At 43.4% G+C, this 57,671-nt stretch carries 26 protein-coding genes and 6 pseudogenes (1 of these 32 running past the window's edge); 10 read left to right on the top strand and 22 right to left on the bottom strand.

Features of this window, described 5'->3' with window-relative positions; translation table 11 throughout:
* The 11 genes and pseudogenes from F6K64_RS21890 to F6K64_RS21840 all read right to left on the bottom strand — a co-directional run.
* Positions 1–950 carry the beginning of a type I polyketide synthase gene (locus F6K64_RS21890; protein ID WP_008191797.1) on the bottom strand. The gene continues 4,021 nt to the left of window position 1, outside the view, so the window shows 950 of its 4,971 coding nt (coding positions 1–950); its start codon is at positions 948–950; its stop codon lies beyond the left edge, outside the window.
* The gene (locus F6K64_RS21885; protein WP_008191799.1) at positions 950–7,549 is read right to left on the bottom strand and encodes a type I polyketide synthase; all 6,600 of its coding nucleotides are present in this window, start codon (positions 7,547–7,549) and stop codon (positions 950–952) included. The genes F6K64_RS21890 and F6K64_RS21885 overlap by 1 nt, the downstream gene beginning before the upstream one ends.
* Before the next feature lie 8 nt (positions 7,550–7,557).
* Complete coding sequence (locus tag F6K64_RS21880; RefSeq protein WP_008191801.1) at positions 7,558–12,309, bottom strand: type I polyketide synthase; 4,752 nt, start codon at positions 12,307–12,309, stop codon at positions 7,558–7,560.
* A gap of 87 nt (positions 12,310–12,396) precedes the next feature.
* Positions 12,397–21,984, bottom strand: coding sequence for a hybrid non-ribosomal peptide synthetase/type I polyketide synthase (locus tag F6K64_RS21875; protein WP_008191804.1), 9,588 nt, complete (start codon positions 21,982–21,984; stop codon positions 12,397–12,399).
* On the bottom strand, positions 21,972–22,736 hold the full coding sequence (locus tag F6K64_RS21870) for an enoyl-CoA hydratase/isomerase (protein WP_008191806.1): 765 nt from the start codon (positions 22,734–22,736) through the stop codon (positions 21,972–21,974). The genes F6K64_RS21875 and F6K64_RS21870 overlap by 13 nt, the downstream gene beginning before the upstream one ends.
* 256 nt (positions 22,737–22,992) lie before the next feature.
* A complete protein-coding gene (locus F6K64_RS21865) occupies positions 22,993–24,252 on the bottom strand; it encodes a hydroxymethylglutaryl-CoA synthase family protein (RefSeq protein WP_008191809.1) in 1,260 nt (419 codons plus the stop codon).
* A 4-nt stretch (positions 24,253–24,256) separates the two neighbouring features.
* The gene (locus tag F6K64_RS21860; RefSeq protein WP_008191812.1) at positions 24,257–25,483 is read right to left on the bottom strand and encodes a beta-ketoacyl synthase N-terminal-like domain-containing protein; all 1,227 of its coding nucleotides are present in this window, start codon (positions 25,481–25,483) and stop codon (positions 24,257–24,259) included.
* 51 nt (positions 25,484–25,534) lie between these two features.
* Entirely contained in the window at positions 25,535–25,774 is a 240-nt protein-coding gene (locus F6K64_RS21855; protein ID WP_008191815.1) for an acyl carrier protein, read from the bottom strand.
* Positions 25,775–25,792: 18 nt separating this feature from the next.
* Complete coding sequence (locus F6K64_RS21850) at positions 25,793–32,728, bottom strand: type I polyketide synthase (protein ID WP_008191817.1); 6,936 nt, start codon at positions 32,726–32,728, stop codon at positions 25,793–25,795.
* A 557-nt stretch (positions 32,729–33,285) separates the two neighbouring features.
* Positions 33,286–33,450, bottom strand: a pseudogene (locus F6K64_RS21845) (AMP-binding protein); the annotation flags it as partial.
* Positions 33,451–34,876: 1,426 nt separating this feature from the next.
* Positions 34,877–35,951, bottom strand: a pseudogene (locus tag F6K64_RS21840) (IS630 family transposase).
* A 292-nt stretch (positions 35,952–36,243) separates the two neighbouring features.
* Here F6K64_RS21840 and F6K64_RS21835 point away from each other — a divergent pair.
* From F6K64_RS21835 to F6K64_RS21820, 4 genes and pseudogenes are all read left to right on the top strand, one after another.
* Positions 36,244–36,396 carry a hypothetical protein gene (locus F6K64_RS21835; RefSeq protein ID WP_353814701.1) on the top strand — a complete coding sequence of 51 codons (153 nt, stop codon included), beginning with the start codon at positions 36,244–36,246 and terminating at the stop codon, positions 36,394–36,396.
* A 555-nt stretch (positions 36,397–36,951) separates the two neighbouring features.
* Positions 36,952–38,497, top strand: a pseudogene (gene ltrA / locus F6K64_RS21830) (group II intron reverse transcriptase/maturase); the annotation flags it as partial.
* Between the two features lie 105 nt (positions 38,498–38,602).
* Positions 38,603–38,785: pseudogene (locus F6K64_RS21825) on the top strand (HNH endonuclease); the annotation flags it as partial.
* Positions 38,786–38,892: 107 nt separating this feature from the next.
* A pseudogene (locus F6K64_RS21820) lies at positions 38,893–39,351 on the top strand (RNA-guided endonuclease TnpB family protein); the annotation flags it as partial.
* Positions 39,352–39,421: 70 nt separating this feature from the next.
* Here F6K64_RS21820 and tnpA read toward each other — a convergent pair.
* Positions 39,422–39,823 carry an IS200/IS605 family transposase gene (gene tnpA, locus F6K64_RS21815; RefSeq protein WP_008191833.1) on the bottom strand — a complete coding sequence of 134 codons (402 nt, stop codon included), beginning with the start codon at positions 39,821–39,823 and terminating at the stop codon, positions 39,422–39,424.
* Positions 39,824–39,975: 152 nt separating this feature from the next.
* On the opposite strand from tnpA, the gene F6K64_RS21810 reads away from it, so the two are divergent.
* Together F6K64_RS21810 and F6K64_RS21805 are read left to right on the top strand one after the other, a co-directional pair.
* Entirely contained in the window at positions 39,976–40,518 is a 543-nt protein-coding gene (locus tag F6K64_RS21810) for a hypothetical protein (RefSeq protein WP_229414783.1), read from the top strand.
* A 9-nt stretch (positions 40,519–40,527) separates the two neighbouring features.
* A complete protein-coding gene (locus tag F6K64_RS21805) occupies positions 40,528–41,184 on the top strand; it encodes an IS200/IS605 family accessory protein TnpB-related protein (RefSeq protein ID WP_081431932.1) in 657 nt (218 codons plus the stop codon).
* Positions 41,185–41,228: 44 nt separating this feature from the next.
* Here F6K64_RS21805 and F6K64_RS21800 read toward each other — a convergent pair whose 3' ends face one another.
* The 3 genes from F6K64_RS21800 to F6K64_RS21790 form a co-directional block, all read right to left on the bottom strand.
* Positions 41,229–43,652 (bottom strand): sucrose synthase, encoded by a 2,424-nt coding sequence (locus F6K64_RS21800; protein WP_008191839.1) that lies wholly within the window; start codon positions 43,650–43,652, stop codon positions 41,229–41,231.
* Between the two features lie 161 nt (positions 43,653–43,813).
* The gene (locus tag F6K64_RS21795; protein ID WP_008191841.1) at positions 43,814–45,337 is read right to left on the bottom strand and encodes a carboxypeptidase M32; all 1,524 of its coding nucleotides are present in this window, start codon (positions 45,335–45,337) and stop codon (positions 43,814–43,816) included.
* A gap of 813 nt (positions 45,338–46,150) precedes the next feature.
* Positions 46,151–47,074, bottom strand: a complete 924-nt coding sequence (locus F6K64_RS21790) for a hypothetical protein (protein ID WP_008191843.1) — start codon at positions 47,072–47,074, stop codon at positions 46,151–46,153.
* Between the two features lie 131 nt (positions 47,075–47,205).
* On the opposite strand from F6K64_RS21790, the pseudogene F6K64_RS21780 reads away from it, so the two are divergent.
* A pseudogene (locus F6K64_RS21780) lies at positions 47,206–48,632 on the top strand (RNA-guided endonuclease InsQ/TnpB family protein).
* A gap of 34 nt (positions 48,633–48,666) precedes the next feature.
* Here the strand turns inward: F6K64_RS21780 and secG are convergent.
* Positions 48,667–48,897, bottom strand: a complete 231-nt coding sequence (secG, locus tag F6K64_RS21775) for a preprotein translocase subunit SecG (RefSeq protein WP_008191847.1) — start codon at positions 48,895–48,897, stop codon at positions 48,667–48,669.
* 77 nt (positions 48,898–48,974) lie between these two features.
* Complete coding sequence (gpmI, locus tag F6K64_RS21770; RefSeq protein WP_008191848.1) at positions 48,975–50,573, bottom strand: 2,3-bisphosphoglycerate-independent phosphoglycerate mutase; 1,599 nt, start codon at positions 50,571–50,573, stop codon at positions 48,975–48,977.
* A gap of 369 nt (positions 50,574–50,942) precedes the next feature.
* Here gpmI and purN point away from each other — a divergent pair, with 369 nt between their 5' ends.
* The gene (gene purN, locus F6K64_RS21765) at positions 50,943–51,599 is read left to right on the top strand and encodes a phosphoribosylglycinamide formyltransferase (RefSeq protein ID WP_008191850.1); all 657 of its coding nucleotides are present in this window, start codon (positions 50,943–50,945) and stop codon (positions 51,597–51,599) included.
* Between the two features lie 156 nt (positions 51,600–51,755).
* Here the strand turns inward: purN and F6K64_RS21760 are convergent, their stop codons facing one another.
* Positions 51,756–52,013, bottom strand: a complete 258-nt coding sequence (locus tag F6K64_RS21760; protein ID WP_008191853.1) for a hypothetical protein — start codon at positions 52,011–52,013, stop codon at positions 51,756–51,758.
* 72 nt (positions 52,014–52,085) lie between these two features.
* On the opposite strand from F6K64_RS21760, the gene F6K64_RS21755 reads away from it, so the two are divergent.
* Entirely contained in the window at positions 52,086–53,483 is a 1,398-nt protein-coding gene (locus F6K64_RS21755; RefSeq protein ID WP_287266300.1) for an RNA-guided endonuclease InsQ/TnpB family protein, read from the top strand.
* 203 nt (positions 53,484–53,686) lie between these two features.
* Here the strand turns inward: F6K64_RS21755 and F6K64_RS21750 are convergent, their stop codons facing one another.
* From F6K64_RS21750 to F6K64_RS21735, 4 genes are all read right to left on the bottom strand, one after another.
* Positions 53,687–54,280: a CPBP family intramembrane glutamic endopeptidase gene (locus tag F6K64_RS21750; protein ID WP_008191857.1), complete on the bottom strand. Its 594-nt coding sequence runs from the start codon at positions 54,278–54,280 to the stop codon at positions 53,687–53,689.
* A gap of 390 nt (positions 54,281–54,670) precedes the next feature.
* Positions 54,671–55,768 carry a DUF3326 domain-containing protein gene (locus F6K64_RS21745; RefSeq protein ID WP_008191858.1) on the bottom strand — a complete coding sequence of 366 codons (1,098 nt, stop codon included), beginning with the start codon at positions 55,766–55,768 and terminating at the stop codon, positions 54,671–54,673.
* The gene (locus F6K64_RS21740; protein WP_008191859.1) at positions 55,765–55,950 is read right to left on the bottom strand and encodes a DUF8621 family protein; all 186 of its coding nucleotides are present in this window, start codon (positions 55,948–55,950) and stop codon (positions 55,765–55,767) included. Before F6K64_RS21740 ends, F6K64_RS21745 begins: the two co-directional genes overlap by 4 nt.
* A gap of 411 nt (positions 55,951–56,361) precedes the next feature.
* A complete protein-coding gene (locus tag F6K64_RS21735; RefSeq protein ID WP_008191861.1) occupies positions 56,362–56,685 on the bottom strand; it encodes a 2Fe-2S iron-sulfur cluster-binding protein in 324 nt (107 codons plus the stop codon).
* Positions 56,686–56,970: 285 nt separating this feature from the next.
* Between F6K64_RS21735 and F6K64_RS21730 the strand changes: the two genes are divergently transcribed.
* Positions 56,971–57,159 (top strand): hypothetical protein, encoded by a 189-nt coding sequence (locus tag F6K64_RS21730; RefSeq protein ID WP_131827212.1) that lies wholly within the window; start codon positions 56,971–56,973, stop codon positions 57,157–57,159.
* Positions 57,160–57,671 lie beyond the last annotated feature (512 nt).

Genomic DNA, 57,671 nt, shown 5'->3' with positions numbered 1-57,671 from the left:
CCGTTAGGTACTGTTAAACCACCACTCGGTCCATCTTGATTGACTGCCGTGCCGCGAATTACTGCTAGAACATTATCTCCATTAGCTAGTGCGTCGGAAAGTCGTTTCAAAACAATCACTCCGCATCCTTCACCACGCACATAACCATTGGCAGAAGCATCAAAGGTCTTGCACCTACCATCGGGAGATAACATTTTGGCCTGAGAGAAAACAATACTAAACTTGGGAGATAGAATTAGATTCACACCTCCTGCTAGAGCTAGATTGCATTCTCGCTGTCGCAAACTCTGACAAGCCAGATGCACTGATACCAAAGAGGAAGAGCAAGCAGTATCTACTGCCAGATTCGGTCCAGTAAGTCCCAAGATGTATGATAAACGACCTGTAGCGGCACTCGGTACATTACCTGTACCCCAATAAGCTTCTGGTATTTCAGAGGTTGCCAGCTTATTTAAGTAGTCGTTACTACCGATGCCAATAAAAACTCCTGTGAGACTATTAAACAATTTGTCCGGGACAATGTTAGCCCTTTCGATAGCTTCCCAACTCACTTCGAGCAACAAGCGTTGTTGGGGGTCTAAGCTGTGAGCTTCTCGGGGAGAAATCCCGAAAAATGGGGCATCAAAGCGATCTATTTCGGAGAGAAAACCACCGTCGCGGGTAGCAATTTTGCCGGGAGCATCTGGGTCTGGGTCATAATACTCATCAATGTTCCATCTATTTTTAGGTACTTCGGCGATCGCATCTACTCCATCATTGAGTAACTGCCAAAAGGCTTCAGGAGAATCTACTCCACCAGGGAAGCGACAGCCCATGCCAATTATCGCTATGGGTTCTTTTTCTTGATTTTCAAAAGCTTCTAACTTAGACTGCAAAGTTTCTATCTGGAGAAAAGCATTTTCCATTAATGCTTTATAGTCTATGGTTCGGCTACTTTGACTTTTTTTCATTAGCTTTTTTTACCCTCCAGAGATTCTAATTTTCTAGCCAGTATATTGGCCATTTCATCTTCAGACATTTCCTGAAAACGAAATGTGTTATCTATTTCCTCTTGTTCTAAATTTTCTATTTCATCTAGGTTGGAAGAGAATTCTATTGGGATGACATCGTTTGCTAAATACTCTACCAAAGCCTCTACCGTAGGATAATCAAATAACAGTGTTGAACTTAAGTTAGTTTCTAAACTTGACTCCAAGCGATTTTTCAATTCCACTGCCATCAGAGAATCTAATCCTAAGTCAAACAAAGGTTGACGCATTCCTATTTTTTGTCCATCCCTCCAACCTAATGCTTTGGCGATCGCTGAGCGAATGTGATTTGTTAATAACTCTTGACGCTCTGAAACAGCTGCTGCTTCTAGTTGTTCTCTAAATGCTGACTTTTGGGTTAATGATGGCTCAGTAGAAATCAATGCCTCCAAGAATGGCATCTTTTGCCCACCTGGTAGTGTACTGACAAACTTTGACCAATTAATGGGCAAAACCCCAACTTGGCTGGGAGTCTGTGATAACAATGACCCCAATGCCTGCATTCCTTGCTGAGGTTCTATGGCACGGATACCAATGGTTTCCAGCCTTTGCTGATGCTGACCTGCTAAACTAGCTGCCATCCCTGATGATGCCCAGGCTCCCCAATTGATACTCAATCCTGGCAACCCCATACTGCGACGATAATGAGCTACTGCATCCATAAACTCATTAGCTGCGGCATAATTTCCTTGACCAAGATTTCCCAGCAGAGAAGACATGGAGGAAAAACAAACAAAGAAATCTAAGGGTAGATCTTTGGTCAGTTGATGCAAATGCCAAGTACCCTGTACTTTGGGAAGCATTACTTTTACGAACTGCTGCCAACTCATATTTTGCAGTACCCCGTCATCCAAAACCCCGGCGGCATGAATCACTCCTCGCAAGCTAGGCAACTCCCTTTCAATTCTCTCCATCATCTGAGATACTTGCTGGGAGCAAGAAACATCAGCAAGCTGAACGCTCACCTTTACCCCCATATCCTCCAACTGTGCGATCTTTATTTGTGCTTCAGCTGAAGGAGAACGGCGTCCCATCAATACCAAGTGACGAGCTCCCTTATCCACTAGCCACTTTGAGACCTCTAATCCCAAAGCGCCTAATCCTCCTGTCACTAAATAGCTACCCTGTGCTTGTATCTCTTTCTTTTGTTCTCTCAATGGGGGAATAGCAACCACAACCTTCCCTATATGCTTTGCTTGTTGAAGATATCGGAAAGCTTCGTGCACCTGTCCTAACTCAAACACTTGATGCGGCAGAGGTTGCAATTTCCCCGTCTTCAACTCTGTGCCTAGTTCGCTCCAGAGCTGCGCTACTAGCTCAGGCTGCTCTCGCACCATCTCCACCAGGTCAAAAACCTCATACTTGACATCCGGACGGTATTCTTGTGCTTTGCTCTGTGACCAAATATTAATTTTACCGATTTCAATAAATCGACCTCCATGAGCTAAGGCTTGAAAGCTCTGGGGAATGTACTCTTCATTGAAGCTGTTGAGCACCACATCCACTCCCATATCCTCAGTAGCTGCTTGTACTTGCTCAGCAAATTCCAGAGTCCGGGAATTCATGATTTGCTCTACTCCCTGCTGCTGCAAAAACTTCCATTTGGGAGGACTGGCTGTCGCAAAGACTTCGGCTCCCCTGTTTTGAACCAACTGAACCGCAGCCTGTCCAACTCCCCCTGCAGCGGAATGAATCAACACTCGTTCTCCCGGTTGTAGGTTGGCTAAATAGTTCAATCCGTAGTGAGCTGTGATAAAAGCTGTAGGCAAAGTGGCTGCTGCTTCAAAACTTAGGTGTTGGGGCTTAGGTAGTGCTAAATCAGCTGGAATTGTCATATAGTGGGCCAGGCACCCTATGGCTAAAGCCAACACAACCTCATCACCTACTTGTAAATGCTCAACATCAGAGCCTACAGCTACCACCACACCAGCACATTCCCCACCAAAGACTACCTGCTCGGCACTGTCAAATAGATGTTGAGTATATTCCTGCATCATGCCTAAAGCAGTGAGAACATCGCGGAAGTTGAGACCAACTGCCCTAACTTGAATCTCCACTTCTCCCCTTTCAGGCTGTCGGCGCTGCTGAGGTTGAAGTACAAGATTGTCTAAAGTGCCGTAAGCTCTCAGCCGGAGTTGCTGAGGGTATTCGCCTGAAGATTGGGGCACAAAACGTTCCAGTCTAGCTACATGGCGTTCTCCTTGTCGATAGGCTACTTGGTCTTCAGCATCAGGAGCCAACAACTCTTGCAGTAGCATTTCTACTCCCTCAGCAATGCTGGCATTGTCCGGATCCAAGTCTACACGGTGGCATTTAAACTCGGGATGCTCCAACGCAATCACCCGACCCAGACCCCACAAAGGGGATTGCTGCACATGTATGGTAGTTTGAGCTGCTATACATTGAGCTCCCTGAGTTACCAACCACAGAGGGGGTACTTGAGAATCAAACACTTCGCCTAGAGCTTGGATTAAGTGTAGTGTACTTCCACAGACAAGTTCTTGAGCTTGGTTCAACTGTTGTGAGTCACTGAGCAGACTCCACAAGTGAACCACACCTTGCAGAGTAACCCCTTTCTCAACTATCTTCTGCAACAATTGTTGGAAAGATTCCTTTTGGGTAGGACACACTTGGTAGTGATACTCGCTCAGATACCGAAAATCGTCTCCTGGTGAGACTACTACATACTGCTGATCAAGTTGAGCCAAAGAGCTTGTCAATTGTTCTGCCCAAACTCCCTCAGGTACAAACAACAACCACATACGCGATGTAGCCAAGGGTACTGTTTCCTTAACCTCTGAGGGTTGCCACTGTAGCTGATAAAGCCAATTACTCACATCTGGCTGTAAACTCTTCAGAAATAGCTGACTTGGGGCTCGCTTGACCGTGAAACCGTTAATGCGACCGAACGCCTGACCTGTTTCATCCAGCAACTGGATGTCATAAGAGCGCGTCTGCAACTGCTCGTTGACGCGGGATGGTTCCTCCACATAAGCATAGAAGCGGCTCGGTGTTGGATGCGAAAGCGTCATCTCTTTGACCCGCCAAGGTGCCCAAAACACACCTGAGTCAGAGCTGAAATCGAATAGATCTGGCGTTAGGCGTGTGCAAGCATCAATCAGCACCGGATGGATAGGTTCCCCAGCCAACTGGAATGCCAGTGCCTTTGGGACTTCAATTTCGAGCAGGCTAGTCTCCTCACCTATCCACGCCTGTCGGACAGCCTGCAACATTGGACCGTAAACCAGGGAGATACTGGCATAGATTTCAGTGAGGGTATCGGTGTCCAGTGGTCGCAACTGCTCACATAGGGCCGGGATATCTACACTCAGAGTAGGAGGTGGTGGCGGATTCTCTGAAACGCTCATACTTGCATGCTGTTGCCATTCCTCCTGCTTAGCACCATCCCGACTGAAGACTTCTACAAATTGTTTACCAACATTGTCAGCCGTATGAAGCATTAACTGTGTTTCCCGTGTGGTGTTGGACTCGGCAAGGAAGAGTGGTTGCTGGAAGTTAATATCCTCAACTGCTGCTGGTACTCCAACTGCGGCTAGGGTCATAGCTATGTAGCTCACACCCGGAATCACTGGGGTGTCATAGACACGGTGATCACCAATCCACGGATGATTGTTCAAGTTTATGTCTTGGTGGTAGATTGTCTGTCCCGTCGATGCTAACTCCAGCTTGTTGCCCAACAATCGGTGTACCTGTTGACCTGATAGAACGACAGTCTTGGGAGCTTCCACCCAGTAGCGTTCTCGCTGGAAAGGATAAGTGGGTAACGTGACTTTCTGACGAGCATAATCTCGGTCAAATCCTAACCAATCTACTTTGACTCCCTGTACATATAACTGTCCTAAGCTCAAGAGCATTTGTTGCCATGCATCTACTCCCGGACGCAATGATGGCAACCACACACCGACCCCTTCTGGTAGACATTGCCTTCCCATGCCTAATAGTATTGGTTTCGGTCCGACTTCTAGGAATACTTCAGAGCCAAGTTTGTCTAAAGCTTCCATACTTTGGGCAAACCTTACCGGTTGACGTACATGATTTACCCAATATTGGGCGGTAGTAATGCTACTATCTGCTGTTGTTCCTGTAACGTTAGATATGATTGGAATTTTTGGTTGATTGTAGGCGATTTGATTGGCTAGAGCTTCCCACTCGACCAACATCGGTTCCATTAATGGTGAATGGAAAGCATGGGATACTTGTAGTTGCTTGGTTTTGATTGTCTCCGATTCTAGGTTAGTAGCGATCGCTCTTACTGCTTCTGACTCTCCAGAAATTACTATACTTTGGGGCCCATTGATTGCTGCAATAGCCACTTGCTCACCAAGAGCCATTTCTTTCAATGTTTCTCGAACTTTAGACTCTGAAGCCATGACTGAAAACATTTCACCACCAGAGGGCAACTGTTGCATCAACCTTCCCCTGGCTGCAATTAGTTTCAAGCCATCTTCTAAACTCCAAACTCCTGCTACAGTTGCTGCTACATATTCTCCGACACTGTGACCCATGACTACATCTGGTTTAATGCCCCAGGATTGCCAGAGTTGGAATAAGGCGTATTCTAGGGCAAACAAAGCAGGTTGGGTATAAGCAGTCTGTTCCAGGACAGACTCCTCTGCTTCCAATGAATAGAGAACTTCCAGTAAATGCCTGTCCAGGTAGGGTTGCAAAATTTCCGCACATTGTTCTAGAGCTTTTCTGAAAGTCGGCTGAGTCTCATAAAGCTGTCTACCCATACCCACATACTGAGAACCCTGACCCGTGAATAACATTGCCACTTTGGGGGACTCACCGCCACTGACGACCCCACTCACGAGCCCGGTAACCTCTTCCTCTGTGCCGAAAGCCTTCAGTCTCTCTTGCAGTTCAGCTTTTGTGGCCGCTACCAAACTCAAGCGATGAATGTATGACAACCTTCCAGTGTTAGCAGTGAAGCATATATCTACCAGCTCTTGCTCTGGAGCTCTCTCCAGATGCTGACTATAGCTTTGGACTAGTTGCAGCAATGCCTCTTGGTTTTTGGCAGATAACGCCAATATATTCCATGGTCTTTCCCTCTCTACCTGAGGACTTTTTTGTGAAGATGGTGCTTCCTCTATTACCACATGGGCGTTCGTCCCAGTGAATCCAAAGGAACTTACCCCTGCCAACCGATGACCTGATACTTCCCATGGCGTCAGTTGCTTTGGTACTTGTAGCCAAGGCTGCCAGTCAATCTTGGGATTAGGTTGGTGCAAGTTTAGATGGGCTGGCAGGAGTCGATGCTGTAGCGATAACACCACCTTAATTAGTCCAGATACTCCCGCAGCTGCTTCTAAATGACCAATGTTTGTCTTTACCGAAGCCATCCACAACGGATATTCTGGAGTGCGATCCTCTCCCAGCACTGCCACCACTGCATTTACCTCTATAGGGTCTCCCAAGGAAGTCCCAGTTCCATGAGCTTCCAAATAACTAATCTCAGAAGGCTTAACCTGTGCTTGAGCTAGAGCTTGCTTGATTAATCTTTGTTGCGACTGCCCATTGGGCACTGTTAACCCACTGCTCGGTCCATCCTGATTGACTGCACTACCCCGAATCACTGCTACAATCTGGTCTCCATCAGCCTGTGCATCACTCAGACGTTTGAGCAGCACCATACCACAGCCCTCACCCCGTCCAAAACCATCTGCTGAAATATCAAAAGTCTTACACTGACCATCGGCGCAAATCATTCTAGCTTTGGAGGCATCAATATAGGAGTTTGGGGTTAAATGTAATTTCACTCCTCCCGCCAGAGCCATCTGGCATTCTCCGAGTCGTAAACTATTACAGGCTTGATGAATGGCTACCAGAGATGAGGAGCAAGCGGTGTCAATTGTGACTGTAGGTCCGGTAAAACCAAAGGTGTAAGCTAAACGACCAGCTGCATTGGATAAAGCATTACCTGTTCCTGCATAGGTGACTAATGGACTCTCTGGCTCCTGTTGCAAATGCTGCTGGAGCAATTGTTCGTAGTCACGACCATCATTGCCGATAAAGACCCCAACAGCAGCTTCCTCCAAGCGCTCTAACACTTGCCCACCTTGCTCTAATGCCTCCCAACTCACCTCCAGCAGTAGGCGGTGTTGGGGATCCATTGCCGTTGCTTCACGAGGGGAAATGCCGAAAAATTCTGGATCGAATTGGTCAACATTGTCCACAAAGTGGCCGTGACATGTGAGCATCTTACCCGGAGCATCTGGGTCAGGGTCGTAATAGGCTTCAATATTCCATCTCTCTCTTGGGATTTGCGATCGCGCACTGCTCCCCCCTTGCAACAACTGCCAGAATTTCTCTGGACTAGAGGCTCCACCAGGAAACCGACAACTCATGCCAATGATGGCAATTGGTTCGTGCAAAGTATTATTCAGCTTAGTCTCTAATTTTTTCAGAGCTAATGCAGCTCGCTGCAAAGGAGACAGTTGCTTAATTTGCTGTTTTTCACTCAATATTTGCTCTTTTTTAGTAAATTTATTCAACATAACTTTGTTTAATTGATTATCGATTCCAATATTTGATCAATTGAGCTTTCAAGCTCTTGATTGGATGATTGCTTAATCTCGTCTAGAAGTTTAGCTTCCAGTGAATCGTCTTCTTGTTGATCTTGATCAATCTCAGTCCGAAAAAGACCAACTTTGACAAGGTGCTGGTTGATTAGATATTTCTCCAACTTTTCAATATTGGGAAAATCAAAGGTCAAAGTTGAAGATAAATTTACTCCCAAAAGCTTGCTCAGTCTATCCCTTAAGTCTACAGCGGTCAGCGAGTCCATGCCCATCTCAAAAAATCCTACTTCTGAACCTGGTTTGTTTGTGATGGGTAAACCTAAAACTCGAGCGACTTCCTCTTGTAGTGCTTGTCGCAGCAGTTCCCTTCTCTGAGTTTCGGTTACAGCTTCCAACCTTTGTAGCAAACCAGGAGCTGGATTGGTCTTATCTTCAATATCTTCAGGAAGAACAGCTATGAGATCTAAGAGTGGACGCGGACGTTTAACGGCATACATCGTCTTGAAGCGATGCCAGTTATTGCGACTCACCGTCACCTGAACTTGGTTAGCAGATATTAGGTGCTCCAATGCAGAAATAGCTAACTCCGGTGAGAGTGCTTCTACTCCAATTTGAGCTAGCCATCTCTGAGCCTCATTTGTGGTCATGCCACCCCCTGCCCAGGCTCCCCAATTGATTGCTAATCCTGGTAAGTCTAAAGAATGACGATAGTGCACCAACCCATCTAGGAACTGATTAGCTGCGGCATAATGGGTCTGACCTCGGGAGCCCCAAACTGAGGCAATGGATGAGAAACAGACAAAGAAATCCAGATTCTCATTCCGAGATAGTTGATGTAGATTCCATCCACCCTGTACTTTAGGACGCAGCACTGCCTCCCATTTTTCCGGTGTTAACTCTTCGAGAGTATCTAATCTTCCTACTCCTGCCGCATGAATAATCCCTTTGAGAGGTTTCTCCTCAGCTTCAAGCTGCTTCCAGACTCGTTCCATATCGGTTAGATCAGCCACATCGACTGCCAGGACTTTGACATTAGTCCCAGTCTGTTGCAGTGCTTCCACAGCGGGTTGAGTTTCCTTTGTCAGACCACTACGACTAAGTAGGATCAGATGGCGGACACCCTGTTTAACCAGCCAATCGGCTACTTTCAATCCCAAGTATCCCAATCCACCTGTGATCAGATAGCTTCCTGTCGGCTCTACTTTGAATATTTTCGAGGTAGGAACTGAACTGCGCACTAATCTGGGTACATAACGTTCACCCCCACGGTAGACTACCTGGTCTTCCGCATCACGGTTGAGCAGCTCCCTTAAAAGGCATTCCATGTGATTTTCAGCAGTTTTACCTGGTTCTAGGTCAATTAATCCTCCCCACAACTCAGGGTGTTCGAGTGACACAACCTTTCCCATACCCCATAGAGGAGTCTGAGCTACAGAGATAGGATGCTCTCCCTTAGCTACTGCTCCTGCTGTAACTACCCAAACTTTTACAGGAGTTGAAGAGTCGTCTTGCAGTAAGGTTTGTAGTAGTCCCAGCAAGCTTTGAGAAGAAGTCGTATTTATCTGAGAAGGGACTTCCTCACTGGTCAAATACACAATCCCTACCAAGGGCAGCTCAGTTTCTTGTTGAACCTGCTGCAACAGTTGTGAATAGTCTTGAGGAAATTGCTTGACAACATAGCAACTCTGCTGTTTTTGCTCAAGCTGCTCTGCTAACTTCTGTGCCACAGTTGCCTCACCTCCGATAATCAGCCATTGACCATTCTGGGAAGGGGTTTCTGGAGCTAGAGTTGAAGGCTTGAGCTGCCACTCTATATGGTACAAACAATCCTTGAGAGCTGCTTGTGCCAGTGATTGTTGATGGTGGTGAATCAGTTGCTGCACGACTTCAACTGCTGTCAAGGAGCCGTTTCCTGTTAACATTGCTGTCAACTGCTTATAGTCTCCTCGATCTAATAGCTCAGTTACAGGAGATGAGGTTGAAACAGATAAATTTTGCTTGGCTTTGTCTTCACCTCTGCCTTGACTCCGTTCAATCCAATAACGTTGTCTTTGGAATGGATAGGTTGGCAATACTACTTTCTGAAAGCCATAATCTTGATCGACTCCCAACCAATCCACTTCAGCTCCCTGTAGATACAATTGTCCTAAACTGAAAAGCATCTGTTGCCAGTCTTCCATCCCTAGTCGCAGAGAAGGCAACCAGACACCTACCTCTTCTGGTAAACACTGCCTTCCCATACCTAACAAAATTGGTTTTGGTCCAATTTCTAAGAAAACTTCATAGCCTTCTTGGTACAAGGTTTCCATACTTTGGACAAACCGCACTGGTTGGCAGATATGATTCACCCAGTAGTCCGGTGTACTAATGTCACAGGTAGCTTGTTCTCCTGTGACATTAGATATGAGTGGAATTTGAGGTTGGTGGTAGTTCACTTGTTGAGCTACTGCTTCAAACTCTGCCAAGATTGGTCTCATTAAAGGTGAATGGAAGGCGTGAGATACCTGTAGTAGTTTGATTTTCACTCCCTCCAATTCCAGGCTGCTACTAATTGCTTTAACCGCAGCACTCGCTCCAGAAATCACAACACTTTCTGGTCCGTTGATGGCTGCAATACCCACATTAGACTGAGCTAACCCCAATTTCTCCGTGTAGTTTGCGATCACTGCTTGCACCTTCGACTCTGATGCCATGACCGATACCATCTCACCGACAGATGGCAATTGTTGCATCAACTGCCCTCGCTTGGCAATTAATCTCAAACCATCTTCTAAACTGAAAACCCCTGCTACCGTTGCTGCGACATATTCACCTACACTGTGACCCATGACCACATTTGGTTCAATGCCCCAGGATTGCCAGAGCTTGAAGAGGGCATATTCGATAGCAAATAGGGCGGGTTGAGTATAAGCTGTTTGGTCTAGTAGCGATGAACCAGACTCATCCGTTGTTTGATGATATAGAACGGCTAAAAGAGATTGATCTAGTAGCGAACTCAGAATTTCGTCACATTCCTCCAAAGCTTGACGAAAAGTTGGCTGAGTTTCGTATAGTTGCCGTCCCATATTCAGATATTGGGAACCTTGACCAGTGAACAGGAAAGCTACTTGAGGAACATTACTGCTGGTACAAAATTCTTTTTGAAACACCCCAACTACTTCTTCCCCAGCACTTCGGTTACTGAGTTTTGTTGCTAATTGTTGTCGATCAGCGGCAATAATAGCAAGGCGATGGTTGAAGTGGAATCGTCCACTATTGGCTGTATAACAAATATCTGCTAGTTCTATTTTTCGGTTAGTTTCTAGATAATTTTGATAACGACTAACCAATTCTTCGAGTGCTTCTTTAGTTTGAGCTGAAAGGGTTAATAAATGTAAGGGACGCTGATATATATCTTGGTTTTTAAATTGTTTTGGGGCTTCTTCGAGAATGACATGGGCGTTAGTTCCTCCCACGGCAAAAGAACTAACTCCAGCTCTGCGAGGCGTGCCATTGCTTTTCCATTCTGACAATTTTGTATTGACGAAAAAGGGACTATTTACAAAATCAATTTTGGGATTGGGTTGTTCAAAGTTCAGGCTAGGGGGAATTAATTTGTGATTGAGAGCCAAAGTAGCTTTAATCAGTCCCGTTACTCCTGCTGCTGCGTCTAAATGCCCAACATTAGTTTTTACTGAACCAATAGCACAAAAGCCTTGTTTTTGGGTGCTCTGCTGAAAAACCTTGGTCAGAGCTTCAATTTCAATCGGATCTCCGAGTTTTGTCCCTGTGCCATGAGCTTCTACATATGTGATCGTCTCTGCTTCCACACCAGCCACAGCCTGAGCTTCTGAAATAACCGCTGCTTGACCTACTACACTAGGTGCGGTGTAGCCGACTTTCAAAGAGCCATCGTTATTAATGGCTGAACCCTTAATTACTGCATAGATATAATCTTTGTCTGCAATAGCATCTTCGAGTCCCTTGAGTAGTACAACTCCGAGACCATTACCATACCTTGTACCCTCAGCTTTGGCATCAAAGGCTCGGCAATGACCATCTGGGGAGAGAATCATCCCGTCTTGATACAAATATCCCACTTCTTGAGGCACACGGATGGTTACACCACCAGCAAGAGCCATGTCGCATTCCCCATTGAGCAAACTTTGGCAAGCTAGATGAACAGCTACTAATGAAGTGGAACAAGCAGTTTGAACGGTGATAGCCGGTCCAGTTAGATTCAGGTTGTAAGCAACACGAGTTGCTAAGTAATCTTTGTCATTAGCCAGCAATTGTTGAAAAGAACTACTATTGAGGTAAGAAAAGTCAAAACAAGGATTAACGTTGTTCCAGAAATAGCTGCTCATGGTAATGCCAGCATAAACCCCGATAGAACCTTGATAGGTATCCGGGTTATAACCACCCCTCTCTATTACTTCCCAAGCACATTCGAGGAATAGCCTTTGTTGCGGGTCTATCTCTTCAGCTTGTTTAGGAGTATAGCCAAAGAAACTAGCATCAAACATATCTATGTTTGAGATCAAACTACCAGTCCTGACGTAGTTAGAGTTATTCAGTAACTCTTGTTCGATCCCAGAGTTGAGCAATTCTTGTTCTGAAAAAAGACATATTGATTCAACTCCATCCCGAACATTCTGCCAAAACTGTTCAATATCATCAGCTCCTGAATAACGTCCAGATATTCCTATAATTGCTATGTCTTGATTATCGTTAAGGTCTTCTAAATCATCCATCATCTTACTGTCATACTTTAATTTTGCTATATTTCTTAATTACTTAGCTGTTCATAACAGTTATAACAATACAACAATACTTGGAAAAAATTATTTTTTGCCGCGTAGACTTTTTCTAATATTGCGCCTTTCCTTTCTTGTAGTGCCTTTCTTAACTCGCTCATCTCCACGAGTTTTACTAGTTTCCATAAATAATTCTTTACTACCAATCTGAGTAAGGTGTTGACTTAGAAAATGTACAGTAGGGTTAGCAAACAGGTCAACTACTTTCAATTCTATGCCTAATAGTTCTTGCAATTTATTATGCACTCTGATGACAAGTAAAGAATTTCCTCCTATGGCAAAGAAATTGTCGTGAATTCCTACTTCTTCTAGCTCAAGAACTTCTGTCCAAACAGCAGCAATTTGTTGTTCAGTTTTGGTTTGAGGTAGTATATTTTGATTCGTATCGGCTATAGTTTGTCTTTGAGGTTTGGGCAATCGTTTACGGTCTACTTTGCCGTTGGCAGTTAATGGTAAAGCTTCCAAAATAACATAATCATCAGGAACCATATATTCGGGAAGTTTTTGCCATAGGTACTTACGCAATTGTTCCGAAGTACAATTTATTTCTTGATCAGGCTGGCCCACTTCATTTTTGTCTTCTGTCTGATGGATATCGGTCAGGGAAGAATCGCTAATAACAGACTTTTCCTTGAACACGGCATAAGCAACCAGGCGTTTGCTTTGTTGAGATTCTCCGATAGCAGTAACAATCGCTTCTTTAATTCCTGGAAATTGCTTTAATGCTACTTCAATTTCCCCCAGTTCAACACGATAACCATTTATTTTTACCTGGAAGTCTTCTCGGCCTAAAAACTCAATATTACCATCCGGTAAATACCTGCCTAAATCCCCAGTTTTGTATAACGGTTCCTGAGTGACTGGATGGGTAATAAAGCTTGCTTGGGTCTTGTGCTCATTTTTCCAATAACCCTTAGCTAAACCTACCCCTCCAATATAAAGTTGTCCCGGTACCCAAACTGGTCTTGGTTCCATCAACTCATTCAGTACGTAAAAACTTTGATTTAACAGGGGCTTACCATAGGGAATACTCTTCCAGTCTGACCCCACCTTTTCAATCGGATAGCCAATCGACCAAATTGACGCTTCGGTTGCTCCACCCAAACTCATCACTTGAACATTAGACCACAGAGATTGGATTTTGCTTGGTAAGTCTACTGGCAGCCAATCTCCACTCAACATTACCACTCGTAAATCACCTACTGCTGTTGCTGAGGTTCCTAATAAATGCTCTACCAACATCTGCATCAGAGCCGGAACTGAGTTCCACAAGGTAACTTCGTGAGCGATAATTAATTCTCTCCAGCAAGCTGGATCCTTTGCTGCTTTTGGTGGTGGCATCACTATCGCTCCCCCTGCTCCTAGCACACCAAATATGTCGTACACTGACAGGTCAAAATTTAACGCTGCTAAGGCGAGTACTCGGTCAGATGGTGTTACTTTAAACCGTTGATTGATGTCGAGGATGGTATTGATTGCTCCCCGATGATCGATCATTACCCCTTTGGGTAAACCTGTGGAACCAGAAGTGTAAATCACATAAGCTAAATCTTCTGAAGTTTGTACTGGTTCTAGGGGGTTTGGATCATATTCTGCTAACTCTTCAGTATCTACAGACCAACATTTGATTCCTTCAGGCCAACCCAGAGACTGTTTGAGGTGAGTTTGAGTCAATACTTGTGTGACTTGTGCTTGCTCGAGTAGATACCACTGTCTTTCTTGGGGTAGCCCAGGATCTATCGGTAGGTAAGCTCCACCAGACATCAAGATGCCTAACACTGCTACTACCTGTTCCCAACCTTTCTCCATGACTACGGCTACCAGCTGATTCGGTTTGACTCCTAATTTCCGCAATCCATGTCCCAATTGATGAGACCTTTGATAGAGTTCCCCATAAGTTAGGCTTTTTTGGGGACTAATAACAGCTGTCGCTTCACTTTGAACTTGTACTTGCTTAACAAACAAACTATGCAAGATATCTTCAGACCAAGATTGAGTCGTCTGATTCACTTGTGCTTGGAGTGCTAGTTGAGCTGTTGGTAATAGTTGGTGGTAAGTCTCCATCCAAGGTTCGTCAGAGGTGGCTAGCTGTTGAAGCAAATCACAATAAGCCTCAAACATTTGCTCGATGAGACCTTCAGGGAATAGCCCTTCCACTGTATGCCAACTAAATGCCAGTGCTCCTTTCTCCTCGGTTACGATATGGTCGAGCAACACTTGAGGCGTTTGAGCTGCACTATACACAACCTCTCCAAAGTGCTCCAAACCGAATCCTCGCCCCACCTCTTCATCAGCCAGAGACTTTAAGCCCAAAGTGCTAGTAAAGACTACCCCCATTGGTTGACTACGCCCTCGACGATAGAGCTCTCGCTGCACTTCTACTCCACTGATATAACGATGCTCTAAATCTTCCCACAGCTGTCTTTGCAGTTTTTGAGCACGACTAATGAATGGAACTGCTTGTGAGTTATCTACCTCTAGTAAGATTACAGAGGTGAAGTCGCCTATGAGCTCATTGACTTGAGGGTGTAAGGGCAAACGGTTAAATAAAGTCAGATTGAGGGTAAACTTTGAACTTTTGCTCCAGTAATTCAAGACAGAGGCAAAAGCACTTAACAATACCCCTGATGGGGTTAAATTTGCTTTGCTCGCCTTGTTTTTTAACTGTTGCCAATCACTCTGAGACAGTTGAGCTGTGTGAGTATTGAACTGAGGATCAGTAATTGCAGAAGTTACTTTCGCTTGGGGAATTTCTGGAGCTGGAGGTAGGTTATCTAAGCGGTTGAACCAATATTGCTGAGAACTGAGATACTGGGGACTATCTTTGAGTTCCAATTCCGCGAGCACATAGTCTCGGAAGGAGATTTCCGTTGCAGGCAGTGAACTCTGTGGATTATTGTACAGTTCTGACCACTGCTTAAATAGAACATAAGTACTCCAGGCATCAAATATTAACATATCGATGCTGGCGTGCAAGCGGAAACATTGTTCATTTAAACGGGTAGCCCGTAGATGAAATAAAGGCCACTGGTTAGTTGGTAAAACCTCATGGGACATCTGATTGCGAATCTGCTCTAGCTCTGAAGCAATCGTTTCAGGAGATTCCTCAGACAAATTTAAAATTTCAATTTCATAGGGAGGCACCTGCTCAAGTATTTGCTGGTTACCGTCAGCTAAAACTACCATCCGCAGCATATCATGGTGGTCAATTAATCGCCTCCAAGCTTGGTGTAAGCTTTCTAAATTTAAGTTTTCACAATCTACTTCTATGTAAATGTGGGTAGCAATATTACCTAGGTCAAAAATTTGATTGCGACCTATCCAATAAGCTTGTTGAATGTCATTTAACGGAAATGGTTGATACCTTTGCTCTGGATGAGGAATCAGGGTAGGAAGCTCGGAAAAGGAATCTATGGGGATGACATTGTTAGCTAAATACTCTACCAAAGATTCTACCGTTGGATAATCAAATAACAGTGTTGAACTGAAGCTTGTACCTAAGTTAGACTCCAATTGATTTTTCAATTCCACTGCCATCAGGGAATCTAATCCTAAGTCAAACAATGGTTGATGTCTTTCTATCTGTTGTCCATCTCTCAATCCTAAAATATTGACTATGGCTGAACTAATTTGAGTTGTTAGTAATTCCTGACGTTCTGAAACAGATGCTGATTTTAATTGTTCTTTAAAGGCAGACTTTTGAGTTAATACTGGTTCTGTTACTTTTACCCTTAATCCCTCTAGTTCTACTAGTACAGTTCCTTGGTTGTCTACTAGAAAAATGTTTGCCGTTAAGTTGGTTTGTCGTATTTCTGCTATAGCCCATACTTGGCTGATTGTTTGGCGATACAGTTTGAATTTTTCTACCCCTACTGGTAGATATATTTTATCTGTTTCTGTGTGTGGTATGGCATACGATACTATTTGGAAGGCTGCATCTAATAGGGCTGGATGTAGCTGATAGTCTGCTAGTTGGGCGGTTAATTCTTCAGGGAAGGCCATTTCTCCTAGGGCTTTTCCTTGACCTTTCCACAACTGCTTTATTCCTTGGAAACTACTGCCGTAGTCTATCCCTTTTGAGCGATATTCTCGGTAATGTTCTTCAATTTCTATTGCTTGACTACACTCAGCTTGGTATTTTTCTAGGTCGATTTTTGCTTGGCTGTTCCTGGTTGGCTCAGTATATATCTTTCCTTGTGCGTGCAATACCCATTGCGGTGTTTGTTGATTTTCACCTTCTGAGGGGCTGAAAATCTCGAACTTATAGCTATTGTTTTCTGCGAAGCTGACTACTGTTTGTACGGTCTTTATTTCGGTTTCTGGTATAACTAAACTTTGCAGTATGTCTACGTCAGAAACGACTACTTGCTCTTGGCTTGTGAATAGACTTTTTCCGGCTGAAGCAGCTATTTCTAAGTAGCCTGTGCTGGGAAATAGTACTTTTCCAAAAACCTGGTGGTGATTCAGGTAACCTGGAGATTCTGCTCCTATGTATGATTGAAAACGATGTTGATCCTCTATTCCCGCTAGGTTAATTTTTTCTCCTAGTAATGGGTGCTGCTCTTTGCCTTTTAACCAGTAGGATTTTTGTTCGTAACCATTTTGGCTAGAAACCCAATACCTTTCTCGTTGGAAGGGATATGTTGGCAATGCCACCTTCTGACGAGCATAATTTTGCTCAAATGCTATCCAATCTACTTTGGCTCCCTCTACATATAACTTTCCTAAACTAGATAGCATCTGTTGGCATTCTTCTACTCCCGGACGCAATGAGGGCAACCAGACACCGATTTTTTCTGGTAAACATTGACGTCCCATACTTAGTAATACTGGTTTTGGTCCTATTTCCAGAAATAACTCGTATCCTTCCTGGTACAAAGTTTTCATGCTTTGAGCAAATTGCACTGGTTGGCGCACATGATTTACCCAGTATTCGGCAGTGGTAATCTGCTCAGTTACCTGTTTGCCAGTGACATTGGATATCAGTGGTATCCTAGGCTGCTCATAGGTTATTTCTTTTGCTGCTGCTTCAAATTCTGCCAGCATCGGTTCCATCAGAGGAGAATGGAAGGCGTGGGATACTTTTAGTGGTTTGGTTGTGATTCCGGCTGATTCGAGGTTAGTTGCGATCGCTTCTACTGCTTTTCCCTCACCAGAAATTACTATGCTTTGAGGTCCATTGATTGCTGCTATGGCGACTTTCTCACTGAGATCTTTTGCTTTCAATGTTTCTAGGACTTTAGACTCTGGAGCCATAGCCCAGAGCATCTTACCATCACCAGGTAATTTCTGCATCAAAGAGCCTCTAGCAGCAATTAGTTTCAAGCCATCTTCTAAACTAAAAACTCCTGCTACGGTTGCTGCTACATATTCTCCTACACTGTGACCCATGACCACATCTGGCTCAATTCCCCAGGATTGCCAGAGTTTAAATAGAGCATATTCTATAGCGAATAAAGCTGGTTGGGTATAAGCTGTTTGGCCTAGTAGGGATGAACCTGACGAGTTTTTGTCTGTTGGATAAAGAATGTTTCGTAATGACGTTTCCTGGAAGGTTTCTACGCTACTGAGAATCTCCTCGCATTGGTTAATCGCTTGACGGAAAGTTGGTGCTTGTTGATACAACTGCTTTCCCATGTTGATATATTGGGAACCTTGACCTGTAAATAGGAAAGCAATTTTGGCTACTGTAGTGTTGTTTAGCAGTTCTCCTGAAGTGATTCCTGCTAATTTTTTTCCCTCTTGGTGTTGTCGGAGTTTTTCGACTAATTCTTGTTGGTTAGGGGCGACAACTGCTAGTCTGTGGGTGAAGTGAGTCCTTCCAGTGCTAGCAGTGTAGCAGACATCGCCTAACCTTAAGTTTGGATTGGTTTTGAGATAATTTTGATAGCTACTAATTACTTCACCAAGAGCTGTTTCAGTTTTGGCTGACAAAGTTAATAGATGAACTGAATTTTCTAAGTAATCTTCGCTGTTACCTGTTGCCTTCCCCCCTTGAGGGGACACAGGGGAGGTTTGCCTGTTGTCTTCTATTGGTGCTTCTTCAACAACAACATGAGCATTTGTACCATTCAAGCCGAAAGAATTCACGGCTGCTCGCCTTGGTATACCTGTTGGCACTTCCCAAGCTTTAAATTCTGTGTTGACGTAGAAGGGGCTATTGGCAAAATCAATGTTTGGATTGGGTTGATTAAAGTGCAAAGAAGGAACCAGTTTTTGATTTTTCAGGCATAAAATTGTCTTAATTAAACTAGACATTCCTGCGGCAGTTGCTGCGTTACCAATATTAGTCTTTACTGAACCGATCGCACAAAATTGTTTTTGAGCTGTCCACTTAGAAAATGCTTCTGTAAATGCCTCAACCTCGATGGGATCTCCAAGAGGTGTTGCTGTACCGTGAGCTTCTAAATAACTTATAGTTTCTGGATTAATTCCAAATTGTTGATAAATATTTTCTGCTAAGCGTGCTTGAGATTTACTACTAGGGGCACTAATTCCATTTGTGCTTCCATCATAATTTGTACCTGTACCCTTAATTATTCCATAGATATGATCTTGATCTTGAACTGCTTGCTCATACCTTTTTAATAAAATTGCACCACAACCTTCTCCCCAAACTATACCGGATGCTTCAGCATCAAAACTTTTACAACGTCCTTCGGGAGATACCATCTGAAACTGGCTCGACAGTACTTGGAAGTCTGGTGTTAGCATGGTAGAAATACCACCTGCGATCGCTATTTCGCTCTCTCCCCGTTTAATACTTTCGCAAGCTTGATGAACAGCTACTAATGATGAAGAACAGGCAGCCTCAACAGCTACCACTGGTCCTTTAAGATCCAGGAAATAGGCTATTCTTGCTGGTAGAACTGACAGCATAGTTCCTGATAGCACCAGTCGATGATGACCGAAACCTGAATTGGACAAAAACTTGATATAATCACTGCTTGCTGCCCCAACAAATACTCCACAGTGTTTCCCCTTGAGAGAATCAGGAGCATATCCAGCATCCTCAATAGCATGGTAAGCTTCCTCTAAAAAGATTCTTTGTTGAGGTTCGATTAACTCAGCTTCTCCAGGAGAAATTTGAAAGAATAAAGGGTCAAATTTGTCAATGTCATCTAAAAAAGCAGCATACTTTGAACAAGCAGTACCTGGATGTTCTGGATCTGAATGATACCAACTTCGTCCTTCCCATCTTCCAGGGGGAGGTTCTGTTACACTATCAACTCCATGCTTTAAGTTTTCCCAAAATTCCTTCCAGTTTTTTGCTCCTGGATATCGACATGATATTCCAATAATCGCTATATCGTCTGTTATCCTTTGATCTGGAATTGATTTAGTAGTTACAGATTCTTTTTGCTGAATTTCTAGTAATAGTTGCTCTGCATCCTCTAAGGAAACTTCACCAGATTGTAATTGATTTAGTATTGCTTCATCCTGATTGCTCTGTCCTTGATTGGGAACGGCAGTGGGTAGATTTTTCTTTGTTGGGGAATTTAGATCTACTGTTTCTAATAAGTTTTGAGCATTTTCTAAGGATATTTCTCCTGAACTCAGTAGAGATAATATTTGCTCTGTTTTATCTGTATTAATTAATTTATTCTGACCATTATTAGGCACTGTTGCTAGTATCTGTTGATCTGTCAACCCCAATAGTAGTTGCTCTGCATTCTCTAAGGATATATCACCGGATTGCAATTGATGTAGTAGTTCTTCTTGGTGACTCATTGACTCTTGATTTGCTTGCTGGGAACTATTTTTTACGCCATTATAGAGCTCTGGCATAGTTACCACTATTTTGCCGATATGCTTGCTATGTTGCAGGTGACGGAAAGCTTCCACCACATCTTCACTTGGAAATACTTTGTAAGGTAATGGCTTGAGGCTACCGGACTCAAACAGCAAGGCTAAATCGTCCCAAAGCTTGGCATGAAATTGTTTATCTCTAACAAATTCATCTGACATATCAAAGGGAAAATACTTCACATCTGGGCGTCTTTGAGAAACTTGCTCATGGCTCCAGATGTTGAGCCTACCAATTTCAATATATCGTCCACCTGGGGCCAGGATATCTATATTTTTGGGGATGTACTCTCCATGAGTCAGGCTATTAAAAATTACATCTACTCCATTCCCCTGGGTGAGTTCCCTTACTTCACTAGCAAACTCCGTGGTTCGAGAATTCATTACATGTTTTATTCCCTGTTCTCGAAGAACAGATATTTTGTGGGGACTAGTCGTGGCAAATACTTCTGAGCCAAAAAATTGAGCTAATTGAACTGCAGCTTGTCCTGCACCTCCCGAAGCTGCATGAATTAATACTCTCTCTCCTGGCTGAACTTTGGCCAAATTATGCAACCCGTAATAGGCAGTGAAAAAAGACATAAAAATAGTAGCTGCCTCTACCATACTCAGATCAGAAGGCTTAGCCAATAAGTCATCCGGTGAGCAGATAACAAAGCTACTGAAAGCATTGCCGGGATAAGCCAATATCACCTCATCGCCGACTTTCCATTGGGATACGTCTGAGCCAACCGCTACAACAGTACCCACACCTTCAACACCAAAGGTGAGATTTTCAGCACTGATAATTCCAGAGCGATATCTTTTTTTGATGTACTCTTGGAAGATACCCAGTACGTTGAGTACTTCTCGAAAATTAACTGGTACAGCTTTTATTTGAACTTCGACTTCAGTGGATTTAGGCTTTCGACGTTCTTGAGGCATCCAAGTTAGATTCTTTAACAAGCCATAACTAGGTATCCTTAACTGAACTGGTTGGGGATTAGGTATTTTTTGTTCTACAGTGCTTTGGATCAAATTGGGAATTACTGTCTCACCAAACTCTTGCTGAATACGACTGGCTATTTCTGGTTGGTTAAAGGTTACCTGGTGTATTTCTAGTTCTTTTTTGATAGCTTCAGGAAACTTGGCTTTAATGTCGGCACTCAAATGTTGTTTGAGGGCGACTAGAGATAATCTAGGGCTCTTGGCTATTTTCTGCCCTAGTTGTTGGGCATAATTTAGGACATCCTGCCTCGATACAACGGGAAAAGGAATACCTCGTTCAGCTAGTTCTTTTCCTCGATAGTTTTCGCCAGTGTAGATCATTTCTTGGGCTAATTCGGATCCTAGCTTTTCCCGCAAGATTAATGATGTTGCTCCTACTGGGGTAAAACCATATTTCATGAAGTTAGTTGCATACACACTTTCTTGGCTAAACACCACAAAATCTGCATACAAACCCAGAAGCAAGCCACCACCAAAACTATGCCCTTGCATTGCTGCAATTATAGGAATTTCGCAATCAAGTATCAACCCTGATAAATCAAGAACTTCTACTTCACCCCTAGTCTTTCTAATTAAATATTCTTTGCTAGCCCCTGATGAAAAATAATTACCATAGCCCGTCAAAATGACTACTTTATATTGCTGATTTTGCGCAACTACACTAAAACAGTGGCGTAAGCCCTCAACTATGCTTGGAGAAAAGCCATTACGACTGCTCTCATCTTTCATCGTAATTTGCACAACACCATTGCCCAACTCCGTCAGTTGTACCACCTCAGAGTTGCTAGTTCCTAAGTCCCGATTCAAATTCAGTTCTGCCATGGGTATACCCCCTCTTTAGCGAATTGTTTGATTTTTGCTTGAATCGTTGGGTCACCTAAGAGGCTGGCAGACTTGTTGGCGGCTAGATTCTGAGTCTCAGCTTGAATTATCCATAACTTATTCATATAGTCTTTTAATTCCTTAACCCCAGATAAGGGTAAATATCTTAAACGGCGAATATATTGACTAATCAACTTATTAGGGTTGCTGTCGTATTCATCGACTAAGCCCCAGTTATAGGCTTCTGAGCCAGAGATTGGTTGAGTTGTGAGGGATAAGCGGTAAGCTTTTTGAAATCCCACTCGACGAATCAGAAAGGGCAAAACGCAAGCGGGTAATAAACCAAATAATAGTTCTGATAACACAAAGGTTACTGTTTCATCAGCAATGACCAGATCACTTGCAGCAACAAAACCCACTCCTCCTGCTTGAACTTTACCACGGACAAGGGACAAAATCACCTTGCTACTTTGGGACATCTGTTTGAGGATGTTGTAGTAGCCGTGAGCACTGATTTTGGTATCCACCAGCTCGCCATTGGCTATTGCTTGAAAATCCATTCCGGTACAAAAGACATCCGGTAGTCCTTCAAGAATCACTACTTTAACGGTTTCTTCGCCTTCAACAGCTTGTAGGGCTGATAACAATTCCTGAGTCAGCTGATCGTTGATGCTATTGTTGGCTTCTGGACGATAGAGCTGAATTCTTTGTACAGCAGGTTGATGATTTATTTTTATGGTTTTGTAATACATATTATAGTGTTCTCAATGGTTTGTCAACCTGGATCATCTTTTTTTTCAGCTATTAGCTATCAGCTATCAGCTGTCAGCTTTTTTGCTCCTATCCCCTGTTCTCTGTTACACAGTATTCATTGTTGCTCATCCAGATAACACACTGATGCAGCTTGGCGTAAATAACCCGTCAGTTTGATATCAATATAATCCTTACTCTATGGACATTTTGAATGCAAGAATTTTGAATTTTGAATTCCGCGCAGCGGCACCAGAGCTATACCCACTCGTATTTTCGGTGGAATTCCTTGATTGCTTTTAAGACTAATCGACCCTTGCCTGCTATTTTTTTCCAGACTCCGGGGAACAGTTGATAGTCCAAGGTGACATTTCTAGTGCCAAAGGCAACTGCACTACTATGATAGAGTAACTGCTCATATTCTTCCATACTTAAAGAATAGCGGTCTGCTAACTGGGCTGATATACCTTGTTGAGCTTGAATTTGCTTCCCTTCTGGAGTCACAACCCCACTATAAAATTCGGAACAACAACCAGAGCCATAGGAAAACATCCCAATTCTGCGAGGGGTACTGAAGTCTCCATTGTCGATGGTACTGGCTAAGGATAAAAACAAAGTTGCTCCCATAATATTGCCTACCTGTTGGCAGTAGACTAATCCCGGCATTACCCTTCTTTGGAAGTCCGCTTCAATCTCTGCAGGTTTAGCTCTTTTCAACCTACGCATCATATTTCTATGAGCGCCTTTAACCATACCACCAAAAGGAGTATGAAAACTCAAATAATCAAAACTTTCTCGGTAGTCTACTCCTTCGACTCGGTTTTGATAATGTCGGTAGGCATTTTCGCAACAGTCTAGGTAAGAAAGCAAGGATAAGTCGGCATCTCCTGCTTCTGAATCGGGATTAGGTCTACAGGTATCCATGACTTCATAACCATAGTAACCGTTGCAGCCTACATCAATTTGAAAAATGTGGGGAGTATCACTGACTAAAAGAGCCACGGCTCCAGCACCACTACTGGGTTCAGCAAAAGACCAATCGTAATTGATTGCTTCTCCTCCCTCGGCAACCAGAAACCGAGAGATATCGGTGGCGATAACTAAGGCTTTGGCTCCCGGAAAGGTTTGGGACAAAATCAAGTTGATTGCCATCTGTAAGCCAGCGGTTCCTGAGTAGCAAGCTTGCTTGAGTTCAAACATGCGGCAGTTACGACTTAAGCCCAAATACTCTTGGATATAGGTGCTCATCGATTTGCCAAAGTCAATGCCTGACTCGCTGCAGGTAATCACCATTTCTATGCGCTGCTTGTCAGCATCACTCAAGCGATCGATGATGGGCTTGGCGGCATTAACCGCATAGGAAACGGGATCTTCATAGGGCAGAGAAACCGCTTTCTCTTTCATCATTAGATTGTCAAAGCGGGAGATATCCAACTGACGCGCTTGTGCCAACTTGCGCAGCTCTAATTGGGCTGCACCTCCATATACACTTAGGGCTTCAATGCCAACTTGTTGCATAGCTTTACTCCTTGCCCAGTAATAGAGCTGTATTGATGCCGCCAAAAGCAAAGCTATTGCTGATGGCATAGTTAATTTCCCCTTGAACAGCAGTTTCTTTGACCCAATTTAGGTTATCATCAATGGGGTCAACCAAATTGTGGGTTGGATGACAAAAACTAGAGTTCATTTGTAATAAAGTAGCGATCGCTTCGATAGCTCCAGCCGCAGTTAAACAGTGACCAGTCAAAGATTTAGTTGAATTAAGGAGACAATGGTCAACTCCTGTGGATTTCAGAGCAGATACTTCCGTATTGTCACCAATAGGGGAACTGGTACCATGAGTATTGACATAATCGATTTGCTCTGGTTTTAAGTCTGCCATAGCTAAAGCTGCACTCATGGCTTGTGCTTCTGCTTTTTGGGATGGTTCAGGGCTACGATTGCCAGCTAAATTTAAGCCCCAACCCAGGAGTTTTCCTTGAGAAAGTACTCCTCTTTGTTGAGCGCTGTCAGCTTTTTCTAAGACTATAACTCCACAACCTTCCCCATAAATAAAACCGTCATGGTTATGGTCAAATGGTCTACAGGCAAGCTCTGGACTATCAGCAAAACGTTCGCTACCCATAGCTCCCAAATTCATTAGTCCCTGACATTCATAGGCACAGATATCAAAGAGACTACCAACGACAATACTAATATCAGTCACCCCCGTTAAAATTTGGCGAGCTCCATGAATGATAGCGACTGCACCACTAGCAGATGCTCCACCTACGGTATAACCTTCTCCTTGAATTGGAAAGCACTGGGAAAGTAAACCCAAGATATCTGTATCCCAAACTGTCAGTCCATAAGTTGGTCGGATAAATTCTGGACGTGATTGATAACGTTGCCAAGTTTGTTGCTGATGGCGTTGTTGCAGATTGGAGCCACCGATTACTAGACCAATACGTTCTGGCTTGACTGGGGCAGAGGTTAGTTTAGCATCTTCCCAAGCCTGGGCAACAGCGAACATAGCAACTTGTCCACTCCAGGTTGCACTGCGTAACAATCCCCTATGTTGAGGAAATAGGGTTCTGACATCAAGCTCTGGTAGTTCTGCACCAATAAATTTTTTACTAGGGCTTTCCCTTCCTGGTCTTTGCAGATAACCAAATTGAGTTTTACCGGAGAATAGGGCTTCCCGGAAAGATTCAACTTCTTGGGCAATGGGAGTGACAATGCCCATACCAGTTATCTTGATGTCATTCATACACTAATACCAATTCCCGCTCCCTAAACAACAAACAACCAACAACAAATATTACAATTTTGCTGCAAATAAATCAGCAAGTTCTCCAATATTTTTAGCTCCAGCCAGTTCAATACGGGGAATATTCAAGGATAGGTCTTCCATCACCATCATGATAATTTCTGCCCGATTAACTGAATCGATACCTAATTTTTTTAAGCTATCAGTAGGTTCTAGGGGAGAATCTTCTAATTCTGGTGCTATTTCACGAGTGTATTTTTTTATTATTTTTAGTACTTGTTCTTTGCTCATATTAACTCCAATTTACTCCTAAACTGTAACCTGTTTTTTAATCTGTTGAACCAGTTTGTTTGCTTCCTGGATAGTCAACTCCTTCTTAGCTACTTTATTAAGAATCGCACGTAAGCGCAATTTTGGATCCATCTCCTCTGATGAATTTACAGGTGAACCGTTATTTGGCAAAGATTCTTGGGGATGACCTCCATTGCCATTACCTTGGAATAATTTGCTACCACCAGTAGCAGCAATTTCCTGGGCAATATATGGTGCCAGCTCTAATAAAGTAGGATAATCATACAACTTGGTGGCTTTGAGGTTTAAGTTGTAGGTTTGATTAATCGTGGTTGTCCATTCCACCCCAACGATGGAGTCTAATCCTAAATCAACAAATTTCTGGTCTTCGGCAATTTCACTCTCTTCTGTATAGAGTGCTTCGGCTAACTGCTGTTTGAGAACCTGCTTGATTTCTGATAGGTTTACCTGGGGTTGAGGCAATGGTTGTAGGGTTTTCAAAGGCTGCTGACTAACCTGGGGTTTTGTACCCTGACTTGCCAAGGTTTGGGCAATATATGCTGCTAGCTCTAATAAAGTAGGATAATCATACAACTTGGTGGCTTTGAGGTTTAAGTTGTAGGTTTGATTAATCGTGGTTGTCCATTCCACTCCAACGATGGAGTCTAAGCCTAAATCAACAAATTTCTGGTCTTCGGCAATTTCACTCTCTTCTGTATAGAGTGCTTCGGCTAACTGCTGTTTGAGAACCTGCTTGATTTCTGATAGGTTTACCTGGTTTACCTGGGGTGTCGGCAGTGGTTGTAGAGTTTTTAAAGATTGCTGAGTTTGAGAACTGGAGCTTATCGGTTTTGTACCCTGACTTGATAAGATTTGGGCGATATATCCAGACAACTCTAATAAAGTAGGATAATCATACAACTTGGTGGCTTTGAGGTTTAAGTTATAGGTCTGATTAATCGTAGTTGTCCATTCTACCCCAACGATGGAGTCTAAGCCTAAATCAACAAATTTTTGGTCTTCGGCAATTTCACTCTCTTCTGTATAGAGTGCTTCGGCTAACTGCTGTTTGAGAACCTGCTTGATTTCTGATAAGTTTACCTGGTTTACCTGGGGTGTCCGCAGCGGTTGTAAGGTTTTCAAAGGTTGCTGAGTTTGAGGAGCCGAAGAGATGCTTGGTGTTTCCTCAAAACTGATAGCTCCAGCTGCCATCCTTGCTGCTAAGGTTTGTTGCACATGAGGAATGTCTCGTAAGTAGGGAGATTTTAAACCTTTCTGGACGGCACGGGAGACCATCACTAGTACACTATCTTTGTTATAACGAGGTAGGGTTTTGTAGTACCTTGAATGCAGTTGAGAGTATTTTGAGAATAAACCCAACCGTTCCTCATCCACCCGCGTGTCATAATCTACCAGTCGAATCACAAAAGCACGACGTAACTTATGTAAGCCAGGTTTTAAGGGAACTGATTGATGTAAGACGTATTTATTGAAGAAAAAGGCATCTCCTAAGTTATACTCGTCTTCTTCATAACCATCTTTAATAGTATAATCGATTACATCTTCGGTAATTTTATTATAAATAGTGTTGGCGTTAGCCACATATTCATTCAAGTCTCCTTGGGATTCATCCCACTTAATATTATTTTTTAAATGTAAGTCAAAAACACTGTAATAGAACTGTCCTGGAAAAATCTTGGTAGATACATATTGCATCCCACCTCGATGTTCTTTAGTTATTTTATCCAAGGGGATCCAGATGGAAGCACCAAAGTCTTCGGTTTTGGTAAAGGAAAACGAACCGACTCCTACATGCCAAGGCAAGCCTTTATGGTTTGGTTCCACCGAAAACAGGGCATTGTGCATGATCATCAAGTTTTTGCCGGTGATGTAATTCAGCAGAGCCAGCTTCTCTTGGATAAAGGAAGAAACAAAATCGTATTTCACCAAGTCATAGGCATGATCATTGGTATCGATATCATCAATCCCTCCCAATTTCAAAGTTACTTTTTCCTTAGATATCTGGCTTTCCTGTTTAGCCTGATCCAAGGTTTTTTGGATAGTTTTTATCGCAGAAAAGTCAAATATTTTTTTGATTTGACAGTATCCCTTCTCTTCATACTCTTGTTTAAGTTGTTCAACTTGTTCCCGGTTCATAGTTTTTGGTTCCTTAGTTGTTTTTTGGTTAATCAAAATATCTTGATGTAGTGCTTTACCCAGGGTTTGGGTAATCTTTTCTGATTCAAGATATTGCTGAGTTATTTGAGCAGGTTCTACCTGAGTCAGTGGCACTCTCAATTGAGCCAATTCTCTTTTTGCTGGTTGTTGTTTAGCTACTGTAGTTTTGGATAAAGATAGTGACGCTGGGTTGGATAATCTCCGTTGTGGTTGCTCTATATCGGGAGCATCCGATTTTTGTATATTTATTGTAGTGCGAGCATCTTGCTCGCTTTCTTTAATTCGCGGTTGCTCTCTTTCTTTAATTCGCGGTTGTTCGCTTTCTTTAATTCCAGGGAGCATCTTGCTCCCACTACTGTTATTTGTGACTACGCTGTTTTTGCTTTGATTGTTGTCAGATGCTACCTGAGGTGCTACTTTTCCGTTTTTACCTTTATTTTTGTACTGTTGCAGATCACTGATCCAATATCTTTTCCGTTGCCAGGGATAGGTTGGTAAAACTACCTTTTGGGGAGCATCATCTGGGTAAAATCCTAACCAGTCAACCTTAACTCCCTGTACATATAACTGCCCCAAACTTTGCAGCATTTGTAACCAGTCTGGCTTACCAGGGCGTAAACTTGGCAACCAGATTTTTTTGCTTCCGATGAGACATTCCCTTCCCATAACGAGTAGAACTGGTTTAGGACCAATTTCTAAAAAGATACGAATATCTTGTTCGGCTAAAGTCTTGATGCCTGCGACAAATCTGACTGGTTTGACTACATGCTCTACCCAATAGTCAGCTGTGGCAATGCTCTTGTCTGCTATGGTTCCTGTGACGTTGGAGATTACAGGTATCCTTGGTTGATGGTAAGTGATTTGCTGGGCTACTGCGGCAAACTCTGCCAACATTGGTGTCATTAAAGGGGAATGAAAAGCATGGGATACCTGCAGCTGCTTCGTCTTAATCAATTTTGACTCTAGTTTTGTAACAATAGCTTGAATCGCTCCTGCTTCCCCAGAAATCACCACACTTTCGGGCCCGTTGATTGCAGCAATTGTCACTTGCTTGGTATGATTAGCGATCGCATCTTTTACCTGAGACTTTGATGCCATAACAGAAACCATCTCTCCACCAGCAGGTAATTGCTGCATTAACCTCCCCCGCAGGGCGATTAACTTCAAGCCATCTTCTAAACTCAAGACTCCAGCTATAGTTGCTGCCACATATTCTCCCACACTGTGACCCATCACCACCTGAGGCTTAATACCCCAAGATTCCCACAACTTGCACAAGGCATACTCTAGGGCAAACAATGTCGGTTGGGTATAGGCAGTTTGGTCTAGTAAATAGGAGTTTGAGTTTGGTGTATCTTGAGGATAAAGGACTTCTAATAACGGACGCTCCAGATAAGGACGTAGGAGTTCATCACATTGATCTAAAACTTGACGGAAAACAGGCTGAGTTTGATACAGTTGCCTTCCCATCTGCACATACTGGGAACCTTGACCAGTAAACAGAAATGCTACTTTAGCTGGACTACTACTATGGGATAGTTGTCCTGAAAATACCCCACTCTCTTCTTCCCCTGCTTGGTATTGCCGCAGTTTGTTGGTTAATTGTTGTGGGTTAGTGGCAATTATTGCTAGGCGATGATTAAAGTCAGCTCTTCCAGTATTAGCGGTGTAACATACATCTGCTAGCTCTAATTCCGGATTGGTTTCGAGATGATGCTGATAACTACTGACTAACTCTTTAAGTGCTTGCTCTTTCTTAGCAGACACAGTTAATAAGTAAGGTGGCTCCTGGCTCCTGGCTCCTGGCTCCTGGCTCCTGGCTCCTGGCTCCTGGCTCCTGCCTTCTGGTGCTTCCTCAACAATGGCGTGGGAATTAGTACCACTAAAACCAAAAGAACTTAAGGCTGCTACACGAGTTTCATCTCCCTCATATTGTTCCCATACCTTACCCTCAGTGGGAATCACCCCAGGAATCCCCGCCAAACTTATATAGGGATTCAACTGTTTCCAATGCAAGTGAGGTGGAATATACTGATTTTGCAGCGATAATACTACCTTAATTAATCCTGCAATACCGGCAGCTGCTTCCGTATGACCAATATTGGTTTTGACTGAACCAATCATCAAGGGTCGATCTGCACTACGATCCTTGCCATACACTGCTTCTATTGCCTTAATCTCCACCGGATCTCCCAAAGAAGTACCGGTACCATGAGCTTCCACATAAGATATCTGGTTAGCCGAAACTCCTGCTACCGACAACGCTCTTTTGAGTACCGCTTCTTGAGCCGATTGGTTAGGTGCTGTCAAGCCATTGCTCGCACCATCTTGGTTAATTGCTGTACCCCTAACTACTGCTAAAATTCGATCATTGTCTGCGATCGCTTGTTTCAAGGACTTGAGAACGACAACCCCACAACCTTCACTCCGCACATACCCATTGGCAGCAGCATCAAAAGTCTTACAGCGTCCATCTGGTGATAACATCCCAGCTTGAGAGAAACTGATACTCAACTCTGGAGACAACAACAAATTCACCCCTGATGCCAAAGCCAATTGACATTCACCATTGCGTATACTTTGACAAGCTAAATGAACCGCACTCAGAGATGAAGAACAAGCAGTATCTACAGTAATTGATGGTCCATTTAATTGGAAAAAGTAGGATAATCTTCCTGCACCGATAGCAGTAGAACTACCTGTAGCAAAATAGATATTTAAATCTTGCTCTTGATAATATTTGTCCTGTAAGCGTTCGTAATCGTGAAAAGCGATACCCACAAATATACCCGTTTCTGTGCCCGACAGAGATTCCGGATTAATGCCAGCATCTTCTAGTGCCTTCCAATGTTCTTCCAGCAGCAGACGCTGTTGTGGATCCATGTAGAGAGCTTCACGAGCCGAAATGCGGAAAAAATCCGGCTCAAATTTGTCAACTTCAGTTAGGAATCCCCCATAACGATTAGCTATTTTTCCTGGCTGATTTTTCTCAGGATGGTAATATTGCTCAATATCCCAACGAGTTGGAGGTACTTCCGTAATCCCATCAATACCATCATGGAGCAATGACCAATATTGTTGAGGGCTATCGGCATCTCCAGGAAACCGACAAGCCATACCAATAATTGCTACTCCATTTTCTAATTGAGCCGTTGAAAAACCGGAATCAGTTTTTATTGCCTCTGGCTTTGGTAGTACCTCAGAAACTTCCCCGCTTCTCTCTGTTGTCTCCCCTTTAAAATAACTAGCGATCGCGGCAGCAGTTCCATACTTAAAAAATAAATTAGGATCTATTTCCACTCCCAGCTTCTTCTGCAACAAGTATCTCAGTTCCAGCAACTCCAAAGATTCGATGCCCATCTCCATCAGTGCTCGCTGGGCATCAAAAGACTTTTTCTGGTGCATAACTTTACGCACACAGCTAGCCACAACTTCATCTATATCTTCTGTCAGTTTTACCTTAGTCTGCCGATTTTTTTCAACTGTCGCACCATCAAAACGTTGACGATGTTGAATATCGTAAGATACGAGAACTCCACAAGTCTGGTTTTCCCAATCTTTAGGGCGGTAACCAGGAAGCAGTTTCTCAATTTTAGCCCCATGAATCTGGTGAAATCGCAACAGCGGATCCACTAGTAACCCTGACTCATTTTTCTGGTGGATATATTCTGCCATGGGCATAGGGGAATAGTCTGGATAATTGCGACAAAGAGTTACTGCCACAACTTTTTCGACACCACTTATCTGGGCACAATACTGAAGCATAAATTCCAGCAGTCGATCTCCCAATCCCTGATTTTGCAACTCTGGCAAGATATTTACTGCCAATAATTGTACCACTACTCCTGATTCAGTATGTAATAAAGGGACTTGTGTACAAGTTTTATTATCCAAAAGTTGAGGGTTATCAATTCTTTGGGAATAGATAGCTCCAACAATCTTATCCTCAAGCTCTAAAATAAACTGCCCTTGTGGAATTTTAAAAATTCGTCTATAAATTTCTTCATTGTCAACTTGGAGATTTTCTGACCAACACAATGTCTCTAGTGCTATTAAATCACGTAAATCCTCAATTTTAGGATGGCGCAAATTGTAATAATTATTTTCAAAACAATTTAAACTAATACTTTTAATTATTGTCCTTTGCCCTAAGCATTTACCAATATCAGTCAAGCATAGATAATTCTTATTTTTATTCGATTTTTGGCTGTGTTTTTGGACTTTTATCAAACTTTTATCAGCCCATCCTTTAGCAATAAACAATCTTGATAATTCTTCTCGTATATGAGGAGTCACATTATAGAATAAAGGCTTGTCTTCATCTACTGCTAATAAATTATGCTTGTGAAGCCCTAGCATAATTGGTATTATTAAGACCCCATCTAATAAATCGGCAATTGTTCTATCATTAATATTCCACTGTTGTTGAGAAAGCTCTATCCAATTTTTAATAATACCAGGCTTTTCCTTTCCTAGTAAATAGGATTCTATGGGTAAGTTGTATAAATATAATATTTCTTCAGGAATGGACAAGTAAGCTTGACAATTGTCTTTGAGGGAGTATTCATCAGCTTCATTTTTGGATAGCCAACCTAGGGATTCCATCATTGTTAAGGCCACTTGCAAATTACCTGTATTTGCCCCTAGAGTATTAGCTATTTGCCGGTGGGTTATTCTCTTTTTTTTTATTAATTCAAATAATCCTTTTTCTCTACAGGCTAAGATTACAGGAATATAAACAAAGCCGTGTTCGTAACGATTAATTAACTCTAGCATTTTTTGATATTTATTGGTTTTACTCTGAATAGGATGTTAGTGAGCTTGGCTAGGATTTTTATGGAAATTTACTTAAAATACCATGAAATTTACAATTAAATTGAGGTTTACTACCTATGAATAATTAATAATACATTTACTCTCCCCTGATCTGGCTCTATTTGATTAGATTGTGTGTTTGGCTGGGATAACATTATTGTACAGCATAAAGTTTTTTTTATGGAGACCTTTAATGTAGTCATTTGAGCTAGTTTTTTACTTTTGATTTTTGAGTAGTCCTAAATATGTAATGATATTATTTGCTACATTCATTTAATTTTCAGAAGGTAGACTAGAAAAATCATTACTTGTTTCCCATTTTGCCTAGCTGAAAAGAATCTATTGTCACATCTATATTTAGTTTACATCAAACTGTCTCCTTAATTTTTACGGTTTGCTAAGTAGGCCTTGGTAATCCATGGGTACGCTTATCTAACCCAGTAAGGATAACTACGGAGAGATTGCTCCCTACATATTTCATTTTTTCATTGACCAACGCTGTTGGCTAAGTAATTTATTCAATTTTCATATAAATATACATTTCCCATCAGTCCCATGTCGTGGAAAGTCAGCAACCAACCTACTACAATTGTTTGCTGGCTATGTCCGAACGCTTGCTTAATCATCCGCTGATTGTGTAGCAGATTACCCTGACTCACCATTACTCCCTTGGGTGTCCCGGTAGAGCCGGAAGTTTACAGGAGTTAGGCATGGCTACTGCTGTAATGGCTTGGTTGAGACCAGTTCAACCCAAAGTCGCGTACGCATTTATTGTAGACTCGCAAATGCAACTTCCCCAGAGCTGGATGCTGGGCTCGGCGAGCTGGTTAACTCGGTCATAACAGATGTGGTAGTTAGGGCAAACCTAGCCTCTGCATAGGTATGCTTACGCTAACCACCGAGACAGATTTTGACTGCGTCGGGGTGGTGGATATGTGGGCACTGCAATTACGCCAGCGTACAAGCACCCAAACAAAGCAGCAATGAAGTCTATACCTGGTGGTACTACTAGCTCGCGCTCGTTCCCCCGTTGCCCCCAGAGACGGCAACTGACAGGCGTACGCCCTTGAGCGTTGGTCTAATACCTCATCGGTGATACGATCAGTTTCTTCTTCCCCTTTTTCATTGAAGGTATAAGCGATTTGATCTGGCTGATAATGGGCTCTATACCGCAACAACTCTACCAGATTGTCAAACTTCTCGTCAAGGTCTGAACATCTGATATTTCCAAAGTTTCAAGCTCCTTTATAAATAGCGTTTTTCAAGGCTTATTTGCTCCCTTTCAACAGTTTTTTACTGTTTTCACTATACTTAAGTGTACTTAGGTTTATGAGCATTGAGAGTCCCCTAAATTAGGCACCATGAGAAATTTAGCACGAAAAAAATAACCTGTCAACCCTAATCGTAAATAAATTCTGCTTGACTCTCGTCCAACCATAGCAGCTATATAAAACCTAAGTACTCTGACATCTAGGAGTACTCACTAGCAGTAATCCATTGATTAAGGTACTTTCATCCTAGGTTTTAGGGAGTAGGAAGTAGAGAGTAGGGAAAAAATGCTCTATATCTGATTACCAAGAGAAACGCTATTAATTTTTTTTTTTTTTGAACTGTGTTAAGAAAATTAAAGTTGCTCAAACCGTTGCTGTTCCCTATTCCGAGACCCAAAGTTTCCAACTCTTAACAGTCCACTTTACTTGTCTGGGAGGCGTAACTATTAGGCCATTGGTGACAAGTTCAACAAAAATGCCGTATGTCAAGTCTTGATTAATAAATATTTATAAAACTTTCAATTGCTTTGTGTAATTAGGATAGGGGTATTTAGCTCCATGGCGTAAGTATGAAGAACAGTTTTTGCCCTAGGTATTGATAATAATGGGTACGCTAGTCATTCCTCATGGGTACACGCCCGTCCCCGGGCAGTAGCGGATCGCCTCTGACCAAAAATTTTGGGTCTCAAGCCCCGTCCTTCCCTGGATAGAAACCTTAGATAGGGTCGCCTTATTCAATAAGTTTTAACCCTTTTCCCCATAGCCTGCCTCGGAAGTTACCGTAAGAATGAAGGAGCCTTAAGTAGCTAAGGGTAGAAAAGCTCATGTATGTAACACATTATGAAGGAGCTAACTTCGAGGGAAATCTGAATCGTTCTGCCTGATATCCACCAACCTCAGCTCTAGCATTGACGCCATCAATGACTGCATAAGCTAGGGCCAGTTCATCTTCAAACATTTGACCCACCAATTCATGGGTTTTTAACTGATGCCATTCGGATTCAATCGGATTCATCTCTGAGCAATATTTCGGTAAAAAGAACAGATATAGCCCTTGAGCTTCCCACTGAGCCCATTTCTCTCTCACCTGTTTGCTGGTATGAACCGGACCATTGTCCTGGACAATCACCCGGAGCCGACCGGTTTGATCGAGTTGTTGCTTGGCCTGACGAGCTTGTTCATCCATCATCGTGATGTAGCGCTCCCCGTTGAAACTGCCCACCACCAGTCCATAGACAAAGCTCACGCTTAGGTTGTAGCAATCCCAAAATGCTAATGCGTCTTCCTTTGCGGGCTGTCTGTTCAAGGCGCTTTTGCTCACCTCTAAAGAAATAGCTGTGTTCTACGGGCATCCACATACAAAATCCCGACTCATCGAGATAGAATAAGTCGATTTCTCCTACTGCCGCTGACCATTGCAACATCTCTAGGTCGGCTTGCTTGGTTGCCTTTTCTATAGGGTCTTGCTTCCCTCTGTGACTTTGGCGAGTACGCTTCCAAATCACCCCCTTTTTTTAAGCACTCGTCTGAGGTGATCCGGGCTCAACTTAACATGACGGTCATTAGCCAGCTTTTGGGCTAACTGTTTGCTATTGTAGGTGCGTTCCTCCTGGCGTAAGCAGGATTCTAGATATTCAATATCCTCAGGCTGCCAACGCTTCTGGGCTCCGGGTCTAGGAGCATCCCATAGTCCCCCCAAGCCTTTGTGTTGCCATCGATGAATGACCTCACGGACAGTTCGAACATTCCAGCCGAAATAGGCAGCAATTTTCTCTACATACAGGCCCTGATGGTTTAAACGAATTACTTGCGCTCGGTCTTTGACTCGCTGGGGAACCGTAGTGGCAGTGCGAAGTTCAAATAAAGTGCGCTCAAGTTCGGCACAGAGGAAAGATTCTTAAGCGTGCGCCCATAGTGAATGCTTCTTAGCATTGAAAGTATTATTGCTTTATTTAACTTAACATACCTGAGCTTTTCAAGCCCGACCTACTTATTACAAGAGACTTAACCCTTCTATGCATAGCCAGTTACCCATAAAGGCTCCTTCATTCTAAGGTTTCGTCTTTAACCATAAAGGCGACCCTATCTTACGGTAACTTGGCCTATGGCCACGCTTGGCCTATGGCCACGCCAAAGGCGAACGCGAACAACGGACGGCTTTCTCTTTTTGTGTTCTACTTTACCCAGAGTTGTCCCACGTCAACAATGAAGGTCTTAGAGTTCAAGGTCAAGGGAAAGAAAGCTCAATATGCCGCGATTGATGAGGCGATCCGCACCGGTCAATTTGTCCGCAATAAGTGCCTCCGCTACTGGATGGACAATAAAGGGTGCGATTCGTTAGTTAGAAACCTTATCTAAACAAAGATTTGGGGGATTAACTGCTTGGCTCAATAAAGAGCCATGATAACTTGATAACCATGATGGTGAAATTCCATCCCTCGTGAAATCCGAGTGACAACCTTACCCTGATTCATGAACATAACAAACTCATGGATTAATGCCAGGGTCAAACGTCAAAACATCCTTTAACCTGACCGATGTATTTGATAGGTAAAGAACTCATGGGTACGAAAGGAAGATACATCAGAATCATCGTTAGTCCAATGTAGCGAAATAAGGTTGAAACGCTACAGACAAAAGTCAATGGAATTAAGTTGATAAGATTCCTTTTTCTTATAAAGATTTCCGAAATAATTCCCGGTGAATAGTATCACCCTAAAAGTTCAAAGAATGGTTATCAGGAACGAAGTAACTCCCATATGTACTCTCAGTAAGGTCGATTATTGAGTAGGTAGTTAGCCGCATGTCCTATGGGGGCAAGATTGAGTCAGAAGCAAATGCCTAAGGTAACATTTAGGATACGCAGACGGACTCACGTTATAGGAAAAGATATAGTTGTAAATAGCAATTGATATGTCTAATACTCTGGGATTTTCCCAAAAGTCGGAATGGAATAAGGTCAACTGGCGCAAGCTAGAAAAAACCCTATTTAAGTTGCAAAAGCGATGCAGCGCGGTCTTGGGGGTTTCCCCCATGAGCGACTGCATCAAGACAACGAATATATCGAGCCTCTGTTCGTGGTGATGTTCGCGTGGTAAGAAAGTTGCAAAAGACTCTGATGAAGTCCTGGACTGCCAAAATGATAGCGGTCAGAAAAGTCACTCAGGAAAATAGAGGTAAAAAGACTGCCGGAATAGATGGGGTCAAAGCTTTAACCAACAAGCAACGCCTCGTCTTAGTAGCCAACCTCAAAACCTCCAAAAAGGCGAAGCCAACCAGAAGGGTATGGATACCTAAACCTGGACGGAAAGAAAAACGCCCACTGGGAATACCGACCATGTATGACCGCGCATTACAGGCACTCGCCAAACAGGCTTTAGAACCTGAATGGGAAGCAAAATTTGAACCTAACTCATACGGGTTTAGACCAGGACGCTCATGTCATGATACTATCGAAGCAATATTCAACTCCATCAGAAGCAAACCAAAATGGGTGCTAGATGCAGATATTGCTAAATGCTTCGATAAAATCAACCATAAAACCCTAATATCAAAACTAAATACTTATCCATCCATGAGACGTCTAATAAAGTCCTGGCTTAAAGCTGGTGTGATGGATAATGGAACATTCTCACCTACAAAAGAGGGCACTCCCCAAGGTGGAGTAATATCTCCACTTCTGGCGAACATAGCCCTCCACGGCATGGAAAAGGTTGTATGGGATTTTGCCGATTCTGTTAAAGGCAAAAAGACCTATTACAAAAAAGGATTAAACCTAATCAGATATGCTGATGATTTCGTAATACTACACCAAGACCAGAAAGTGATAGAAGAATGTCAAAGGGTCATAAACGAATGGTTAAAAGACATGGGATTGGAATTAAAACCAAGTAAAACACAAATAATCCATAGTTTTGACGGATTTGACTTCTTAGGATTCAATATACGTCAATATCATGTAGGAAAAAACCACTCAAAACAAGGTTTTAAAACCATCATCAAACCATCAAAAGAAAAAGTTCTAGAACATTATGGGCAACTCTCAAACACTATCAACCGTCATAGAGCTGCCCCCCAGGATATATTAATATACAACCTTAAACCCATTATAAGAGGATGGTGTAATTACTACAGCTCAGTATGTAGTAAAGAAACATTCAAAGGGTTAGACCATAAACTCTGGAACAAATTACAAAGATGGGGATACAGGAGACATCCAAAGAAATCCAAGACCTGGGTAAACCATAAATATTGGGGAACTCTAGAAGAGGACAATTGGGTATTCATGACTTTGGATAACTACCTACCCAAACATGGTAAAACACCCATAATCAGGCACACCAAAGTCAAAGAATCCAGAAGTCCCTACGACGGAAACCTAATATACTGGAATACCAGAATGAGAAAACATCCTGAGATGACCACTCAGAAGGGAAGGCTTTTAGAACGGCAAGAAGGGTTTGAAGTTACCGTAAGATAGTGGAGCCTTTATAGTTGGTAGGTTATGCGTAAAAGGTTGAAGTCTTTTGTAGTAAGGCGACCCTATCTAAGGTTTCGTTTCCGGAAATGTGCTCATTGTGGTCTTACTTTCAGGGATGGAGATTCATTGGAAAAACATCATATTATACCACGCGCACTAGGTGGAAATAACCTAGATAAAAATCTAGAATTACTACACCTTCACTGTCACGACGCCAAACACGGGACAAAAATCGACGCCTCCGAGCTAGATGAAAACCCGTTCTAGAGGTACCAATGACAATGGTTCCTATAATGAGGAGCCGTATGATGCGAAAGTATCACGTACGGTTCTGAAGACGAGTCGGTGGGGCGACTCACCGGCTTAGTTTAATTGTAGGACAAAAAGAGCTGTATCGTCATAATACTTGGCTTAGAGCTGAGTATCCCTTTGTAAAAGACTTGAACTCTCACGCATGTCAAGCTTCGGTCGAAAGAGCTTATAGCTCAATCGCTAGATTTTACGATAAATGCAAAAAGAAAGCCCCCGGTAAAAAGGGATATCCCAAGTTCAAAAATTTCTCCCGATTCGGCGTAGCCGACGCTGCGCGAACAGTTGAATACAAGACATCAGGGTGGAAATTATCAGGGGATGCTAAGTCGATAAACTTCTTAGACAAGAAAGGTATCGGGAAACTGAAACTGAAAGGGACTTGGGAGTTGTGGCGTTACGATTCGGCAAAGCCGACGCTACGGAAAAGCTAACCCGCGCGGGTTAGATTGGTTCGCCGTGCAGATGGCTATTATGTTCAGTTGTGTATAAAGGAATCTCTAGAACCTTCTCATAAAAATCTAGATAGCAGGAAACCCCGTGTCTTTAGACCGGGGAGGAATGCTCACAGTGGCTAAAGCCACCTAAGAGAAACTATCCATGATGAGGATCATTAATGTATCTTTGGATAGTTTCAATGCTAACCTTACCTGCCGTTGAGAAGAAATAACTGTTAGTCCAAAGAGATGGAAGTTTCTTTAGATCAGGAAACTCTTTTCTTAGGTAGTTGGCGCTTCTCCCTTTGAAAGCCCTTACGACTTGATATATCGCATCTGTGGGATTGATTTCGACGAATAAATGGATCTGGTCTGGTGCTACTTCAAGAACTTTGATATTCCAATTTTTATCTAGAGCTATCTCAGCGAATATTTCGTAAATTATATCTCGAATTTTATCCACAAGTACTTTTTTGCTTTTCGGGAACCATACAAGGTTAACAGTACAAATACCCACTGCGTGATTGTAATGCCTATATCCAAAACTATTCTTTATCAATTTATTTGACTTCCGGACTTGCTGTTGTTATTAATGTAGTTTTTTATAAAAATAACGACAACTTAATATGAGATCGATAATGGCTAAAACCAATAAACAGATAGGGGTGCAGCAAATAAATATTGTTGCACCTAGATCAAGAGACAGAAGCGATGGTTGAGTATCTTTGCCGCCAATCAGGCAAGCTCTACAATATGGGGGTTTACTCTGCCCGGCAAATCTTCTTTAAGACAGGCCGATTGCTGACAGGTAAATTCGACTTGATATACGAAGAAAGCATAGGAAAAAACTTAATAGCTAAGTCGCTTCCTTCAACACCAGCACAACAAACGTTATTAAGCGTAACTGAAAGCTTTAAAGGCTACAATAAACTAAGAGATATTTGGTTCAATGGGCAATTACAAAGCAAACCAAAACCTCCTGGATATCTCAAAGGAGCGAAACTGTTCAAGGTAAGTTACCCTAACTCGGGCGGCCAGAAGCCCAAGGTTATAAATGGTAATCTCAGATTTGCCCTTGGGCTGACTGTAAAAAGGTGGTTTGACATTAAATATTTTGAAATTCATTTCCCTACTAACCTAGAGGGTATAAAAATAAAGGAATGGACTATTTTGCCCAAAAATGGAGCTTTCTACTTAGAGATTTCCTATGAGCTTCTTGAATGGTACAAAGGCACGCAATTAAACAATAAATAAGCCCTTTCTATAGATTTCGGAACCGCTGACAATTTAGCAGCCTGTGTTGATACACTAGGGAATTCTTTTCTCGTTGACTCCCGAGCCATTAAGGCTTACAACCAGCTTTGGAATAAGCAAGTATCGACAAGAAAAGAAGGAAAGTCCCAGGACTATTGGGATGAATGGCTTGATCGAGTTACCCGTAAACGGAATCACAGAATTAGAGACGGGATAAACAAGGCAGCTAAACTTATCGTCGATCACTGCTTAAAAAATTCCATTGGCACAATTGTAGTGGGCTGGAATGAAGGCTTTAAAAGTAGGGCAAAAATGGGGATAATAAACAATCAAAAGTTTGTTCAAATTCCTCTTGGAAAGCTCAAAGATAGACTTGAGCAACTATGCCAGATCCATCCCATTCAATTAGAGATAACAGAAGAAGCATACACCAGTAAGGCTAGCTATCTCGACGGAGACTCCCTGCCTGAGTTTGGACAAAAACCGAACGGGTGGAAAGCGTCAGGAAAGCGTCTTAAACGTGGTCTTTACAAAAGTGGTGATGGTTCAATTGTAAATGCCGATTTAAACGGTAGTGCAAACATTCTTAGAAAAGTAGCTAGAAAGCTAGACATTGATCTTAGCCGACGCTCGTTGACGGCCTTTGACGACCGTAGCAAGGATTAGATTGTGGGAGCTACCTCAGTCTAGCCTGTTAGCAGAATCCCCGTCTATGCACGAGCGGGGAGTGTCAAATGCTCCTCCAAAAGCTTTTTAGCCCGAGGCTTATAAATCAGATGGAACAGTGCCTCTAGATAACGCAGCATATCCTCCTGGTTTGCCTTAGACGTATAGTTCCAGAAGCCATAAATCCGTGCTAAGGATAGTAACCGTGTAGTGTGGATTTTCCAGGTATAGGTGCTGTAGACTCGTTCTATGCCCTGATTGGAAATTTCCTCCCAGTACTGGGGATTTTCCTCACACTTAGTCACAAAATCCAGGATTTTCTGAGCCATTTCCTCCTGGTTAGTAGGGTTAATCAGGATACCATTGACCTTATCCTGAATAATCTCCAACGGTCCACCAAATTGGGTACCAAAGGTTGGCAAACCAGAAATCATGGATTCCAAAATTGTTAGACCAAAGGCTTCAAATAGCGCTGGCTGCACAAAAATACCATGACGGTCAGCAATCACCCGATACACTTCACCAGAGTCACTCTTTGACAAGCGCACCCCTAACCAGCGGATCTTGCCGTAGAGATTATACTCCTCAATAATCTGGTAAAGCTTGATAATTTCTGCCTTTTCTTCGCTGTCGCTGGAGTCTTCAGTGCGCAAGTTACCCGCAATTAAAATCAAGTTACAGCGTTCCTGCAACTTTCGACTCTTACCAAAGCACTCCGCTAATCCAGTCAGGTTCTTAATTCGGTCAAGACGAGCCATGGAAAAAATCGGGCGCTTGTTAGGATAATCCAGTTTGCCAAAGACCTGGGCCTCGTCGTCTAGGGTAAACAAGAATTCATCCAACCGCTTAATATCACTAGCTACTCGCCCTTGAGTGCGGGTGTAGGGGAAGAAGACGGTTTCATTTACCCCCGGTGGTACTACATTAAACTTCGGAGAGAATAACTCAATGCCATTAATCACATGATACAGGTCTGGCATAGTGAAATTCTGGTAAGACTCATACTGACCCACACTATCAGCAGTACCCACAATCTCCTGATAGGTACTGCTGATAATAAAATTAGCCGCATTCATGGCAATTAAATCAGCAGTAAATTGCAGGGAGAAGTGGTACTGCTGTTCTGAGTCTTGCCAGTACAGGTTACTAAACAGGTATTTGGACTTTTCTAGGGCATGGGCAATATTGCACTGGGTAACTTTCAACCGTCGCGCCAGCAGGAAGGCTACTAGATTGCCATCGGAATAGTTTCCTACAATCAGGTCAGGACGACCTTGGAATTCTGCTAGCAGTTCCTTTTCGGCATCGATGGCGTAGGTTTCTAGGTACGGCCAAATCTCAAACCGAGAAATCCAATCCTGGGTAACTTTGGGATTGAACTCTCGAAACGGTACCCGTAAAATCCAGGCATTTTCTGTACCCTTAATTTTCTCTAACCGTTCATTACACCGAGTTCCATCATTGTTGGGGATTAAGCGGGTGAGAATGATCACCTTAGGCTGAATGTTTAATCCCGCCAGAGTCAGGTTTTCTTGCAACTGCTTTTCTAAACTCTTGGCTTGGTCAAGGACATATACCACTTGACCCCCTGTATCTGGACGCCCTAATACCCCTTCTTGTCCAAACCAGCCGTGAACCGATACCAGGACAATCCGGAAAATCATTGGGATGCGGGAGAGGAACTGTTCCAATGCCCTATCATCGGGTTCATCAATCAATTCATCCAGCATTGCCAAGGTTTCCCGCACTCGACTAGCAGTGTTTCCCCAGCCTGGTTCAAAACCCATCTCTTGCAGCTTAAAGCGGAATTTATCATAGGATTCGCTGTCTGGGCGATCGCTTACAAATTCCAAAGCCAACTTCACCTGCTCTGACAGTTGCTGGTGATTGTGAATGCGCTCGTTAATCAGGAGCTGGTTTCCATGGAAATGACGCACTTTCAAGAAACCGTACAACGACTCCAACCACTGCTCAGGGTCTTGAAACAGTTTACTGGAGAGATAGCGGTTTAGGAAGCGGACTCCCTTGCCAATATTCTTGGGATCGCGAATGAGTGGGCTGTAGTCATAAAACGGCTGAAAATCCAGCTGGAGAACCTCCCCGACCTTGGGGTTGTAGCGATTGACAAAGCGATCGCCTATATCCAGCAGTTCCTCTGGTGTCACCTCTTGCGCCCTCAAGTCTTCAAACAGACGGAAAGCTCTTTTAGCCGCAATTTTTGGTCGGATAATCAAGCATAGACTTTCATCTTCCAGAATAATTTCCTGGGTGTAATAAATCAGCTTCCCTAAATGAGAAGAATGATAAAAGTATTCGGATTTTTTGTGCTTAGTGCAGTATTCATTAAAAGCAGCCAGAATTTCGTTGCGCAGTAAATACCTGGGTTCTGCAGTTTTTAACTGGCTGGTAAAGTGACGTAGATCGCTCTTTTCGTCACTTTCGAGAACATCCTGAATTAGGTTGAGCATTGAAACTCCCCAAATACAAGTCCACTATATTGAAACCAACAACCCTATAAAAAATTCCTCTAAAGAATAGTCATTCCCGCGCACTACCGATCAGGAATAGATATTCTTTTAGATATATGGACAACGTTCTCGCAAAACAACTATCTTGGCATAAATAAATATTAAAGCATGTAAAGCTGCCCATACTTCTGCCGGATGTAGCGAATGAATGGATCGATGCGTAAAGCAGTACCAGTGACGCTCTTAATCAATTCAGCCGCTGTGTATTTGCAACCGTGTTGGTAAATGTTGTCCTTCAACCAATTATGGAGCGTACTAAAGTTTCCTTGCTCAATTTTTGGTATAATTTCAGGTTGTTCCGTTACTGCGGCTTCAAAAAACTGGGCGCTCATCAAGTTACCCAAGGTGTAGCATTGGAACATTCCCCCAATCTGACCAGTGTACCAGTGAACATCTTGCAACACCCCGTCACTGTCATTCTGGGGAACAACCCCTAAATCTTCACGATAGCGTTCATTCCAGGCTTCCGGTAAATCCCTCACCTGTAGCCTACCCTCAAGCATCATCAGTTCTAAGTCAAAGCGGATCATGACGTGGAGATTGTAAGTCACTTCATCAGCATCCATGCGGATTACAGACCGCTGCACCTTGTTGATTGCCTGATAAAAGGCATCGAGGGAAACATTACCCAGTTGAGAGGGGAAGTAGGATTGTACTTGGGGATAGAAAAATTTCCAGAAGCCCCGACTACGCCCAACAATATTTTCCCAAAGTCGGGACTGGCTCTCATGGACCCCCGAGGATGTCCCACAGGCAAGAGGAGTGCCTTCCAAATCTCGTCTAATTCCTTGCTCATAAAGACCATGACCCATTTCGTGGATGCTGCTAAATAGAGCCTGACTCAGGTCATCTTGATCAACACGGGTCGTAATGCGCACATCACCGGTAGAGAAGTTGATCATAAATGGGTGATGGGTTTGGTCTTGCCTTCCCCGCTCAAAGTCATATCCCATTTGCTTGATGACCTTGAGAGTCAAATCTAACTGTTGCTCTTCAGGATATCTTTGGTGTAAACAGTTGTCATCGGTGGGACTTTGGGCAGTAATAGCCTCGACAATTGGCACTAATTCCTCTCGCAACTGAGAAAAAAGCCTCCGCAAAATAGAGACTTTCATCCCATAGTCAGCAAAGTCAATTAACGGGTCAGCGATATGTTCGTAACCTGGGAAAAAATCAGCCATTTCACGGCTGAGGTCAAGAGTTTTTTCCAAGTAAGGGCGCACCGCTGCAAAGTCGTTGGTGGCTCTTGCCTTTACCCAAACACTGTACGTTTGGGTCCGATGTTCAGAGAATTCTCCCATAAATTCCGCTGGCACCTGCACGGCTCTGTGGTAATTTTTTCTAGTGCAGCGGATTAAGCTAGCTTCGTCAGAAAAGTAAGGTAGAGTTTCTTCATAGGGGCGTAACCCTTCCAGGAGTTCGCCCATGGCTGGGTCAGTAAATTTACTATGGGCAATTTTTTGTAGAGTAGCCAGCTGACGTCCCCTAGCAGCTGCACCACCGGGAGGCATATAGGTGGCCTGATCCCAGTACAACAAAGATGCGGCTGCTTCTAAGTCGTTAATTTCACTAAGGCGTTTTTTGAGTTTGAGAAGTTTCGGTTGAGTTTTTTCGGTAGTCTGCATGATGCTAGATTGACACATTCAGGCTATTAGTTTATGGTTACGGTATTTTGCCGAATAGTAAATGTACACCTGACGACCGAAAATAAAAATCTTACCCACAAAAATGTCCGATACTAATGAATCAGACAAGTGGGCTGAAAGCTAAGACCAAGTTGCGTTTTTCAAGTGCAATTTACTTGTCGGACAATGGCGAAATAACCAAGTCCTTATTTCCTCTCGTTACGATTTAAGCTGCAACTTGGTACGAGCACTCTGGTAAAGCTGAGTAACTGACTCAGATGCCAATGGCTATGAAAACGTCATACCCATAGCTGAGTGTTATAGCATAGTATACGAACTACTATTGTGCCATTTCTTAAGGACTTACTAGTATAGTGTAATCCCTTAAAACCAGACAATCGCTCTAGCTATTGGCACAGTGGTAAGTATTCCTACCGACTGAAGCTCACAGCCACTAGCTTCGAGCTTGTCCAATACTCGCCGAAAGTAGGATGTCACAAGGATCTGTTTGCACTCTCATTTGGCTCAGGACTTATGCACCCTTTCCGTGTACAACCTGTGTAAATCTGAAGTTCTGTAATCCTAAGTTCGATTTTTCCTATTAGTAAAAACCTATTCCTAAAAACTTTTTAGTAAAAACCTTGATTTTTGGTTTTATATCATGTCGGGATAATTACCCTTAATAAAAATCTCCCCCATCTACCCATCTCCCCACACTTTCCACCCTCCCCACACTTCCCACCCTCCCTCTAAATTATGGGTATTCAACCTGACTTGATATTAGCTGGAGTTTGTCCTATGGATGCAAGCCTTTTACCTTTTACCTTTTACCTTGGCCAAAGGCCATCCCAAGCGAGTTGGCTGTTCGTATATCCGTTTGAGGGTATTGATGTCTCTAGCAGAAATTCTAGGGGGATTGCGAACTTGGGAAAAGTACAGCGCATCAGTTTCTAAAGGAGAATGACCCCAAATACCTAATGCATGACCCAGTTCGTGACGGGCAGTGGCAAGGGTGTAGTCAATGGATTGCTGAGGAGAGAGAAGTATGGTAAACTTATGCAATAATAGATTATCTAATATTTGCTCTGGTGCACTGATGGATTGCGCCAGGTAAAATTCATAGCTAGTAACGGCTGAGCGAGCGCGAGACCAATCAAAGGTTCCGGTCTCACGGTTGAAGGAAACTTTTAGAGGAGGGCGCGATCGCAAAATCGATATATCTGCTAATTCCTGCTGGTCAACTAGTTCTAGGGGCAAATAAATGCCCCATTCTGCCACCGCCTTTAGCACCGCATCAACCCATTGTTGGAAGCGCTGGTGCTTCGCATCAACCACACCCGGTGCTTGGGGGTGTTCCACATAAACCTTGACGGGAAACTGAGACCAGATCAGATAACCTAAGGGAGTGCCCTTGATTTCAGAAAAATAATCACCGCTGCCGGTAGGGTCTTGCCACTGGGCAAGGGGAGTTGGTAGAGGGTGAGGCTTAGAAGCTGGTAGGGCAGGTGAGGTTACTGGCATCGAAGCCACGATAGCAGAGGAGGCTTCTGTTAATTGGTTAAACTTTGGGTATAAACCAGCTGCGGTGCTTGACTGAATCAACATCACTAACAGACAAGTGACACCCCCTAGAAACAGGGCTATCCATAGCTGCTGATTGTTTTTATAAAAATCTAAACGCTGAAAACCCCGTCTCTTTAGAGCGGGGATGAAAGCGAACAGCGCGCTTTTAGCCATGAGAAAAATATCTTGGGAAGTTCCAGAATTTTATAATGAATCTTGTAGAATAAAATATCAGCAGTTATAGGTCGAAACTGATGATAATATTAGAGTTCAAAGCATAGGGCAAAAAACATCAATATTCTGCTATAGACGAGGCGATCAGAACGGTTCAATTCATCCGTAACAGTTGTTTGCGTTACTGGATGGACAACAAAGGGGTCTCAAAATACGACCTCAACAAATATAGTGCCGTTCTTGCTAAAAAGTTCCCTTTTGCTAATGAGTTGAACTCTACTGCCCGTCAGTAAGCGTGCTGAACGAGCATGGTTAGAAGTTACCGTAAGAATAGGGTCGTCTTATTTCATGAGTTTTAACCCTTTTATGCATAGCCTATCGCCTATAAAGGCTCCACTATTCTAAGGTTTCATCTCCGGTCATCAATCCCTCGCTTCTTTGACAACTGCAAAAAGAAGGTACCCGGTAAAAAAGGATTTCCCCGATTTCAAAAACATTGCCGTTCGGTCGAGTATAAACAGTCAGGTTGGAAGTTATCCCCTGATAAAAAGTCGTTCGCGAAGCGTCGGCTTTGCCGAATCATATTCAGTGACAAAAAGGGAATCGGGAAACTTAAACTCAAGGGTACATGGGATTTGTGGCGCTTCGATAAGAAGCAAATCAAGCGGGTTAGGATAGTCCGTCGGGCTGATGGTTACTATGTCCAGTTTTGCGTTCAGGTTGATATTAATGAAGAGCTGGAACCGACTGGAAACACAATCGGGTTAGATGTTGGACTAAAGGATTTCTATACGGATTCTGACGGTCATGCTGAACCTAATCCTAGATTTTACCGAACGGGAGAGAAACGGTTAAAGTTTTATCAACGCCGGGTATCCCGAAAACAGAAAGGCTCTACTAACCGTCGAAAAGCCATTAACAGACTAGGCAGGACACACCTTAAAATAAGCAGGCAACTTGAAGTCCACCCCAAGAGACTGGGAACGAAGTTACCGCAAGATAGTGGAGCCTTTATGGGTGATCGGCTTTGCATAAAAGGGTTAAATCTTTTGTAATAAGGCGACCCTATCTAAGGTTTCGTCTCCGGCGAGCTGCGTAATTCAGTCTAACGACTTGATCGCCTACGTTCGCGAAGCGTGCCGAAGGCAAGACTTGAGGGTTAAGAACTTGGCTAAAAACCACTGTCGCGGCTTATCTATTAATGATGCAGGTTGGTATCAATTTAGGAAATGGTTAGAGCATTTTGGAACTAAGTTCGGCAGGATAACTGTTGCAGTAAACCCTGCTTACAAAGCGCCAAAATTGTTCTGAATGCGGCGAAGAGGTCAAGAAGTCACTATCAACTCGAACTCACGTCTGTAAGTGTGGTTGTCAGTTGGACCGAGACCACAATGCTGCAATCAATATCCTCAAAAGAGCCTTAAGTACGGTAGGGCATACCGGAACTTGGATTGACCGTAGGTCACGCTACGCGAATGACGATCCGAACGCTTACGGAGAGGATACCTCTACTCTTCTTGGCTCCGGCCTGGTTGAGCAAGTAACCTCGTTGAAGTAAGAATCCCCGTCTCGCGATTAGCGGGGAGTGTCAACTACTGGTTTAACCAACCTGCACTTAAAATCACTGTCAAGCTCATAAAGGTAATCGCCAAGATCCAGGTCACCCGGTTCAGGGCTTTTTCAGCACTCTTGGTGCTGGTAAACAGCTGAGCTTGACCACCGATACCGCCAAGGCCATCTCCCTTGGGACTATGGAGCAAAACCAAAATAATCAGACCCAAGCCAGATAAAACCCAAATAATTTGCAGGATTTGATTAACCATTCTTTTGACAATATTACGGCATTGAGAAGTTTTGAACTCTCCCTCGGTTAAAACAAAGGGGTTCTCAACTTGAAGTTTTATAGAGAAACTCGCACGGGTGTCCGGTTATTACGGACTTCCAACTCAGCGGGTTGGATCATAGAACGCCCAGTCATTTCTTTTGGCTGGGGGAGTTGCAAGATTTCCAAGATGGTCGGGGCAATATCTGCCAGACATCCATCACAGCGCAATGCAACTTCTGTTCCATGTCCAGGGATTTTTAATTTTTCCCCTTCTACTAGGATAAAGGGTACTGGGTTGGTCGTGTGAGCTGTCCAAGGATTACCTGTCTCATCGCGCATAGTCTCGGCGTTGCCGTGGTCAGCAGTAATCAGGGTAGTGCCACCAACTTTAATAATCCTATCAATTAAGCGTCCTAGGCAGCGGTCTACGGTTTCCACTGCTTTTATGCAGGCTTCTACATTGCCAGTATGCCCCACCATATCAGTGTTGGCATAGTTAATCACTACCAGGGAGTAAATGCGTTTTTCGATGGCTGCGATCACTTCATTGGTCACTTCCTTAGCTGACATGGCTGGTGCTTTATCATAGGTTGCTACCATCGGACTTTGCACCAATTCCCGGTCTTCACCCTCGAAGGGAACTTCTAGACCACCATTAAAAAAGTAAGTGACGTGGGCGTATTTTTCTGTTTCCGCAGTTCGGAATTGGCGCAACCCATGCTGGGCAATAACTTCCCCCAGAATATTAGTCAAGTTCTGAGGTTCAAAGGCCACCAATACCGGAAAATTGGGGTCATACTGGGTAAAGGTGGCAAAGGTTAGGGGTTTGATCTGTTCCCGTTCAAAGCCATCAAAGTTAGGATCCACCAAGGCTTGGGTAAGCTGTCGGGCTCTGTCTGGACGGAAGTTAAAGAAAATTACTCCATCTCCTGCTGTCACAGCTCCAGGAGTAAGCCGTGTGGGCAAGATAAACTCGTCAGTAATGTCTGACTCATAAGACTCCTTGAGGAATTCTGCTGCTGAGATAGCATTTCCAGGACCATCCTGAGTGATGACTTCATAGGCTTTTGAAATCCTTTCCCAGCGTCGGTCTCGATCCATGGCGTAGTAGCGACCACTAATAGTGGCTATGCATCCAATGCCAACTTGATCAATATAATCTTGAATTTTTTGAATTGCTTCAATCCCCTCGGTCGGTTTAGTATCACGACCATCGGTAATCGCGTGGATATAGACCTCAGATAGATTTTGGGCTTTGGCTAGCGCTAGCAATCCCAGGAGGTGATTGAGATGGGAATGCACCCCACCCTCAGAACACAAACCCACGATGTGCATCTTCCCACCCCGAGATTTAACCTCTCGGCATACTTGCACAAGAGCTTGGTTATCGTTTAAAGTGCCATTTTCCACCGCATCAGAGATGCGCACAAGTTCTTGAGGCACCACACGCCCAGCACCTATATTCAAGTGCCCCACTTCCGAATTGCCCATTTGACCCTCTGGGAGTCCCACGTCCTTTCCAGAGGTGCGAATTAATGTACTCGGATAGGCAGCCCAGAGGCTGTCCATTACAGGGGTGTTTGCTAGGGCTATCCCATTGGCATCAGTTACTTCGCGGTAACCCCAACCGTCTAAGATAACTAGCACCACAGGAGAAACAGGTGCTTGCCTCATCATATCGCCTTTTATCCTACTCTTAATTGCACCGCGATCATATCATTCCAAATCCGCATATCCATGATAAATTTCGATTTTTATTAGGTTTGGGCTGCCAGAGTGAGGATAATCCTTAAATCTTTTCCTAGCATCGGTTTTGGCTACCCCAAGCTAATAGGAATTTATACTCGCAAATCAGGATCTAAATTATAAAAGCCTTACTCAGACAAAATTGGAAAATTCCTAAGCAAAATTACTTATAACAGCCTACATTTAAAAGGAACATAAGGGTAGGAAGGTTACAGACAATCATTTCGATCAACATGCCAAGCTATAAAATGAGTATGTATAGGTAATGCTTATGACTGTGCGATCGCATTTCCCGATATGACTGCCAATCTCACTTCTCCAGATTCCAGCCCCAGCTTGATTTCCCCTAGCATTTCTCTCCAAAAGAGTGTAGACTCCTTACCGACTACTTCCCCTCTGAAACTGGGAGTGATGGCTTCCGGAAGTGGCAGTAACTTTGAAGCGATAGCTAGTGCGATCGCAAACGGCCAACTCAATGCCCAAATCAGCGTGCTCATTTACAATAACCCAGGCATTAAAGCGTTAGCTAGAGCGGAAAAATACGGCATTCCAGCAGTCCTACATAATCACCGGATCAAAAAACGGGAAGATTTCGATCAACAAATTGTCCAAACTTTACAAGAGTATGAGGTGGAGTGGGTCGTGATGGCTGGTTGGATGCGAGTGGTGACACAGGTACTCCTAGACGCTTTTCCTAATCGGATTCTCAATATCCATCCCAGCTTATTACCTAGTTTCAAAGGCGTGCGGGCGGTGGAACAAGCCCTTGAGGCTGGGGTAAAAATTACAGGGTGTACGGTTCACGTGGTCAGTCTAGATGTTGACAGTGGTCCCATCCTTTTCCAGGCAGCTGTTCCGGTGCTACCCGATGATACCCCAGAAACCCTCCATGCCCGGATTCAAGTCCAAGAACATCGGATTCTAGTCGAAGCGATCGCATTAATCAATTTTTAACAAAATAGGGAGAGTTTGAGGGGGCGAAATTCCCCCACCTGGCCTACGGCCACGCTACGCGAAGGTTCAGGTATTGAAGTTACCGTAAGGATAGTGGAGCCTTAATCAAAAAGTTTTAACCCTTTTATACATAGCCGACCAACCATAAAGGCTCCACTATCCTAAGGTTTCGTCTCTGGGATGGATAGCCCCTTGGCCTACGGCCACGCTACGCGAACAAATACTATAAACCTGCTTCCTGACCCAGCTCTCTATATATTCTCCAACGCTTACCCCAGAGTCTTTAGCTGCTAGCTGTAACCATTTCCAAGTAGTGTCTGTAAGCCAGATTCCGTGCTGTCTTTTTATCTCGTCATAATGAGCAGGTGCTCCTCTCATTCTTTTCTGAGGATTTTTCCTTTTTGTGCTTGACATTTCTATTTACCATCAACTATACTAATAGTATAGCAAATAAAGAGCACAGAATTCAATGATGTGATTCCACTCATGGCGATTCTCAGGCATACATTCCGTCTATATCCCAACAAAACAGCTACATCAAAGATGTTTTATGCAAGAAAACTTCACCAGTTACTCTACAACGCTGGGATAGCTGATCGCCGTTATGAGTGGAAAGCAAATAAAAAATCTATAGGATACCTTGACCAACAAAATTGTTTACCCGATTTCAAGAAATGCTGGCCGGAATACAAGGAGTTGTATAGCACTTCTTTGCAGGCTACTCTGAAGAGAGTAGACCTTGCATATAATCGGTTCTTTCAAGGGTTAGGTGGAATTCCAAAATATAAGCCAATTCGCAAATACTCCGGATGGACTTACCCTAGCAAGGCTGGTTGGAAGACTGACACTAACGGAAAAGATGGAACCTTGACGCTAAATGACCTCGGACTCACTATAAAGATGCGTGGTCAAGCCAAGTCTTGGGGGACACCAACGACTCTGACAATTACTTACAAGCCCAGTATAAATGCTTGGTATGCTTCAATAACTGTTAAGACAGAAACTCCTGATCCTAAATATGGCTCAGAATCTGACTTAAAATACGAGAAAATCGTAGCGTACGACCTAGGTACTGAGACTGCGATTACAGCCTTCAATGGCAGCGAGTTTGAGGAAATAGCTAACCGGCGTTTTACAAAGACTCTAGAACCTAAGGTAAAAGCTGCTGGCAAGGAAAAGCGTAGGAAGCAGGCTCCTAATTTCAAGAAAGGGATTAAGGCGTCTAAGCGTTGGAAAAAAGCCAACAAAAAGGAATCCCAATTGAATAGAAAAGCGGCTAACGCACGTAGAGATTGGCAACACGTCTTGATGCAGTCGCTCATGGGGGAAACCCCCAAGACCGCGCTGCATCGCAAGGTTACGTCAGATTTATCTAGTCGTTATGACATCGGCGTAACTGAGAAGCTAAACACAAAAGGAATGACCCGAAAAGCTAAGAAAGGGTCAAAAAGGAAAAAACAAAAAGCTGGATTGAACAAGGCTATTTTAGACGTAGGATTTGGCACTCTTAATAAAATGCTCACCTACAAAATTGAACTCAAAGGCGGAATTGTCCTTCAACTACCGACTAGACAATTAAAGCCATCTCAGCGTTGTCCAGAATGTGGAAAGGTTCACAAGAATTGGGCTGAACTGTCGAATAGATACCATGTCTGTGATGCTTGCGGCTTTGAACTTGATAGAGACAAGACAAGCACAATGGTAATGTTCAATGCAGCCCTAGGAAAACAGCCGGGGTACGGGACTGACCTCGATAAACGTGGATTTTCTAGCTCTACCTCAAAGACCAGTAAGCATACTGGATCGATGAGGCAACTAGGAAAGATGAAGCGTCAAAAATCACGTTCTAAGGACGGGTCTGCTGACACCCTGTCCTGGCCGTAGGCCACGCTACGCGAACGACCAGGACGGGGTAGTTCATTTGTTATTTAGCAAAGGGAGTCGGGAGTCGGGAGTCGGGAGTCGGGCATAAAAATTATCACAATTGATTAAAGATTATTATTTAATTTTTATTTAGTTGTTAATTTTTATTTGATTTTTAATTTTATATTTGGGATTTTTAATTAAATTTAATAGTCTTTTCTAGTCTATGTTGTATTTTCTAAATTACCCAATTTCCATACCAAACTAGACACAAAGTTGGTGACGATATGAGCTACTATTGGTACGAGTAAATTGTCTGTTGCTACCGCACTATACCCCAGAAGCAAACCAACAAGGGTTGCCCAAACTACATAGGGCCATTGTTGGATACCGCTTAGATGCAAAATCCCAAATAGCATACTGGAGGCTATGATACCGATAGCATTTAACCCTACTGCTGGCAACATCACACCCCGAAACAGTAATTCTTCACTCATACCGGGCAACAGTCCTAGCCACATTAAATCTGGTATGATTAGGGGCTTGAGAATTAACTTTAGGTATACTTCTGCACTCTGGCGATAAGCTGGCCAAAGACGATACACTAAGCCACTGGCTCCAGTAATTCCCAACCCCATGCCTAGTCCTATAAGTAGGGCATTGGGGGTAAATTTGATGGGCAGGAGACTCAGCTTACCTAGTTGCAGCCATAGCTTGGCAAAGATTAGTAACACTACGGCAGTTATACCCATTGCCACTAGTACTTGGATGCGGGTTAGGGGTTCAAGTTCGGGATTATCGGGAATTTGTTTTGTCACTAGGAAAAATGTAAGCGACGCAGAGTTGACACTCCCCGGCCTTTTGGTGCGAGGATTCTTTAGAGGAGATACCCAAGGGCATTGCTCGTAACAACCACATCGACTTCCCGTACCGTAGTACCAAGAAATCGGCAGTCCACTTGGCGGTGCCAATTGCCTCTACTCTCTCCAGCTTATTGCCATTGAGTCTACTTTAAAAGTTTTGATTTGATTCGCTCACCAAAAAGACTTCTGCTTGTAGAGGGCTGGGATTGGAGTCTTTGACCGAGCACCCATTTCGGGTAACTACCATTTAACCAAAGCGTCCCACTACTGGGATTTTAACCTTTTCTTTTCAGGTCACTGCGTCTACATAATTCTAACACAAAGCCGCCCTAGAAGAACGGGGTTTCAGACCCAATTTTTTGATGATAGGGATGGACTCAGAGCGTTAGGACTGATCCCAGCACGATGGGTAACCAGCAAGCCTAGAGCCTCTAAATATGAGTTTACTCGTATTGCTTTAATTCCCAAAGGTTCTGGAGGTACTTCCATGGTAGTTTGGTTTTCTTCAACGGCAATGATCTGGGTTTGCAACTGGCTAAAGCTTAACATTGCACTACCACCACAGGCGGTTGCTGGTATGACAATGGCATCTACATCATCAGCCCAAATGTCCCCTGGTTTTGAGGAAATCGTTTGAGAATCTGGATTAGCAAGGGAGGAGGGGGAATTTTTTTGGTTGACCACAAATTGGGGAGCGCGACTCAATCCTACTAAAACACAGGGTAAGAAGGTATAGCCCAATTCCTCTGCTGCTGAACGAGGTGACAATTTAGGATCGATGGGTAAAGGCATCAATGCTGGTGCATGAGCACAGGGAATTTGAAAGGTACGAACAATCAAGTGACTGATAATGGCTTCAGCACCAGCCAGGGGGTCTACGCCTCGACCATGACGGTAATCTTGCAATGCTTCACTATCAAAGTCATCGGGAAAACGCACTACTACTGCGATCGCATCTGCTCCAGCTTGCTCAATCAGGACTTGGGCTGCTCGCAATAAACTATCGGGATTTCCAATTGTTCCCCAACTGGCTCCAGATGCTGCTGTGCGCAGTTCTACATTTAAGGGAGCATCTGTAACTACGTAGTCGGTTAGATTCAGTCCTAGGGTAGCTCTGGTGGCATCTGCTGCTTGTAGGTGTCTCAAACGTAATTCCGGTTCAATCCCCTGATCCAGGAGTAATCCCACCCGGTTCTGATGTACAGGGCGTAATCCCCAGGATCCAGCGGCAAATTTGTCAAGGCCATAGCCTTCTACATAGAAGGCGTTGGGTAAGTTCCAGTACAACTGGGCACCATTGAGGACATTGGGATGGGTGATTAAGCGATCGCAAACTTGTGCGATCGCTCTAGCTACTGGCAAGGCATCCCCGGCATAGCCACCAATCGACGCTCCTACACCAGTAGGAATGATTAAAACAACGGTATAGGGACGCTGATTCACTTACTATTGACTGATTTAGTTACAATAGCTTCTACCGTAGCTTTCTCCTGCTCAGGGTCTACATGAGTAACCGCCCAGCGCAGGGGTTCTCCCCGTTCTTGTAGTTCTGCTTCAATGGCTTGGTGCAGTTCCTTAGGGGACTCTTGGAGGTCAATTTCTGCAGTAATGAAATGGGTTGTCATTGTTTTCTCCCTAATTCTAATTAGGATAATCTGGCTATCCTAATCTATGTGACATACTCCCACACTGAATCAGAGATTACAGTGTGGGCTTCTTGCCAACTCCACCCAACGGTTCGGATGCTCGGCAAGCTTTATTGACGACACGGGATGCCCCTCCGCACCGGAACAATACAACTCGTTCTATTTTTCAGTTAGTAGGTGGCGGTTAGCTCTTAATTTGACTACCCTACTATTTTCATCATAGACGGTAACAAAGTATCAAAGTTCGTTTCCGCCATTCATCCCACGCCAACCTTGCTCCTAGGGAGCCGCTACGCGAACGGTGCGGACGTGGGGCATAAGCGCGGATGAAGCTAACCATTCAGTCTAGCTATTAGGCTAATGGTATTTGATTATATAGCAGCATAGACCTTATGAAGGCTGACCAAACTGCCGGTCATACACTTCATCTTCTTTTGAGGTGTCAAATTTCAGGTTAGAGCGGGGATAAGCTACACACAGCAGCACATAGCCTTCTGCTTGGAGTTCTGGCCCTAAACCCATACCATCGGTTTGGTCTACACTGCCTTCTGCTACTCGTTTGGCAGCGCAAGTGGTACAGACTCCAGCCGTGCAGGAACTGGGTAAATCTATCCCCGCCCCATAGGCAGCTTCAAGAATTTTTTGATCCTCTGGCACCTCTATAGTGTATGTGTTGCCTTCGTGATTAAATTCGACGGTGTAAGTCTTGGGCATTGTATCAATTAAAAGCTGGATTCTCCGAATCCTATGAATAGGACAGGGAGGGTCACTGGCTTATTTTAGCGCTTTGTGGCATCCAAATTAAGCTGCTGCCTTCATTGGTCAATTGACTTGAGTACAAGGGACAACTCTATATTAGAATTTGGGCTAATTGTCAATATCATGGTGATCTAATCCCAATTCTTACGGCTCACACGGCTACAGATCAATTTCAGATGGCCATCTCCCCATCTGCATCTGTCATCTTACGGCGAAGTCTGGCGTTCCGTCAGTCAAGTAATGAATAGGAGTAGAGTGGGCATCCTGCCCGCCGGAAAATCTATTGAAACTGGCAAGATGCCAGTTCCACGCCTGATGCCCATTCTACAGGTGCGACCCGTGGCGAATTTAATAATTAGATGCGGAAAGCGCACCTACGCTTCAAATCATTCCATTATTAAGCAACGCCCGAAGCCTAGTATTGACTAGAGAATATTAGTCCTGACGTCATTGCTAAACAGTAGAATCAGGTTCTTAATGAAGTGTTGTCAACAGCTGAGTAGGTGATCTGTTTACTGTAATTGATTGGTTGATCAATCTTGCTTGGATTTGGCAAAATTTTTTTGACTTATTCGCTGTTTTATGATAAACACTGATTTGATTCATCGACAATTGTTGACTAAACGCAATTTAAGGATTATACCTCTGGGGAAAATCATCCTTAAATCCTGATCAGGTCTGAGATAAACATTAGTTAAGTTTCCGCAGATTTTTATTTAAAAAAGTTATTACAAAAAAGAACTAAATTGTCCGGAAAGATCTAGCTTAATAAGAATATGTATTTAGTGCATAACTACAGCTATTCTAAATCATTTGGGTGCGGCTCTTTTAAAAGTACGGTAGACTAGATCTCAGTAAAACTGACAAATTAGTCAGAGTAATAGTTTGAGTCAATACCTCCTGGTGGGTGACCAGCTGAAAAAGTCAGCAGTAGTTCAGGA

This window comes from Moorena sp. SIO3A2 (assembly GCF_010672265.1).
Taxonomy (GTDB): domain Bacteria; phylum Cyanobacteriota; class Cyanobacteriia; order Cyanobacteriales; family Coleofasciculaceae; genus Moorena; species Moorena producens.
Note: the sequence above shows the minus strand (reverse complement) of the source record. Positions and strands in the feature narration are given on the sequence as shown.

What these genes read in the sequence shown, in the direction of transcription:
- F6K64_RS21885 (WP_008191799.1), bottom strand. Translation starts at nt 7,549, where the DNA reads ATGTTGAATAAATTTACTAAAAAAGAGCAAATATTGAGTGAAAAACAG.
- F6K64_RS21880 (WP_008191801.1), bottom strand. Translation starts at nt 12,309, where the DNA reads ATGATGGATGATTTAGAAGACCTTAACGATAATCAAGACATAGCAATT.
- F6K64_RS21875 (WP_008191804.1), bottom strand. Translation starts at nt 21,984, where the DNA reads ATGGCAGAACTGAATTTGAATCGGGACTTAGGAACTAGCAACTCTGAG.
- F6K64_RS21870 (WP_008191806.1), bottom strand. Translation starts at nt 22,736, where the DNA reads ATGTATTACAAAACCATAAAAATAAATCATCAACCTGCTGTACAAAGA.
- F6K64_RS21865 (WP_008191809.1), bottom strand. Translation starts at nt 24,252, where the DNA reads ATGCAACAAGTTGGCATTGAAGCCCTAAGTGTATATGGAGGTGCAGCC.
- F6K64_RS21860 (WP_008191812.1), bottom strand. Translation starts at nt 25,483, where the DNA reads ATGAATGACATCAAGATAACTGGTATGGGCATTGTCACTCCCATTGCC.
- F6K64_RS21855 (WP_008191815.1), bottom strand. Translation starts at nt 25,774, where the DNA reads ATGAGCAAAGAACAAGTACTAAAAATAATAAAAAAATACACTCGTGAA.
- F6K64_RS21850 (WP_008191817.1), bottom strand. Translation starts at nt 32,728, where the DNA reads ATGCTAGAGTTAATTAATCGTTACGAACACGGCTTTGTTTATATTCCT.
- F6K64_RS21835 (WP_353814701.1), top strand. Translation starts at nt 36,244, where the DNA reads ATGAAGGTCTTAGAGTTCAAGGTCAAGGGAAAGAAAGCTCAATATGCC.
- F6K64_RS21810 (WP_229414783.1), top strand. Translation starts at nt 39,976, where the DNA reads ATGGTTGAGTATCTTTGCCGCCAATCAGGCAAGCTCTACAATATGGGG.
- F6K64_RS21800 (WP_008191839.1), bottom strand. Translation starts at nt 43,652, where the DNA reads ATGCTCAACCTAATTCAGGATGTTCTCGAAAGTGACGAAAAGAGCGAT.
- F6K64_RS21795 (WP_008191841.1), bottom strand. Translation starts at nt 45,337, where the DNA reads ATGCAGACTACCGAAAAAACTCAACCGAAACTTCTCAAACTCAAAAAA.
- F6K64_RS21790 (WP_008191843.1), bottom strand. Translation starts at nt 47,074, where the DNA reads ATGGCTAAAAGCGCGCTGTTCGCTTTCATCCCCGCTCTAAAGAGACGG.
- secG (WP_008191847.1), bottom strand. Translation starts at nt 48,897, where the DNA reads ATGGTTAATCAAATCCTGCAAATTATTTGGGTTTTATCTGGCTTGGGT.
- gpmI (WP_008191848.1), bottom strand. Translation starts at nt 50,573, where the DNA reads ATGAGGCAAGCACCTGTTTCTCCTGTGGTGCTAGTTATCTTAGACGGT.
- purN (WP_008191850.1), top strand. Translation starts at nt 50,943, where the DNA reads ATGACTGCCAATCTCACTTCTCCAGATTCCAGCCCCAGCTTGATTTCC.
- F6K64_RS21760 (WP_008191853.1), bottom strand. Translation starts at nt 52,013, where the DNA reads ATGTCAAGCACAAAAAGGAAAAATCCTCAGAAAAGAATGAGAGGAGCA.
- F6K64_RS21755 (WP_287266300.1), top strand. Translation starts at nt 52,086, where the DNA reads ATGGCGATTCTCAGGCATACATTCCGTCTATATCCCAACAAAACAGCT.
- F6K64_RS21740 (WP_008191859.1), bottom strand. Translation starts at nt 55,950, where the DNA reads ATGACAACCCATTTCATTACTGCAGAAATTGACCTCCAAGAGTCCCCT.
- F6K64_RS21735 (WP_008191861.1), bottom strand. Translation starts at nt 56,685, where the DNA reads ATGCCCAAGACTTACACCGTCGAATTTAATCACGAAGGCAACACATAC.
- F6K64_RS21730 (WP_131827212.1), top strand. Translation starts at nt 56,971, where the DNA reads ATGAATAGGAGTAGAGTGGGCATCCTGCCCGCCGGAAAATCTATTGAA.